At 41.5% G+C, this 57,671-nt stretch carries 53 protein-coding genes (2 of these 53 cut by a window edge); 22 read left to right on the top strand and 31 right to left on the bottom strand.

Going from position 1 to position 57,671, the window contains the following annotated elements; all coding sequences use genetic code 11:
• The 7 genes from HCZ11_RS13825 to HCZ11_RS13795 form a co-directional block, all read right to left on the bottom strand.
• A protein-coding gene (locus HCZ11_RS13825; RefSeq protein ID WP_130050584.1) for an adenylyltransferase/cytidyltransferase family protein crosses the window boundary here: on the bottom strand, positions 1–252 show its 5' portion. The gene continues 156 nt to the left of window position 1, outside the view; only the first 252 of its 408 coding nucleotides appear in the window; it begins with the start codon at positions 250–252; the stop codon falls past the left edge of the window.
• Entirely contained in the window at positions 249–1,316 is a 1,068-nt protein-coding gene (locus HCZ11_RS13820) for a CDP-glycerol glycerophosphotransferase family protein (protein WP_167658680.1), read from the bottom strand. Before HCZ11_RS13820 ends, HCZ11_RS13825 begins: the two co-directional genes overlap by 4 nt.
• A gap of 84 nt (positions 1,317–1,400) precedes the next feature.
• Positions 1,401–1,817 (bottom strand): group 1 truncated hemoglobin, encoded by a 417-nt coding sequence (locus HCZ11_RS13815; RefSeq protein WP_167658695.1) that lies wholly within the window; start codon positions 1,815–1,817, stop codon positions 1,401–1,403.
• Positions 1,818–1,819: 2 nt separating this feature from the next.
• Positions 1,820–2,653, bottom strand: coding sequence for a DUF3034 family protein (locus tag HCZ11_RS13810; RefSeq protein ID WP_130050582.1), 834 nt, complete (start codon positions 2,651–2,653; stop codon positions 1,820–1,822).
• Positions 2,640–4,955 (bottom strand): EAL domain-containing protein, encoded by a 2,316-nt coding sequence (locus HCZ11_RS13805; RefSeq protein WP_130050581.1) that lies wholly within the window; start codon positions 4,953–4,955, stop codon positions 2,640–2,642. Before HCZ11_RS13805 ends, HCZ11_RS13810 begins: the two co-directional genes overlap by 14 nt.
• On the bottom strand, positions 4,945–5,595 hold the full coding sequence (locus HCZ11_RS13800; RefSeq protein WP_254869151.1) for a methylamine utilization protein: 651 nt from the start codon (positions 5,593–5,595) through the stop codon (positions 4,945–4,947). The genes HCZ11_RS13805 and HCZ11_RS13800 overlap by 11 nt, the downstream gene beginning before the upstream one ends.
• A 166-nt stretch (positions 5,596–5,761) precedes the next feature.
• Complete coding sequence (locus tag HCZ11_RS13795) at positions 5,762–6,868, bottom strand: phosphoribosylaminoimidazolesuccinocarboxamide synthase (RefSeq protein WP_130050580.1); 1,107 nt, start codon at positions 6,866–6,868, stop codon at positions 5,762–5,764.
• Between the two features lie 217 nt (positions 6,869–7,085).
• Here HCZ11_RS13795 and HCZ11_RS13790 point away from each other — a divergent pair, with 217 nt between their 5' ends.
• Genes HCZ11_RS13790 through HCZ11_RS13775 form a run of 4 tightly spaced genes read left to right on the top strand, consistent with a single transcriptional unit; the run spans position 7,086 to position 10,668 of the window.
• On the top strand, positions 7,086–8,159 hold the full coding sequence (locus HCZ11_RS13790; protein ID WP_175580467.1) for a CDP-glycerol glycerophosphotransferase family protein: 1,074 nt from the start codon (positions 7,086–7,088) through the stop codon (positions 8,157–8,159).
• Between the two features lie 16 nt (positions 8,160–8,175).
• The gene (locus HCZ11_RS13785) at positions 8,176–8,874 is read left to right on the top strand and encodes an ABC transporter ATP-binding protein (protein WP_130050579.1); all 699 of its coding nucleotides are present in this window, start codon (positions 8,176–8,178) and stop codon (positions 8,872–8,874) included.
• The gene (locus HCZ11_RS13780; RefSeq protein ID WP_167658679.1) at positions 8,861–10,171 is read left to right on the top strand and encodes an FtsX-like permease family protein; all 1,311 of its coding nucleotides are present in this window, start codon (positions 8,861–8,863) and stop codon (positions 10,169–10,171) included. The genes HCZ11_RS13785 and HCZ11_RS13780 overlap by 14 nt, the downstream gene beginning before the upstream one ends.
• 8 nt (positions 10,172–10,179) lie before the next feature.
• Positions 10,180–10,668, top strand: coding sequence for a DUF3299 domain-containing protein (locus tag HCZ11_RS13775; protein ID WP_130050577.1), 489 nt, complete (start codon positions 10,180–10,182; stop codon positions 10,666–10,668).
• Between the two features lie 34 nt (positions 10,669–10,702).
• On the opposite strand, the gene HCZ11_RS13770 is transcribed toward HCZ11_RS13775, so the two are convergent.
• The 5 genes from HCZ11_RS13770 to HCZ11_RS13750 form a co-directional block, all read right to left on the bottom strand.
• Positions 10,703–12,100, bottom strand: a complete 1,398-nt coding sequence (locus tag HCZ11_RS13770) for an efflux transporter outer membrane subunit (protein WP_167658678.1) — start codon at positions 12,098–12,100, stop codon at positions 10,703–10,705.
• Positions 12,093–15,233: an efflux RND transporter permease subunit gene (locus HCZ11_RS13765; RefSeq protein WP_167658677.1), complete on the bottom strand. Its 3,141-nt coding sequence runs from the start codon at positions 15,231–15,233 to the stop codon at positions 12,093–12,095. Before HCZ11_RS13765 ends, HCZ11_RS13770 begins: the two co-directional genes overlap by 8 nt.
• A gap of 2 nt (positions 15,234–15,235) precedes the next feature.
• Positions 15,236–16,462, bottom strand: coding sequence for an efflux RND transporter periplasmic adaptor subunit (locus HCZ11_RS13760; RefSeq protein ID WP_167658676.1), 1,227 nt, complete (start codon positions 16,460–16,462; stop codon positions 15,236–15,238).
• A gap of 74 nt (positions 16,463–16,536) precedes the next feature.
• The gene (gene mutM, locus HCZ11_RS13755; RefSeq protein ID WP_130050573.1) at positions 16,537–17,346 is read right to left on the bottom strand and encodes a bifunctional DNA-formamidopyrimidine glycosylase/DNA-(apurinic or apyrimidinic site) lyase; all 810 of its coding nucleotides are present in this window, start codon (positions 17,344–17,346) and stop codon (positions 16,537–16,539) included.
• Between the two features lie 11 nt (positions 17,347–17,357).
• Entirely contained in the window at positions 17,358–17,849 is a 492-nt protein-coding gene (locus HCZ11_RS13750; protein WP_175580466.1) for a hypothetical protein, read from the bottom strand.
• Positions 17,850–18,000: 151 nt separating this feature from the next.
• Here HCZ11_RS13750 and HCZ11_RS13745 point away from each other — a divergent pair, with 151 nt between their 5' ends.
• Positions 18,001–18,927 carry a manganese-dependent inorganic pyrophosphatase gene (locus HCZ11_RS13745; RefSeq protein WP_130050571.1) on the top strand — a complete coding sequence of 309 codons (927 nt, stop codon included), beginning with the start codon at positions 18,001–18,003 and terminating at the stop codon, positions 18,925–18,927.
• 69 nt (positions 18,928–18,996) lie between these two features.
• Here HCZ11_RS13745 and rlmB read toward each other — a convergent pair whose 3' ends face one another.
• Positions 18,997–19,743 (bottom strand): 23S rRNA (guanosine(2251)-2'-O)-methyltransferase RlmB, encoded by a 747-nt coding sequence (gene rlmB / locus HCZ11_RS13740; protein WP_054561023.1) that lies wholly within the window; start codon positions 19,741–19,743, stop codon positions 18,997–18,999.
• Positions 19,740–22,220, bottom strand: coding sequence for a ribonuclease R (gene rnr, locus HCZ11_RS13735; RefSeq protein WP_167658675.1), 2,481 nt, complete (start codon positions 22,218–22,220; stop codon positions 19,740–19,742). Before rnr ends, rlmB begins: the two co-directional genes overlap by 4 nt.
• 181 nt (positions 22,221–22,401) lie before the next feature.
• On the opposite strand from rnr, the gene HCZ11_RS13730 reads away from it, so the two are divergent.
• The 8 genes from HCZ11_RS13730 (at position 22,402) to queG (ending at position 30,483) form a co-directional block, all read left to right on the top strand.
• Positions 22,402–23,250 (top strand): DUF350 domain-containing protein, encoded by an 849-nt coding sequence (locus HCZ11_RS13730; protein WP_167658674.1) that lies wholly within the window; start codon positions 22,402–22,404, stop codon positions 23,248–23,250.
• A gap of 20 nt (positions 23,251–23,270) precedes the next feature.
• A complete protein-coding gene (locus tag HCZ11_RS13725; protein ID WP_167658673.1) occupies positions 23,271–24,089 on the top strand; it encodes a hypothetical protein in 819 nt (272 codons plus the stop codon).
• Positions 24,079–25,605, top strand: coding sequence for a polyamine aminopropyltransferase (locus tag HCZ11_RS13720; protein ID WP_368484054.1), 1,527 nt, complete (start codon positions 24,079–24,081; stop codon positions 25,603–25,605). Before HCZ11_RS13725 ends, HCZ11_RS13720 begins: the two co-directional genes overlap by 11 nt.
• 87 nt (positions 25,606–25,692) lie before the next feature.
• Positions 25,693–26,559 (top strand): DMT family transporter, encoded by an 867-nt coding sequence (locus HCZ11_RS13715; protein ID WP_130050567.1) that lies wholly within the window; start codon positions 25,693–25,695, stop codon positions 26,557–26,559.
• On the top strand, positions 26,556–27,254 hold the full coding sequence (locus tag HCZ11_RS13710; RefSeq protein WP_130050566.1) for a glycerophosphodiester phosphodiesterase family protein: 699 nt from the start codon (positions 26,556–26,558) through the stop codon (positions 27,252–27,254). The genes HCZ11_RS13715 and HCZ11_RS13710 overlap by 4 nt, the downstream gene beginning before the upstream one ends.
• Positions 27,255–27,338: 84 nt before the next feature.
• The gene (locus HCZ11_RS13705; RefSeq protein WP_167658690.1) at positions 27,339–28,556 is read left to right on the top strand and encodes a methyl-accepting chemotaxis protein; all 1,218 of its coding nucleotides are present in this window, start codon (positions 27,339–27,341) and stop codon (positions 28,554–28,556) included.
• A 60-nt stretch (positions 28,557–28,616) separates the two neighbouring features.
• Complete coding sequence (locus tag HCZ11_RS13700; RefSeq protein ID WP_167658672.1) at positions 28,617–29,279, top strand: hypothetical protein; 663 nt, start codon at positions 28,617–28,619, stop codon at positions 29,277–29,279.
• Between the two features lie 70 nt (positions 29,280–29,349).
• Positions 29,350–30,483 (top strand): tRNA epoxyqueuosine(34) reductase QueG, encoded by a 1,134-nt coding sequence (gene queG / locus HCZ11_RS13695; RefSeq protein ID WP_167658689.1) that lies wholly within the window; start codon positions 29,350–29,352, stop codon positions 30,481–30,483.
• A 14-nt stretch (positions 30,484–30,497) separates the two neighbouring features.
• On the opposite strand, the gene HCZ11_RS13690 is transcribed toward queG, so the two are convergent.
• The 3 genes from HCZ11_RS13690 to HCZ11_RS13680 all read right to left on the bottom strand — a co-directional run bounded on the left by HCZ11_RS13690 (position 30,498) and on the right by HCZ11_RS13680 (position 34,228).
• Entirely contained in the window at positions 30,498–31,625 is a 1,128-nt protein-coding gene (locus HCZ11_RS13690; protein WP_130050565.1) for a PleD family two-component system response regulator, read from the bottom strand.
• Positions 31,626–31,644: 19 nt separating this feature from the next.
• Positions 31,645–33,594, bottom strand: a complete 1,950-nt coding sequence (locus HCZ11_RS13685) for an ATP-binding protein (protein WP_167658688.1) — start codon at positions 33,592–33,594, stop codon at positions 31,645–31,647.
• Positions 33,595–33,736: 142 nt separating this feature from the next.
• Positions 33,737–34,228 carry a GNAT family N-acetyltransferase gene (locus HCZ11_RS13680; RefSeq protein WP_167658671.1) on the bottom strand — a complete coding sequence of 164 codons (492 nt, stop codon included), beginning with the start codon at positions 34,226–34,228 and terminating at the stop codon, positions 33,737–33,739.
• A gap of 75 nt (positions 34,229–34,303) precedes the next feature.
• Here HCZ11_RS13680 and HCZ11_RS13675 point away from each other — a divergent pair, with 75 nt between their 5' ends.
• The 6 genes from HCZ11_RS13675 to HCZ11_RS13650 all read left to right on the top strand — a co-directional run bounded on the left by HCZ11_RS13675 (position 34,304) and on the right by HCZ11_RS13650 (position 39,706).
• The gene (locus HCZ11_RS13675; RefSeq protein ID WP_130050563.1) at positions 34,304–34,879 is read left to right on the top strand and encodes a glutathione peroxidase; all 576 of its coding nucleotides are present in this window, start codon (positions 34,304–34,306) and stop codon (positions 34,877–34,879) included.
• Between the two features lie 72 nt (positions 34,880–34,951).
• Entirely contained in the window at positions 34,952–35,233 is a 282-nt protein-coding gene (locus tag HCZ11_RS13670; protein WP_054552716.1) for a peptidylprolyl isomerase, read from the top strand.
• A gap of 60 nt (positions 35,234–35,293) precedes the next feature.
• On the top strand, positions 35,294–35,872 hold the full coding sequence (locus HCZ11_RS13665; RefSeq protein WP_130050562.1) for a glutathione S-transferase family protein: 579 nt from the start codon (positions 35,294–35,296) through the stop codon (positions 35,870–35,872).
• Between the two features lie 17 nt (positions 35,873–35,889).
• On the top strand, positions 35,890–36,240 hold the full coding sequence (locus HCZ11_RS13660; RefSeq protein ID WP_054552718.1) for a DUF2750 domain-containing protein: 351 nt from the start codon (positions 35,890–35,892) through the stop codon (positions 36,238–36,240).
• 105 nt (positions 36,241–36,345) lie between these two features.
• Entirely contained in the window at positions 36,346–37,023 is a 678-nt protein-coding gene (locus tag HCZ11_RS13655) for a hypothetical protein (RefSeq protein ID WP_167658670.1), read from the top strand.
• A 112-nt stretch (positions 37,024–37,135) separates the two neighbouring features.
• Entirely contained in the window at positions 37,136–39,706 is a 2,571-nt protein-coding gene (locus HCZ11_RS13650; protein WP_167658669.1) for a M1 family metallopeptidase, read from the top strand.
• A 39-nt stretch (positions 39,707–39,745) separates the two neighbouring features.
• On the opposite strand, the gene HCZ11_RS13645 is transcribed toward HCZ11_RS13650, so the two are convergent.
• Entirely contained in the window at positions 39,746–40,111 is a 366-nt protein-coding gene (locus tag HCZ11_RS13645; RefSeq protein ID WP_130050559.1) for a hypothetical protein, read from the bottom strand.
• Between the two features lie 65 nt (positions 40,112–40,176).
• Positions 40,177–41,046, bottom strand: coding sequence for a hypothetical protein (locus HCZ11_RS13640; protein WP_167658668.1), 870 nt, complete (start codon positions 41,044–41,046; stop codon positions 40,177–40,179).
• A gap of 230 nt (positions 41,047–41,276) precedes the next feature.
• On the opposite strand from HCZ11_RS13640, the gene HCZ11_RS13635 reads away from it, so the two are divergent.
• From HCZ11_RS13635 to yjjG, 3 genes are read left to right on the top strand one after another with little or no spacing between them, the layout of a single operon-like run.
• On the top strand, positions 41,277–42,176 hold the full coding sequence (locus HCZ11_RS13635; protein WP_054561042.1) for a phosphoribulokinase: 900 nt from the start codon (positions 41,277–41,279) through the stop codon (positions 42,174–42,176).
• A 49-nt stretch (positions 42,177–42,225) separates the two neighbouring features.
• Positions 42,226–42,765: an inosine/xanthosine triphosphatase gene (yjjX, locus tag HCZ11_RS13630; RefSeq protein WP_167658667.1), complete on the top strand. Its 540-nt coding sequence runs from the start codon at positions 42,226–42,228 to the stop codon at positions 42,763–42,765.
• 11 nt (positions 42,766–42,776) lie between these two features.
• A complete protein-coding gene (yjjG, locus tag HCZ11_RS13625) occupies positions 42,777–43,451 on the top strand; it encodes a pyrimidine 5'-nucleotidase (RefSeq protein ID WP_167658666.1) in 675 nt (224 codons plus the stop codon).
• 71 nt (positions 43,452–43,522) lie between these two features.
• On the opposite strand, the gene lpxC is transcribed toward yjjG, so the two are convergent.
• From lpxC to murE, 12 genes are all read right to left on the bottom strand, one after another.
• Positions 43,523–44,434: a UDP-3-O-acyl-N-acetylglucosamine deacetylase gene (lpxC, locus tag HCZ11_RS13620; RefSeq protein WP_036971181.1), complete on the bottom strand. Its 912-nt coding sequence runs from the start codon at positions 44,432–44,434 to the stop codon at positions 43,523–43,525.
• A gap of 104 nt (positions 44,435–44,538) precedes the next feature.
• Entirely contained in the window at positions 44,539–45,786 is a 1,248-nt protein-coding gene (gene ftsZ, locus HCZ11_RS13615) for a cell division protein FtsZ (protein ID WP_054561045.1), read from the bottom strand.
• Between the two features lie 21 nt (positions 45,787–45,807).
• Positions 45,808–47,040 (bottom strand): cell division protein FtsA, encoded by a 1,233-nt coding sequence (gene ftsA, locus HCZ11_RS13610; protein ID WP_167658665.1) that lies wholly within the window; start codon positions 47,038–47,040, stop codon positions 45,808–45,810.
• Positions 47,037–47,816, bottom strand: coding sequence for a cell division protein FtsQ/DivIB (locus HCZ11_RS13605; protein WP_167658664.1), 780 nt, complete (start codon positions 47,814–47,816; stop codon positions 47,037–47,039). The genes ftsA and HCZ11_RS13605 overlap by 4 nt, the downstream gene beginning before the upstream one ends.
• A 1-nt stretch (position 47,817) precedes the next feature.
• Positions 47,818–48,738 carry a D-alanine--D-alanine ligase gene (locus HCZ11_RS13600; protein ID WP_167658663.1) on the bottom strand — a complete coding sequence of 307 codons (921 nt, stop codon included), beginning with the start codon at positions 48,736–48,738 and terminating at the stop codon, positions 47,818–47,820.
• A complete protein-coding gene (murC, locus tag HCZ11_RS13595) occupies positions 48,735–50,186 on the bottom strand; it encodes a UDP-N-acetylmuramate--L-alanine ligase (protein WP_130050551.1) in 1,452 nt (483 codons plus the stop codon). The genes HCZ11_RS13600 and murC overlap by 4 nt, the downstream gene beginning before the upstream one ends.
• A gap of 2 nt (positions 50,187–50,188) precedes the next feature.
• A complete protein-coding gene (murG, locus tag HCZ11_RS13590) occupies positions 50,189–51,262 on the bottom strand; it encodes an undecaprenyldiphospho-muramoylpentapeptide beta-N-acetylglucosaminyltransferase (protein ID WP_167658662.1) in 1,074 nt (357 codons plus the stop codon).
• Positions 51,259–52,434, bottom strand: coding sequence for a cell division protein FtsW (ftsW, locus tag HCZ11_RS13585; RefSeq protein ID WP_130050549.1), 1,176 nt, complete (start codon positions 52,432–52,434; stop codon positions 51,259–51,261). The genes murG and ftsW overlap by 4 nt, the downstream gene beginning before the upstream one ends.
• Positions 52,431–53,756, bottom strand: coding sequence for a UDP-N-acetylmuramoyl-L-alanine--D-glutamate ligase (gene murD, locus HCZ11_RS13580; protein ID WP_167658661.1), 1,326 nt, complete (start codon positions 53,754–53,756; stop codon positions 52,431–52,433). The genes ftsW and murD overlap by 4 nt, the downstream gene beginning before the upstream one ends.
• On the bottom strand, positions 53,757–54,839 hold the full coding sequence (gene mraY / locus HCZ11_RS13575; protein WP_130050547.1) for a phospho-N-acetylmuramoyl-pentapeptide-transferase: 1,083 nt from the start codon (positions 54,837–54,839) through the stop codon (positions 53,757–53,759).
• The gene (murF, locus tag HCZ11_RS13570; protein ID WP_167658660.1) at positions 54,833–56,221 is read right to left on the bottom strand and encodes a UDP-N-acetylmuramoyl-tripeptide--D-alanyl-D-alanine ligase; all 1,389 of its coding nucleotides are present in this window, start codon (positions 56,219–56,221) and stop codon (positions 54,833–54,835) included. Before murF ends, mraY begins: the two co-directional genes overlap by 7 nt.
• Positions 56,218–57,671, bottom strand: partial view of a UDP-N-acetylmuramoyl-L-alanyl-D-glutamate--2,6-diaminopimelate ligase gene (gene murE / locus HCZ11_RS13565; RefSeq protein WP_167658659.1) — the 3' portion only. The gene runs 25 nt beyond the window's last position; the window shows 1,454 of its 1,479 coding nt (coding positions 26–1,479); its start codon lies off the right edge, out of view; the stop codon is at positions 56,218–56,220. The genes murF and murE overlap by 4 nt, the downstream gene beginning before the upstream one ends.

The raw sequence follows: 57,671 nt of genomic DNA, 5'->3' as shown, positions 1-57,671 counted from the left end.
GTCTTTTATGTACTCACCTTTCAATTCTAGAGAGTGCTCTACAAATACTTCGTCAACACACTTTAAAGAACTAATAATTTTCAGCCTATCAGCTTCACTGTATACAGGCTTTCGACCTTTCTTTGAGAAGTTTAGTTCATCAGAAGATACACCAACTATCAAATAATCTCCCAGTGCTTTAGCTCGCTCTAAAATATTGATATGTCCCACATGAAAAATATCAAACGTGCCAAAAGTAATTACCCGTTTCATTGATGTTCCTCTAAATAAGAAACAATTCTCTTAGCAGAGTGACCATCCGTAAGACCTGCCAGTTTATAAACTATTTCTTTTCTTTTTTCTTTAAATTCGGCAGATTCATTAAAACTTGAACTTAATAACTGCTTTAACTCTTTATAACTTTCAGCACGCGCACATAACTCATTGAAGTATTTGATATCTTCATCCAATCGAGCTTTCAATCTATAAGAAAAAATACCTCTGTATGACCAACGCAGCTTGTAAAAATCACACCAGATAACAGGTTTTTCTAATGCTGCAAATTCAAAAATGGCTGACGATGCATCAGAAACCATAATATCAGCAAGTTCTAAAAAAGGAGTAAGATCAAAATCGAATTCATTCGCAAGGTAAACATTCTTAGCACTAGCCCACTTCTCAAGTTTTAGGCGTTGCTTTTTGTACTTCTGCTTAAATAAGCTAAAGAAATGAGGCTTAACGATAATATTAAATTCATTAAAGTGCTCAGGGAAATCATCGCTAAAGCACTCTAAAGAGCTTGGATAAAAAGTAGGCGCATAGAGCAAAGTTTTCTTTGTCGGATCTAAGCCGAGATTTTTGAGGTTAATGCTTTCAAGAGTCTGATTAAAAATAGGGTCTAACTTGGCGTAGCCACTATCAATAAAGTTGCCTTCAGGATAAAGCGTTTTTAAACGTTGAAGCCGGTGCTCTCCCTCAACAAACCGTACTGTCATCTTATTATTCGATACATCGTAATAGCATTGTTTTGGACCTATTCCATGTTGCATCAGTACAGTCTTTTTATTTAGATCCTCAGCGCCAGCAAATGTATTTCCAAACACAACCCAATCTGCATCTGAACTCTGATAAAATTCAAAGGTTTCTCTTGCACTTGTTAACCATTTTGCAACTATTGCATTTTCATAGATAAAGTCGCGACATACACCAAGACTACGCTCATCTTGGTCTTCATAGAAAACCATCGAAACTTTGTGGCCTTTTTCCTTCAACTCCTTTAAAACAGGCAAATACTGTGGAATGTAATATAGATGTTGAACATCAAAATATAACTGCATTATTTACAACTTAATAACTTCAACCAATAGCTATTGTACATAAATTACATTTCTGTTTCAGCCCACAATTAAAGTTTGTTCTAGCTAGATTTCAATTACCTCAGGGCGAAGTGGTGCAAGTCTGCTAAGGATTTTATTTTGTACCGTTTGCGAAATGTGCTGTTCATCCATTGCATTGATTAAAAGCTCTACCACACGGTTAAAGTCTTTTTTAGAAATATTCATTCCGGTGTGAATATCAACCATATTATCGCCTTTGTATTCACAAGGGCCATCGGTGACATTGCACAAATGAGTGATAAAGCCTTGGCGAAAATGAGCAACATTGGTTTGTTTAAAATAAGCTAAAATTTGTTCGTCACGGCCTATTTGATTGATAAAACTATCAACTAGTTTTTCGATCCCTTGTTCGCCATTTAGTTGCTGGTATAAGGTGCCGTTGTTGCTACTTGCACAGCCGACTAACATCACGGCAAATACAAACGTAAAAAATGTTTTCATCATTACCAATACCCTGTAACAGAAAGATACCAACCTGTTTGATCCTTAGCCCCAGCAATACTTCCTAAGTCTAACCAAGCAGCGGTGACACTAACATACTTATTGGGAAACCAAGCAACAAACACATCCTGCCAATCTTGCTCCCCTAAGCCAAGATTATTAGACTTTTCCCGATACTCAACACCAACGGCTATTTGATGGGTTAAAAACACCGCGGTAGACGCTTCAAATAACAACTCTTTATCGCTATCAGGGCCGCCAAAACCTAACAAACCTAGTTGATTAGCATCGCTATAACGAAAAGTGGTATTCCAAAACCAGTTATACCCAACAAGCGCTCCTAAATGTAATTTACTAGCAGCAAGATAAATATCAGTACCACTGGTGTCTTCTGCGCCTAATAGGTTAGCGATACTGCCGTCATCCAGTGATTTATGTTGTACACCCAAGCTCAACTGCGGCCATTTACTGTAAACGATATCGCCGTATAAGCGTACTTTTGCCCCTGTAATTGATTGTTCAATATCGGTATTTAGTGCGGGAACTTCGAAGCGTTGCTCTGCGTAACTAAATTCAACGCGATCATAAATATTTAGTTGCGCGCCACAAACATCTAAGCTGTAATCACTCACATCAGCGCGACTACAAAAGCCATTTATAGCTATTTCATCATCACTTGCATAGCCTGCAAGCTGCGCCCAAGGAACAATACCACCACCCGCACTACCTTCAACCTGGGAGACACCAGGCGTTGCTAATAATTTACCCGATGCTGCGAGCCCTGAACTTGCAAAAGCAAGGCAAATTAACCCAAACAACCAATTAAGACGCTTCATTGTACACCTCTAACCACTGCAAAAACTGCTCTGATTTTAGTGGTCTACTTAAGTAATAGCCTTGTGCATAATCGCATTTATTTTGCACTAAAATATCCAGTGACTCTTTGTTCTCAACGCCTTCCGCTACAACCGAAAAACCCAGCTGGTGACCTAGAGTAACTGTAGATTGCACTATGTATTGATCTTGTCGTGACTGATCTAATTGCAAAATAAAACACTTATCAAGCTTTAGCTCATCAATCGGTAATGACTTTAAGCGCCCGAGAGATGTTTGCCCTACACCATAGTCATCCAACGAGATTTTAACACCCAAGGTTTTGAGATTTTCGAGTGCCTTAATGCCTTGATCTTCGTTCTCAATCATATCTCGCTCTGTGAGCTCAATCGTAATTAAACGCCCATTAACATCATGTTTCTCAAGTTGTTTAGCAAGGTGAGAGTAAAAGCTAGGGTATGCTATATCTTGTGCAGAGACATTAATTGCAGCCTGCATGGTAACACCTTGCTGTTGCCATGCAGCAACTTGAGACACCACTGTTTTTACAACCCAAGAAGTTAGCTCCACAATCACCCCTGATTGTTCTGCTAAATCAATAAACAGCTCAGGCGAAACCCACTGACCATCTTTACGCTGCCAACGAATTAATGACTCAACTTTATCAATGCAATTGGTTTTAATATTTAGTTTTGGTTGATAGGTCATGAAAAGCTGGCCATCATCATCAACGAGGGCTTGTTTAAGTTCATCGATTATTGCAAGGCGCTCAAGGTGCTCTTCGTCTTCACCTTCTTGATAATAATGAATAGTTTTATGCTCGCAAGATGCGGTATCAACAGCAATTAACGAGCGACGCATTAAGTCCTCAGGGCTGACATTCTGTGAAAGGCAATGCACCACCCCAACACTAAAGCGTAAAGTAATATTTAAGCCTTGAATTAAGTAGCCAGCCTGTAACTGAGCAACAAGCTTCATTACTGCATCTTTAAACTGCTTAGTTTCATCTGCAGGAAGTAAGGTTAAAAATTCATCGCCGCCAATCCGAGCATTCTCACCATTATGATGTGCCGAGTATTCACCAATACGCTCAGCAACTGCTTTTAAACAATCATCACCAATACGCGGGCCTAATTTATCATTGATATGACGAAGACCTCTTATATCTATGGCAACGAGTGTGTATTCAGCGCCTTCAGCAAACAAGTTCTCCATGTTTTCTAACATCGCAGAACGGGTATAAAAGCCAGTTAATGAATCATGGCTAGCTTGAAAACTTATTTGCTGTTCACGCTCTTTGATGTCGTTACCCATGTTGTTAAAGGCATCGACTAACGTGGTGATTTCGCTGCTTTGCTTTTTACCTACAAATTCAGCTTTATAATTGCCACGAGCAAATTGCTGAGCAAGTAAGGTTAGCTTTGAAAGCGGTGTCGTGAGGTTTTTAGCCAAGATACCACTGGTCAATACGCCTATCACAACCGTAATCGCAGCAAGCACAATAATGGTGAAAAATAGCTGTTCAAACTCACGATAACTCTGGGTTAAATCAGCACTTAACAGCACTGAGACTATGTGCCCGGGCAAGGATGGCAGTTCAACCAGTCGATTTCTATAAACCGGCTTTTCACCAAAAATACGTTGCGTTGTCTCGTTATTAAAATGCGCTAATACTGAATTAGTTTGAGGTTGCTTGGTTAGTGAGGTCTCTACAACACCATCATCTTCACCAATAAAACTCACATCCATTGTGGTAAGGTTTTTTAGCTCTGCAGCAACAAGGTCATTAATTTCAAAGCCCACTAAACTGTAGGCAACAGTACGAGGCGCACGTACCGGCAATAAGATAACTTGGTATAGGGTTTGATCAAGAACAATAAAATTAGATTGCTCTGCATTAATGAGCAATTCATTCATCAGTGCAGAAAACTCATCAGGTGTATGGTTAAATTCAGTATTTGCAGAGACCAATTGCCCAGATAAATCAATGAGCAACATCAAATCAGCATTTATTCGACGACTGTGGTTATTCAATACACTGCTAATGGTATCAGCATCTTGGGTAGCAATAGCTTGTTTAAAACCAAAGTCTGCTGTGAGTACCTTTGCAGCCGTTAATAGCAGGCTTTCTTTAGCGCTTAAATATTGCTTAAAAACATTTTCAGCGACATTAATATCTTCACGTAACTTTTGATCATTAAACCGATTAGTCGACCACCAAGAGCTCGCTAAACTGACTAAACTAGTTAATAAAACGAGGCTTACGCATAAGGCTATGATCCGCCCTCTTAAACTATGAATCATTATCTGCCTTAAACATCTCACCAAACGTATTACGCGGTGCAGGTGCATTTGTTTCAATTGTAATATCAGCAGCTTGTTCAGTTACAGTGACTGATAATTTTTTATTAATTTCACTTGCTTGATTTGGGTGCCAAATCGTTATATTCGTTGGAACTGTAATATCTTTTAATTGTACTTTGCCATCTTGTGCTGTTTTTAGTGTATTAGCGCCATTTGCTACATAGATATAACCCACCATAGAATCGTGAATATTACAGCCTAGGACTACCACCCCGGCGTTATCAAATAACTCTGGTTTTTCTGGACGGTCAGCATATAGCTTAATATTGAAAGGTTTAGCGCTTGAAAAAGAATAAACATGATGGCGAATATTATCACTATTAGGAAAATCAACAGACTGACCTTGCTGTATTACCAATACATTAGGTGAAAACTGCTTATTAACCTGATCCATAACTGCGACAGGCAACTGCGTGCGCGCTAAATTTTTATTACCTTGTAATTCAATTACAGCATCGGCTAAAGGCTCACCAAATTGATCTCGAACGGTAAATGAAATATCCGCTGCAAATACATTCGCAGCGCAGCACATAAATACAAAAGAACATACCGTGCGAGCACAGTGCGCAAAAAACGTCATAATTGAACCTTGCTTAGCTTAGTTTGCTAATAAGTATAGATTAATCTTAGCTTAAGTTAATGAGAGAAGGTATGAAAAGCAAGAAAAAAGCCAAGCAGTTTTACTAGAAAACCAACTTGGCTTTAATAATATTGACTTAGAGCATAACTAAGTTAAAAAACAGCAATTAATCGTGCTTAATTAAGCCGTAATCGTTATCTAATATAGCGATGACTTCACTTCGTGGATCGCTTGGAATAGTGATTTTTTGCCCAATAATTTTACTCGCAATACCAACGTAGGTATCAGACACTTCAAGCATCACTGATTCTGGCAAGGTGTAGTCTTTAGCAAGCTGCTCACGCTCGCCCATACGGTCTTTATTTAATAACACATCGCTGTCTGGCACGTTATTAATTAATAACTGGCGGAAACCCTCTTTTGAGTTTTCAATGATTTTACCGTCACGGTAAGCTGGGCCATCCCAAATACGTGATGAATCAGGCGTGCCCACTTCATCAATGTAGATAAGCTTATCTGAACCATCAATGTCTTCAACATAACCAAATTCAAATTTAGTATCGACAAAGATTTGGTCTAGCTGTGCAAGTTCATCACTAATCAGCTTGAAGCCTTCAACAAGTAATTGCTCATATTTAGCAACATCATCTTCAGACTTAAAGTTAAAAACAGCTAAGTTATTCGTGATGTTTTCACGGGTAATGTTCACATCATCTACTTCAGGAATGTCAGCAACACCTGTGATAATGCCTTTCGTTGATGGCGTGATTAACACTTCATCTAGCTTTTGATTCGCAGCTAAGCCCTCTGGTAAATCAATACCGCAGAAATTACGGGTGCCTTTTGCATAATCACGCCACATGCTGCCAGTAATATATTGGCGCGCAATAGCTTCTACTTTTACAGTGCTTGCTTTACGTACAATCCATACATAAGGATGAGGAATATCAACGATATGATTACCAGCAAGACCTGCTTTATCAAATAACTTAAACCAATGAGATGCCACTGAGTTTAATGCAATGCCTTTACCTGGCACACCATTTAAACCGTTTTCACCTTGCCAAATACAATCAAACGCAGAAATACGGTCAGAAATAACCATAATAGCTAGCTCAGTTCCTTTTGGAACTTGATAACCTTTTTCATTAATTAAACGAGCGCTGTCTTCATCAGTTAACCAATAAACTGAACGCACTTTACCGCTGTGTACTGCACCTTTAGTACGGATCGGTAAATCATCGTTTACGTCTAAAACTTTATAGCTAGTCATGCTATCTCCGAAAGTATTTGGCATGCTCTTGTGAGCACATGTATGGGATTGGGGTTATGGCCGCCTATAATAATCTAGACGCCTTGAAAGCTCAATCATTGCCCGATTATCTACTTACAATTGACCGCACCAAATACAATAAAAACTTAATTATTCTGCAATTTTGCTGTCATAAACAATATTTCGTTATAATATTGCCTCGCAATAGGAGGTTTTCTTGGATTACTTAGCAGCTACAAAAGAAAAAAAATACTTAATGTATATTTCGCAAAACTATTCGTACGCGATTTTGCGCCCATTACAACGGGAGATTTTAGCGCGTGGCGGTGAGGTTAAGTGGTTTTTAGAGGGTGATGAAGTAAATAAGCATTTCTTGCATCCAGATGAATCTAGTTTAGAAACTATAGAAGATGTCATCCAGTGGCAGCCGAATATTTCATACATCCCAGGAAATGTCATCCCTAACTTTATACCCGGAAAAAAAGTAGCTGTCTTTCATGGATTTAACTCTGGAAAACTAAATAGAAAAGGGTACGAAGATCATTTTAATATTAGAGGCTGCTTTGACCTATATTGTACACAAGGCCCTAATACAACTTCTAGATTTGAGGAACTAGCTGAAAAGCATGGTTTCTTTTTAACTAAAGAAACAGGTTGGCCTACTCTAGATCCATTATTTTCAAAAATAGACAACAATCCATACGTAGATGAAGGCGATAAAAGACAAACTCTTTTAATTTGTTCAACTTTTTCTCGAAATCTCTCTCTAGCACCTAAATTATACGAACAAATTAAAGCATACAGTGAGCAAGGTAAGTGGCGAATTTTAATGCAATTCCACCCAAAAATGCCAAGCGAGCTTGTTGATAAATACAAGGCTCTACAAAACGAAAATCTAACCTTTGTAGAGACAGATAATGTATTACCGCTGTTGCAAGCGGCGGATGTCATGCTGTGTGATACTTCCTCTATATTGCTTATGTTTATCTTACAAAGAAAACCTGTCGTGACTTTTTGTAACCAAGCACCTGGAGAACACCTTATAGATATCACTGATGCCGATAAGCTAACTGAGGCAATTGATTATGCTTTCACACGACCACCTGAATTAATGGCTAAAATTGAACACTTTTGCCAACAGTTACACCCGTATCAGGACGGCTTATCGAGTCAACGTGTACTTGCTGCAAGCAATGAATTACTATTGAGCAATCCAGCACTTAAGCCAAAACCACGTAATTTTATTCGTAACTTTAAAATGCGTAGAAATTTAAATTACTGGCGATGGTAACAATTGATAGGTCGTTATGATCACGCTTGCAAACGTGCTATTCAAGTGGCACACAAAACAACCTGAGCCAACGATCAATATTACTGAATTACATATTGATCAAGGCGAACATGTTTTTCTTCACGGCCCGAGTGGCTGTGGTAAATCAACTTTATTATCACTGCTCGCTGGTGTTACAGTGCCAACACAAGGGAGTATTGAACTCCTCGGTAAAGCGATAAACCAATTTAATAATAGTAAACGAGACCGTTTTCGTGCCGATCATATAGGCTACATTTTTCAAAACTTTAATTTACTCCCTTATTTATCGCCTATTGAAAATGTGACCTTGGGGTGCCAGTTTTCAAAGCAAAGGCAAAAAAAAGCATTAGAAAATAGTACAACAATAACAGCAGAGGCAAGCCGCTTACTCAGCGCTCTAGGACTAAACGATACCCTGCAACATCAAGCTGTTGCTGAGCTTAGTATTGGTCAGCAGCAAAGAGTTGCCGCAGCACGAGCCTTTATTGGCAGCCCTGAAATTATCATTGCAGATGAACCAACTTCAGCACTCGACACGCAAAATCGCCAAGCTTTTGTAAAGTTGTTATTTGAGCAAGCAAGTGCGGCTAACAGCACGCTGGTGTTTGTTAGCCATGATGAAACTCTACAAACACTATTTAGCCGTAGTATCAGCCTTGTCGATTTACAAGGAGGTACACATGCTACTCGTTAAACTCGCCGTAAAAAGTTTATTAAACCGTAAGGCCAGCGCCCTACTCACATTATTTACAATAGCCATTAGCGTAATGTTACTAATGTCGATTGAGCGCGTTCGAGTTGATGCTAAAAGTAGCTTTAGTAATACAATTTCGGGCACTGATTTAATTGTCGGTGCTCGTACCGGTGACATTCAACTGTTGCTATCTTCGGTGTTTCGTATTGGTCATGCTAACAATGGCGTGAGCTGGAAAAGTTACCAATACATCACTGAACAACGTGGTGTTAAATGGGCTATTCCTATGTCGCTAGGCGACAGCCATAAAGGCCTTGCTGTACTTGGAACAAATAAAGACTATTTTGAGCACTATCGCTTTGCTAAAAAGCAGCAGCTAAGCTTTTCACAAGGTCATGCATTTAATCATTTGTTTGAAGTGGTATTAGGTGCAGAGGTTGCCAATACCTTAGGTTATCAGCTAGGCGATGAAGTGGTGATTGCTCATGGTATGGGCAATACCAGCTTTCATAATCATGACGATAATCCATTTAAAGTGGTCGGTATTCTAAAGCCAACAGGTACACCTGTTGATAAAACATTGCATATTCCGCTAGCTGCAATTGACGTAATTCATGGCAGCCATTCGGATCAGCATGAACCAGCCCTAACAGCTACAGACGACCACGACCACGACCACGACCACGACCACGACCACGACCACGACCACGACCATCATGATGATGTTGATCTCGTTGGTACACCAAAACAAATAACCGCTTTTTTACTTGGCTTTGATTCACCGCTTTATACCTTACAAGTGCGTCGTAATATCAACCAATACAAAGATGAAGCACTGCTTGCCATCATGCCAGGTGTTACCCTGCGTGAACTATGGGAAATGCTTTCTATCGTGGAAAAAATCTTGCTGTTATTTTCTATTGTGGTGGTACTGATCAGTTTACTTGGCATGTTAACGAGTCTCCTTTCTAGCCTTAATCAACGCCGCAGGGAGCTTGCTATTTTGCGCTCTGTAGGGGCCAGACCATGGCATATTTTCACTTTGATCAGTGTCGAGTCTTTACTCATAACAGGGCTCGGCTGTGTTGTTGGCACCGCTTTGTTCTATGCTTTAATGTTGCTCGGCGCAGATTACTTGCAAAGTCATGCCGGAATAAGCCTAAATATAGCTTTATTGTCATCCTATGAACTCATGTTATTAGCTGCGATAATGGTCGCAGGCTTTATTGTTGGGTTAATTCCTGCAACCCGCGCGTATTTCTACTCTCTTGCTGATGGCATGAGTATTAAAATTTAAGGAATGTTATGCCGTTTTTTCGAAAATTCGTCGCTTTAGTCGCATTATTCGTGTGTGTAGCTGCTAATGCTGGCGCTCCAAAAGAAATCTTCTGGGAAGATTTAATTCCAAAAGGTCATGTACAAATCGACACTCAAGCACAAGCAAACCATGAAGGTAGCGAGCAAAACTGGGTTCAACCTGACCTTGATGCGCCAGTAGTTAAAGAACTTGATGGTAAATCAGTGAGTTTACCAGGCTTTGTTGTACCACTTGAAGGTGACAGCGAAGTGATCACTGAATTTTTACTCGTACCTTATTTCGGCGCATGTATTCATGTACCGCCGCCACCGCCAAATCAAATTGTGCATGTCACCATCAAAGGCGGTGTACCAATCGAGAGCCTATACGATGCGATTGTAGTGACAGGTGTTATCAGCACAGAAACTTGGTCTGGTGACATTGCTCAAGTTGGCTACAAGATGAAAGCGGTGGGTGTAGCACCATTTGAGTTATAAACTTTAAAGAGCATGCTGTAGCATGCTCTTTAAATTAATCAACCACCTTTTCTTTTTCTAATTCCTGATCGCTCAATTCATACCATCCGCCACCAAGAGCTTTATAGAGGGTTGCTAAGCTTTGTAAGCGATTATTTTTCGCTTGTGATAAGGCGATTTCTGCCGAAAATAACTGACGCTGCGCATCCATTAAATCAAGGGAACTGGCAACACCATTGCTATACCTAAGACGTGCTAATCGATAGTAATCTTGACTACTGAGCACCAAACTTCGTTGCGCATCATAGCTTTGCTCTGCCGACTGATAATTAGATAGCTGATTGCTCACTTCTTGCAGTGCCACCAGCACTGTTTTTTGATATTTAATACTGGCCTGGTATGCCCGCTGTTCCGCTACCGTTAAATTTGCCTGATTGCGTCCCATATTGAATATTGGCATTAACAACTCTGAACCTAACAGCCAAACCTGCGAATTACTGGCGAGCAAATCACTAAAATCAGTACTTTCACTGCCAAGTTCAGCATACAAATTAAGTTTTGGAAATAACGCTGCTTTTGCGACACCAATCTCAGCCATTGCCGCTTGCCATTGATACATTGCTTGCTGCACATCTGGCCTGCGTTTTAGAAGCTCGCTAGGTAACCCTGTTGGTAGTTGCTTAGGAAGGGTTTGCACAGATAACTCATTGCCACCTTGCACATCGGCATTGGCATCACCAATTAAGAACTTCAACTGATTAGTAATGCGCCTTTCATTATGCTGCAAAGGTGGGATTTTAACCTTCGCTGATTCAAGTTCAACTTCAGCTTGGCGCTGCTCTAGCCCAGAAATAATGCCGCCCTTTTTGCGAATACGCGCAATTTCAAGCTCTTTCTCGCGAAGTTTAATTGTACTCAGGCTGATCTTTAATTGCTCTTCAACTTCTTTGAGGGCAAAAAACTGCTGCGCTACATCAGCAATCAAGGCTAACTGCAACGCAGTTCTAGCTTGTTCTTGGCTATAATAATTTGCCAGTGCGGCTTCGCTTGCGCGTCGGTTGCTGCCAAATAAATCTAGCTCCCAGCTTAAGTAACCTTTTAAATCAAACGTGTTTTCTGGACTGCTATTAAGCTCTTCTTCCCGCTCCGAGGTGAGACCTACATTCACATCAGGCCATAAGGCTGCATCAGCAATCCGATACCGAGCACGCGCTTCAATAATTTTCGATTGTGCAATTAACATATCTTGATTATTGATCAGCGCTTGGCTAATCAGCTTTTGCAAATGAGGGTCGCTATAAATTTGCTTCCAGCCTGCTAAAGCCTCCGACTGAGGCGTAGCTGTTATCCCCATAAAATTAACAACTTCACTATGTTCAGGTACTTCAAAATCAGGCCCTACAGCACAACCTTGAATGCAAGCGAAACAAAGCAATGGCAACAGTTTATGCATCAACTTGCTCCTTTACTAATGCTTTATAGGCCGCTGGTGTTTGCTGTTTTTTTACAAAGCGTGCTGCGGTAATAAAAAACAGTGGCACTAAAACGATGCCGATAGAGCTTGCTAATAACATACCTCCTAAAATAGGCATAGATACCGACTGCCGACCAACTGCTCCGGGGCCAGATGCTAGTACTAAAGGCAAAACACCAAGTACAAAAGAGGCTGCGGTCATTAAAATAGGTCGAAACCGTGAACGGGCCGCTTCTATCGCGGCATCAGTGGCATTCATGCCTTCTTGATAAAGCTGGTTTGCTACTTCAACAATCAATATAGAGTTCTTAGCAGCAAGGCCTATCAAAGCAATAAAGGCAACTTGAAAAAATAAGTTATTTTCGTGCCCCGTCATTAAGGTCAATACAGAGGCCCCTAACATGGCAATGGGGCTTATTAGTAGTACAGCAAACGGCAAGCTCCAACTTTCATAGAGCGCTGCTAAAAATAAAAATACAAACACGATAGCAAGAGTTATCGCGATACCAAGCTGACCCGATGAGCGAATTTCTTGATAGGTTAAACCGGTCCATTCATAACCAAGGTTAGGTGGGAGCTTTGCCATTTCTTCTTTGATCACGTTAATTACATCACCCGATGCATAACCCTCAGCAGGCGATACATTCACCATCGCACTAGTAAACATATTAAAACGGTTTATCGCAGAAGGACCGGTTGTTAAATTAAGTTTAGCAAGCACATTTGATGGCACCATAGCGCCATTCTTTGAACGCACATAAAATTCATTGAGGTTTTCAGGGCGTGCTCTGAATTCATCTTCGGCTTGGACTTTAACCCGATAAACCCGGCCAAATAAGTTAAAATCGTTGATGGTTGAAGAACCTGTGAGAACTTTCATGGTACTGTAGACATCCGCAATCGGCACTTCTAATGCCATGGCTTTTTCTCTATCTAGCTCTAAAAACAGCTGAGGTACTGAGCCGCGCAATGAGCTACTTGCTTTAGCAACTTCAGGACGGTTATTTAAGTTAGCGAGCAGTACCTCTAGCGACTCAACCAAACTAGTTAAGTTACCACCCGTTTTTTCTTGTAATGCGAACTCTACACCAGATCCGGAACCAAGCCCTGCAACTGCTGAGGGTTGAAACACATTAAACTCCGCATCAGGGATAGCATACAGTTGTTTGCGAATATCATTCATCACACTTGTAACACTAAAACCTTGTTCTGCACGCACTTGCCATGGCTGTAAAATGACTTCCATTTGACCATGTGATTGCGCACTCCCAGCACGGCGGTTTTCCCCTGCTAACGTGAATGAATAAGCAACCCCAGCATGGTTCATAACAAATTGGTTTGCTTTACTTATTACCTCATTAGTACGTGAAACCGTTGCCGCATCTGGCAAAGTAATATCAACAAAAAAGCGCCCTTGATCTTCTTGCGGCATAAAGCTGCTAGGTAGTTGGCTAAACACAAAATAGCAGCCTCCTACCATAATAAAAAAACCAATATAACTACGTTTTGCTTTTTTTGAGCATACCTTAACAAGCCATGTATATTTTTTACCCACACTTTCAAGCCAGGTATTAAACTTAACAAATATCTTATTGTTTGAGGGGGGGCTAGGTTTTAAGAAAACCGCACATAAAGCGGGGCTCAAGGTTAAAGCAACTAAGGTTGAAATAAGCACCGCAACCGTAATTGAAATCGCAAACTCTCGATACATGATGCCTGTAATACCTGCTAAAAACGATACAGGTACAAACACCGCAGCAAGTACTAAAGAAGTTGCAACAATTGCCCCAGAAAGCTCTGTCATCGCTTGCTTAGTCGCAGCAACAACATCCATATTTTGCTCATTGATCAACCGCTCAACACTTTCGACCACCACAATAGCATCATCAACGACTATGCCGATTGCCAATACCATGGCCAATAAACTGACATTATTAATAGTAAAACCAAATGCTGCCAAGGCGATAAAGGTGCCCACTATCGACACCGGCACAGCTAAAGCAGGTATCAAGGTCGTTCGCCAGTTTTGCAAAAATAAATACACCACTAAAATCACTAAGATCAGCGCTTGAATAAGGGTATTGATCACTTCATTAATCGACAGTTTGATAAACTCAGAGGCATCATAAAATAACTGCCATTTCACTCCTTTCGGAAAAGCCTCGCTCAGTCGTTCCATCTCAGCCTTAACACGCTCAGTAACCGCTAATGCATTAGAGCCTGGTAACATATAAACCTGCAAAATAGTTGCTGGCTGTTCATTTAGTTTTGAATTTAAAGTATACGCAGAGGAAGCTAGCTCAACCCTTGCGACATCTCGCAAACGGATCATCGAGCCGTCGCTGTTAACTCGCAGCATAATATTATTAAACTCATCAACCTTATTAAGCCGGCCTTGTGCTCGTACCGGAAAGTTAAGCTTAATTGCATCGCTCATTGGTTGTGCACCTATCTCCCCAGCAGCGGCCTCTTTGTTTTGCGCTTTTATTGCTGCGGTCACATCATTCACGGTTAACTCGTAGCCCGCTAAAATATCGGGCTTTAACCATACCCGCATAGCATACGAACGCGAGCCGGTGTTACGCACTTTACCAACCCCCGGCACACGCTTTAAAGCCGCCTCAACATTGATGCTAGCGTAGTTACTCAAATAGATTTCGTCATAGCGAGGGTCATCAGAGGTCAGTGCCAGTTTCAATAGCTCAACCGAACTTTCATTAGAGACATTCACTCCTTCAGTTTGCACATCAACCGGTAAATTACTGCCAGCTTGGCTTGCGGTGTTTTGTACATCAACAAGGGCGAGATCTGGGTCGGTGCCAACATCAAAGGTGAGTGTAATTCCAACGCTGCCAGAGTTAGTTGCCTTTGACTCCATATACAACATATTCGGTGTGCCATTTAATTCTTGCTCAAGAGGAATGGCTACCGACTCAGATGCTGTCTCTGCCGTTGCGCCAGGGAATGAAGCAGACACTTTAACCGACGGCGGAGCAATATCTGGGTATTGATCAATCGGTAGGGTAAAAAGCGAGACCAAACCTGTAAGTAAAATAACTAACGAAATAACGATAGCAAACACTGGGCGCTTGATAAAAAAGTGCGAAAACATAGTTAAGCTCCCTGCTGATTTTTTTCATCATCTTGTTTGTTTGGTTTATCTGGCGCCAGTGGAATATTGTCAGTGTTAGGCGTTATTTGGCGTTTTTCAAACTCTTCTAAAGAAATAGCTTTAACTTGCTGGCCATGGCGAATGCGATGCAAACCTTTAACCACTACTTGCTCACCAGCACTCAAGCCACCGCTGGCAACAATTCCCTGTTCACCGTAATGTTCAACGACAATAAAGCGCCGCTCTATCTCACCTGAATCAAGCACGACCATCACATAAATACCGCCCTGTTCTACTTGTGTAGCTTCCTCAGGAGCGACTATAGCATCAGTTAGCTCTGATAATTTAATGCGTGCTTTTGTATATTGCCCAGGTAGCAATTCACTGTTTGGGTTAGGCAGTTTTGCCCGAACTTTGAAAGTACCAGTTTTAGGGCTGATTTTAGGATCAGTAAAGCTCACATCGCCCCAATATCGATACTCGCTGCCATCAGGCAAAGAAATACGTACAAAGCCTTCTAGCGCCTTGCCCTTTTGCTCGGCTTGTAGCTGCTCCATCATGCTGGTCATGCGCCGCTTGGCATTCAAGTAATCAAGTGCCGACATATTAAAATTAACGAAAATAGGGTCTATTTGCTGAATGGTGGTAAGGAGTGAAATACCATTACTGCCGACCAAAGCACCGAGATCGGCTTCAGAACTGCCAACCATGCCGCTAATTGGTGCCGTAATACGGGTATATTCTAAATCGAGCTTAGTTTCTTCAAGTTCAGCTTGGGTTGCTGATAATGACGCTTGCGCTTGCTCTTGAATAGAAATTGCATTGTCATAGTCGAGTTGGCTTGCTGCGTCTTGCTCGTAAAGGGGTTTTAGACGGGTAACATCTCGCTTTGCTTTAGCAAGTGCCGCTTGGTCTTTTTGAAGTGCAGCTTTAACGCGATTAAGCTTAGCCCGGTAAGGCCTATCATCTATGGTATAGAGTAAATCACCTTCGTTTACCCAGCTACCTTCAACAAACTCAACGCTTTGCACAAAACCAGTAATCCTCGCTCGCACTTCAACATCAAGCGAAGCATCTGTACGTGCCACGTAATTCCCATACAGAGGCACATCAAACTGCTTAACCTCAGCAGTGACCACTTCTTCAACGATAACTTGAGGTTGTTCTTTAGAGCAACCTACCAGTGCCGCCAAGTACACACATCCTATGACGTATTTGTTTAATAGCATACAACCTTCTCATTCCTTAAGCCTGTCTCTATCTTGCTACCTGTTGCAATACTACATAGATGAAGGGTTCATTGTTATTTTTGACAATTAGAACAATACACTGTGCTTCTTTGTCCTAATCTAATTTCTTTTAATGGTTCTTTACAATTTACACATGGCTCACCCTTACGACCATAAACCAGCAATTGCTGGGCAAAATAACCAGGCTTACCATCACTTTGGGCAAAATCTTTTAACGTTGTGCCGCCTTGCGTTATAGCTGCAGCAAGTGTTTCTTTAATAATAGGCACTAATTGCTGATAACGCTTTAAAGACACCTTGCCAGCTTCTCGTTTAGGATGAATTCCAGCCTTAAATAACGACTCATTGGCATAGATATTACCCACGCCAACCACCACAGCGTTATCCATAACAAACTGTTTAATAGGTACTTTTTTATTTCTAGACTGCTCGTAAACACGCTTTGCAGTAAACTCATCTGTTAGCGGCTCTGGTCCGAGCTTGGTCAGCAAAGTATGGCATTCACCTGGCGCTTGCCATAAGCAAGCGCCAAATCGACGCGCGTCGTTCAGCCTTAATGCTTTACCGGAGGCTAAAATAAATTCAATATGATCGTGTTTTTTTAATGGTTCATCAGCACCCACAACACGTAAATTACCCGACATACCTAAGTGCAAAATTACACTACCTAGCTCACAACCAAGTAATAAATATTTTGCTCTGCGCTCCACTGAAGTAACTTTAAGTCCTTGTAATTGATATACATCATCAGGCACTGGCCAACGCATACTGGCGTTATGAATATTTACTTTGGTCACTGTTTGGTTAAGCACATGCGGCGTTATTCCCAAACGGCTAACTTCAACTTCTGGTAATTCAGGCATCTGTGACTCTCTTAAAACGGATATAACGGAAATAACTTAGTTGCATCAGCTTGTTCAAGCTCAAATACCCGTTGTAATCGCTTATCTAATAAATAGTATTGCTGATCTATATTGTACAATTGGTACACTGCAGGCAACTGCTCCCCGGCTAACCACACTGAAGCAACATAATCAGCCGACGTCTGTGAAATTTTACTAACAGGAAGACTGGCAATAGTTAGTTGCTGATGCTGCCACAGCTCAACAAGTTGCTCGAGCTGCTGTTCATCGCCTTGCCAAGTGATTTCTTGTAGTGACTGGCTACGCCAAGAGGTGCCGATACGCTCAATTTTTAATTCTGGAAAGGCCATTGCTAAAATGAAGCTTTGCTCTGGGAGTAATGCTTGTACTCCTTCTTCAACGGGCTGTGTATTGAGCTTTTTATGGAGGCCATTGAAGAAAAAAATCATCAATAGCATCGAAATAATCACCACATTATTCCATGCTTTTCGGCTCAAGCGCATCAGTATCTTCCTCAGTTTTCAATATCTTAAAGTGTAACCAAAAAGGGCATTAATTGGCAGTTGTAATTGATCAACAAAATTTCATGTCTGTTATGTATCAATCTGTCGATACTTTGCTAAAATATCCGCCAAATTTAAAGGAGTTCCGTCAATGTCAATGTATGTAGTGGGTCATAAGATCCCTGATTCAGATTCAATTTGCGGTGCAATTGCGCTTGCTTACTTAAAAAACCAGATCAATGAACCTGCGATCCCGACGCGTTTAGGTGAAGTATCGCCTGAAACACAATTTATTCTAGATAAATTCGGTTTCGAAGCACCTGAGCTAAAACTTAGCTATGCAGGCGAAGACGTTTATATTGTTGACCACACAGAAAAAACACAAGCACCTGATGACATCGATGAAGCACGTGTTGTGGGTGTTGTTGATCACCACAAACTAGGCGACTTAACATCGTCAACACCACTTGAGTGTTGGATCCGCCCAGTTGGTTGTTCAAACACTATCATCAAAATGATGTATGACTTCTACAACGTAGAAATTCCAAAAGATATCGCTGGCATCATGTTATGCGCTATCTTAAGCGACACTGTGATCTTTAAATCACCAACATGTACAACGGCAGACATCAAGTGTGTTGAAGCACTTGCTGAAATCGCTGGCATCGAAGATTTCAAAGAGCTTGGCATGGAAATGTTCAAGGTTAAATCAGCTGTTGAAGGCACTCCAGCACGTGATTTAGTTATGCGTGACTTTAAAGACTTCAACATGAACGGTAAGCTAGTAGGTATTGGCCAGCTAGAAGTTATCGACCTTGCTGTATTTGATGAAATCAAAGCAGACCTTGAAGCTGACATCGCAAAGCTTAAAGAAGAAGGCGGTCGACACTCAGTATTACTACTGTTAACTGATATCATGAAAGAAGGCTCAGAAATGCTAATTTCGTCTGATGACGTATCAGTAATCGAAGCTGCCTATGATGCTAAATCAGAAGATGGTCGCGTTTGGTTAGATGGCGTATTAAGCCGTAAGAAGCAAGTAGTACCACCACTACAAGGCGCTTTCGCAAAAATCTAATCTAAACTATTAGATACAAAAAAGCCGATGTATCATCGGCTTTTTTTGTGTCTAAAATTTTCGCGGTAGTTAGATTTGCGTTGCATTACGCTGACGTAACACTTCAAATAAACAAATACCGGTCGCAACTGACACATTTAAACTAGATACCGAACCAGCCATTGGGATTTTAACTAATAGATCACAATGCTCACGAGTAAGGCGGCGCATACCATCACCTTCTGCCCCCATAACAACAGCCATTGGCCCAGTTAGATTTGCATCGAATAACTCAGTATCAGTTTCACCAGCAGTGCCAACAACCCAGACACCTGCGTCTTTAATTTCACGTAACGTACGCGCAAGATTAGTGACTTGTACCAATGGCACTGTTTCGGCTGCACCGCACGCTACTTTACGCGCTGTGCCGTTGAGTTTTGCAGATTTATCTTTAGGAACGATGATCGCGTGTACGCCAGCAGCATCAGCACTACGTAAACATGCACCTAAATTATGCGGATCAGTAATGCCATCAAGCACCAATAAGAAAGGCGTTTCTTCACGGGCTATGATCTCATCAAGATCTTTTTCGTTATACATACGCGCCGCTTTTACATTAGCGATAATGCCTTGGTGCTGCTCACCATTTGCTTTGTTATCAAGCGCTTTACGCTGCATAAATTGTACAGAAATACCGAATTTACGTGCTTGGTCAATAACCGGGTTTAAACGTTTATCTTCACGCCCTTTTAAAGCGTATATTTCTAAAAAGCGCTCAGGCTCTTTTGCTAATATTGCTTCAACTGAGTGAAAACCAAAAATTAATTCATTACTCACGTATTGTTTGCTCCTCGGCTACTTTGTTTGCGGGCATTCTTACCCGGTCTTTTTGCCTTTTTGGTGGCTTTTTTCTTACTCTTCTTCTTGCCAGTTTTTACAGCATCTGCTTGTTTACTATTGGGCTTTTTTCGCCCTTTAGAAGAAGGAGAAGACTTGCCACGTTTTTCGTTCTCTTTGTCGCCTGATTTTGCCTCAGGGCGGCTAGATTGTGCTTTTTTACCAGGAATTTTACCTGCTTTAAGCTGTGCACGAACACTTGGTTTTGACGATGCACTACGACGACGCGCATAACGGTCTTGTTGCGCTTCACCGGCTAACACTAAATTTATGCGTCGCTCATCAAGACTTACAGATGAAACCTGAACCGTTACTTTATCGCCTAATCGAAAAACGCTGTGTGTTTGTTCACCAATTAAGCAATGCTTAGCACCATCGTAGTGGAAGTATTCATTACCTAAATTGGTTACATGGATCATACCGTCAATTTGTAAGTCGTCTAAGCGCACAAATAAACCAAAGTTAGTCACCGATGAGATCACCCCACCAAATTCGTCACCAACATGGTCTTGCATATATTCACATTTGAGCCAATCAGCTACTTCGCGAGTTGCATCATCTGCACGGCGTTCAGTGGTTGAACACTGCTCACCTAAAATATCAACTTCGTCATCAGTGTATGCATATTCACCGGATGTTTGCTGACCTTGTGCTTTAAGCACTGCTTTGATTGCACGGTGTACTACCAAATCAGGGTAACGACGAATAGGTGATGTAAAGTGCGCATAGGCCGGTAAAGCTAAACCAAAGTGGCCAATATTATCAGGCTGATAAACCGCTTGCTTCATCGAGCGTAGCAACATGGTTTGAATAAGCTCAGCTTCTGGGCGGTCGCCTAGTTTTGCCAACACTTGGGTGATTTCTTTCGGTGTTGGTTCATCAGAAATCGCACTTTCGATGCCAAGCTCTGATAAAAAGTTTCTGAAAAAGCCAAGCTTTTCAGCATCAGGCTCATCATGCACACGATAAAGCGCACTCGCCTCGTGCTTTTCTAATAAACGTGCTGCTGATACGTTCGCTAAAATCATGCACTCTTCGATAAGTTTGTGTGCATCATTACGAACCACAGGCACAATTGATTCGATCTTACGATGTGCATTAAACACAAAGCGCGTTTCTAAGGTTTCAAACTCAATCGCACCACGGTCTTGGCGAGCAGCTTTAAGTGCCATGTACATTTGCTGTAAGTCAGTTAAATGTGGCACCATTTGGGCGTACTCTTCACGCAGCTTTTCATCGCCTTGTAAAATCGCATTCACTTTAGTGTAGGTAAAACGAGCGTGTGAATTCATCACCGCTTCGTAAAATTTATACCCAGACAACTTACCCGCTTCTGACACCGTCATCTCAGCAACCATACATAAACGGTCAACTTCTGGGTTCAATGAGCACAAGCCATTCGATAGCACTTTTGGCAGCATCGGAATAACTTGCTCAGGGAAATAAACTGAGTTACCACGTTCAATCGCTTCTTTATTCAGAGGCGTATTCATACCTACGTAGTGCGACACATCGGCAATAGCTACCCATAAACGCCAACCACCTGATGGTTTGCGCTCACAGTAAACGGCATCATCAAAGTCTCGGGCATCTTCACCGTCGATTGTAACTAGCGGTAAGTCACGTAAATCAACGCGACCTTGCTTTGCTTGTTCATCAACAAACTCACCTAAATGAGCAACTTGCTTTTCAACCGCTTCTGGCCAAACGTGGGGAATATCGTGATTGCGTAGTGCAACTTCAATTTCCATACCCGGTGCTAAATGCTCACCTAGTACCTCGGTTACTTTGCCCACTGCATTCATATGTCGGCTTGGATTTTGGGTAATTTGCACCTGCACCATTTGGTTGTGGCGCGCACCATTTTCACTACCCGGTAGAATCATAATATCTTGCGTTATGCGTGGGTCTTCAGCCACGACAACAGCAATACCATGCTCAACAAAATAGCGACCAACAATCGGGGCCCGTTCATTGGTCAGTACCTTAATGATACGTGCATCGCATTTACCACTTGAGCCTTTACGATTGCCTTTAGCAAGCACAATGTCACCGTGCAACACCATATTCATTTGGTGCTTTGCGATAAACCAATCTTTACTCTCACCTTCAACTTCTAAAAAGCCGAATCCGTCACGATGACCAATGACCTTGCCTTTAACAAGGCCTGATTCATCTATCAACGCGTAGCATTTAAACTTATTGAAATACAGTTGACCATCGCGCTCCATAGCACGTAAACGACGTTTAAACGCAATTTGACGCTCTGTATCATTCACTTGTAATTCATCACAAAGTTGCGTGAAGTTTGCTGGTTTGGCGCGAGATTCTAAGTGAGTAAGTATAAACTCACGGCTAGGGACGGGGTTTTCGTACTTTTCTTGTTCTCGACTGAGATTTGGATCCTGTTTTGACATTCACTATCTTGTTAGTTGGTTATGTTGTTATTTTAACCCATAACCTAACAATGAGACAGGCAAAAGCTATGAAACTTTTAAGAAATTGATTAATTCTACCAAAAATGACGCTTTGATATTCTTTGCAATAAACACTCTGTGTTAATATTTTCGGAAAATAACAACAAGCTAACAAAATTATATGGATATTAACTTAACCCACTACCTATCAACTATGGCCTATAACAGCGCCTACATTGGTCTGTTCATTGCAATCATCGCCCTTGCAAAGCTATCGTATAATTTAGCGACCCCTTATAACACCACCAGCCAGTTAACCGATAATGCCAACAGTGCTTTAGGTTTATCTATTGGCGGCTACTTAGGGGCAATTACCATTATTTATGGCTTTGTTTTAGCTGGACCTAGCCAAGGTTTGCTAAGTGATTTAATGAATGTATCACTGTACAGCGTATTAGGTATGGTGCTGCTGACTTGCTCACGTATTTTAAATGACAAATTACTGCTGCGTTTGTTCTGTAACCAAGAGCAATTAATTAACCAACAAAACGAGGCTGTAGGCCTAGTACAAGCGGCAAACTATATGGCCGCGGCACTGATTATTGGTGGCGCATTAACCGGAGAAGGCAGCTGGTTATCGGCCATTGTGTTTTACTTTTTAGGGCAACTAATGCTGATCATTTTTGCCAAAGGCTATGATCACCTCACTGCTTTTAATCTTCACGAACAGCTCGAAAAAGGCAACAAAGCCGTTGCACTTAGCTTTTCTGGCACCATGTTGGCGTTAGCTATTATCTTGTGTCATGCGCTCATTGGTGGCTTTCATACTTGGCAACAGAGCTTAAGCTTATTCTTTATTGACGCATTATTTGGCTTTTTAATTTTACCAATTGTGCGTTACCTCGTTGATAAAATTATCTTTAGCAAAATTTCGCTCGACCAAGCAATGCACGACAAAAACACCGCTGTTGCGGTTATTGAAAGCAGCATTGCAATCTGTGTAGCTGTTATCATCACTATCGCTATTTAAGCTTATTTATGGAGTAATGGATGAACATCTATAAGCTTTTTATAATTGCCACTATCACATTTGTTGTTTGCTTAGTGATACGTGCAGATCTACAAGCGCCACTTATTAGTGGCCAATATGGCAACTTTAAAGACTACGACGGACAAGACAAAGCCTACCTATTTACAGTGCCAGAAGATGGCCAAATGATGCGCTTAGAAATAAAAGGCAGACTGCCTTTAAACTCATGGAAAGCCATTGATATCGAAATTTTTGACCCTGATGGTCACTATTTATTTAGTTACTCTGATGAACTTTGGGCTGAAACCGGACACGATTCAGATGGTAAATGGACTGAGTACCGTGACTATACTCACCACGATGTTCACTTCCCTAAAAAGGGACAATATAGCGCCTACGTCAGCAGTACTTTCGGCCCAAATAAACGTGCCGAACATTTCAGCTATACATTTCGTATTATTCCAATCAAAGGTAACAGTAATTTCATGCTTCCGCTGTTATGGATTTCTGGTTTCATTGGCGGTGTAGCGCTGTTTGTAATGCTGCATCGTTTAGAGGCAAAGCGTGAAGGAACTGATATCACTTATAAGCCAATCAATAAGTTAAACCCTGAAGCTATAAAAGCAATGGAATCACGTATCTCAGTTTGGCCTATTGTCTTACTGTTTTTAGCCCCCGTGCTCTTCTTTTCTTTCTTGGCATATGGCAAAGGTGACAAAGAGCAAGATTGGCAAGTTTACTCCTATCACCACCTCACGATAAGCGTTGATAAACAATTACGTGAACAAAGTATTGGTAGTGCAGGTTTCCGTTCACGAGGCGGCCCAGGTGGTAAATAAATCAATTCGCGAAAGCCACATTTTACTGTTTAGTATTTTTGTTGCTGGCCTTTGCTCTATTATCTATGAGCTACTGATTGCAACTACCGGTGCCTACTTTTTGGGTGATAGCATCACTCAATTTTCCCTGACAATTGGCGTATATATGGCGGCAATGGGAGTTGGCTCTTATTTTTCGCGTTTTGTGCCTGATAAGCCATTGCTGGTGTATTTTATTGGTTTTGAGCTACTGCTTGCACTACTTGGCGGCTTGAGTGTGCCATTACTGTATTTCTGTTATGCGTTTGGCTTACCACTGCAAGCAATTAGTATTTTACTCACCACGTTAATAGGGGTTTTGATTGGCTTAGAAATTCCGCTTTTAAGTCGCCTAATGGAAAAACATTATGCGCTAAAAGCAAACCTCGCCAACGTGTTATCTATTGACTACTTTGGTGCACTGCTCGCGACGTTACTGTTTCCTTTTTTATTTTTACCTTGGCTTGGGGTTTTTAAAACAGCCCTAAGCTTTGGCTTAATGAATCTGAGTATTGCGCTATTATTGCTGTGGTACTTTATCGACCATATCAGCCCAAACCGTCGAAAAGTACTGAGGCTCACTCTTGTTTTAGTTAGCTCAATATTGGTGCTTTGTTTATTTGCCAGTAAACAGCTCACCCATATTTGGCAAAGCCAAATCTACGATGACCGTGTTGTACACTCAGAACAAACGCCCTACCAACAAATTGTACTGACTCGTCATAAAGATGATATTCGGCTTTATTTAAACGGTGGCTTACAGTTTTCATCGATTGATGAGTATCGCTATCACGAAGCGCTTATTCATCCAGCTATGGTGCGTCATGGCAATGCAAAGCGTATTCTCATTTTAGGCGGTGGCGATGGCTTAGCAGCGAGAGAACTTTTGAAATACCCGCAAGTAGAGTCTATTACCCTCGTCGATTTAGACCCAGCAGTCGCTAGGCTTGCGCAAACTAATCACAACCTCACAACACTTAACAAGCACTCACTCAGTGACCCTAAAGTGACTGTTATTCATCAAGATGCCTATGTCTTTATTGAGCAAAGCGAACAGCTGTTCGATATTATTTTTATTGATTTACCGGATCCAAAAGCAATCAATTTAGCACGGCTTTATAGCCAGCAGTTTTATCAACTGGTAAAAACACGAATGCTAAATAACGGTATTGTGGTAACCCAAGCTACCAGTCCATTTTTTGCGAAACAGGCATTTTGGTCTATCAACAACACGCTCAGTGCTGCAGGCTTTGCTCATACCTTGCCTTATCACTTGAATGTGCCTTCTTTTGGTGAATGGGGCTTTGTTATGGCTTGCAACTTAATGTGTAGCAACCACCAAGTATTGCCTGTTAACACCCGCTATTACCGCCCTGAAAATGACGCACGACTGTTTATTTTTACTCCAGACATTAGCGCTAGCAATGAAAAAGTATCGACACTTGATGAGCCAAATGTGCTGCACTATTACTTACAAGGTTGGAAATATTGGAACTAAACGAATGGATTAGCCCATTTGGGGAGTTTACAAAGTAAAGGATTACCGTTAAAAAGAGAGTTAATAACAACAATAATAAGGTTTGTAATGCAGGCGCACAAACAAAGCCTAATGTACTTACACATTGCAGTACTCCTATTTGGTGGTACTGCATTATTCGCCAAGCTGGTTAGCCTGAGTGCATTAGATATTACCGTTTACCGAACAGCAATTGCAGGCTGTGCGCTACTGGTCTTACTCGCATTGCAAAAGAAAGCCATCAAGCTTCACTCTCGTCGTGATTATCTCATAGCCTTATTACTTGGTGTAACTGTCGGAATTCATTGGCTCACCTACTTTGCAGGCATGCAATTGGCAGGTATTGCTGTCGGTATGATTGCCTTTTTTACTTACCCTGTTATCACGGTGTTTTTAGAGCCTTTTTTTCATGGCAGCAAACCGCAGCTCAAGGATATTTTTAGCGCCTTGGTGGTGATGCTGGGTATTTATTTACTTATTCCTGATGCCAGCTTAGGCAATGATGTAACCTTAGGAATTGCAATTGGTATATTATCAGCGTTCTTTTTTGCTTTTAGGAATATCGTTCACAAGCGTTATTTTAGTCAATATGGTGGCCCACAAACCATGCTTTATCAAACGTGGATCGCCTGCATTATGTTATGCGCCTTTGTAGAAGTGCCGCCATTACAAGTTGATACAATTAATTGGCTGTTATTAATTACTGTAGGGGTTATTTTTACAGCAGCACCGCATTCACTGTTTGCAGCAAGTTTAAAAAACTTATCAGCTTCAACCGCTGGTTTGATATCGTGTTTGCAACCTCTATACGGTACGTTTTTCGCTTTTTTGATTTTGCATGAGCAACCTTCAATTAGCACTCTTATTGGCGGCGCACTGGTGATTAGTGCCGCTTTTTATGAAACATGGTCAGTGACTCGCAGGTATAAGCAATGATGAAAGTTTTCGCTCACAGAGGTGCCAGTGGTACCTACCCAGAAAATACCCAGAGCGCCATTATCGCCGCTGTAGACTTGGCAGTAGATGGTATCGAAATTGATGTGCAAAGCTGCCTTGATGATTACATGATTATTCATGACACTTGGCTTGATCGCACAACCTCAGGTCGCGGTAAAGTAAACGCCTGCTCAAAAGAGCAAATTCAGCAATACGATGCAGGAAATGGCGAATGTGTGCCGACTTTACAGCAAGCAATCGATTGGGTTGGTGATAAAACCCTACTTAATCTAGAGCTCAAACATACTTTTTCGTTAGACAAGTTTGTTGAGCTTATTGAGTCAAATGTCAGTACTGGGAAGATTTCTAGGGATAACCTGTTAGTTTCTTCGTTCGATCATCACCAACTGATGTGGCTAAAGCAAAAACTGCCTTGGGTAAAGATTGGCGCACTCACCGCTTCTATTCCTATTAATTACAGCGAGTTTGCGCAAAAACTCCATGCCTATAGCATTCATGTAGATAAAAACTTTATAAACCATGAATTTGTTGCTGATGCAAAACAACGCGGCCTTCAAGTTTATGCTTACACGGTCGATAAAGTAGAAGATATCGAATTAATGCTAGAGTATGGCGTAGATGGTATTTTTACTAATTTTCCATGTCATACACAAATGACACTACAGTCACTGTAACTCAACAAAACTAAGCTATACTGTTGAATTATGTGACATTGAATAATAAAAAATTACGCCAAAATGAATCAACACACCACCTTAATGAGTAGCTATATGCGCATTTACAATTTTATCGAACAAACATTCTTTTACACCCTTACACGTAAGATTGTCGGTAATTTAGGTTTTGTGTTTGCGTTTCAAGCGATTACTTTGATCTGGTTATACAGCAGTCTTTCAGAACAACAAGCGAGTATGGGGCTGTTTTGGTTGATGGCGCTCATTATCGTTGCGAGTTTTATTTTTACTATTTTCTACATGCGCTTTTTGATTGTACGACCGGTGCAGGCCATGCGCGATACACTTGAGCAAATCAATCGCCATGATGCTGATTTATCTGCCAAGCTACCGCATTTTACCTACGATGAATTTCGTGATTTAAGTGAGCAGTACAATACATTTACGACTCATTTAGCAAAACTATTAGCCACCACTTATCAAAGTGCACAAGCCAGCGCCGATAGTAGCTCTAAGATGACTCACTCGATGCAGCAAACCGCCCAGATGAGCCACAAGCAAATAGAATTCAGCCAAACAATTACCGACTCAAGTAATCAAATAACATCGAGCCTTGAGAATATCTCTGCCAATACTGACAGCGTTCATCACGTTAATAATGAACACTTAAACTTTGTTAAGCACTCGGCCACTGAGCTATCGGCGCTGGTTAAAAAAGTCGCGATGATAAGCCAAATTTTGGGGAACTTCTCAGCGACAGTATCTGGCCTCAAAGAAAACAGTGAAAATATTCGCACTATTTTAAAAATGGTCGAAGAGTTTTCGGATCAAACCAATTTGCTTGCTCTCAATGCTGCAATTGAAGCAGCACGAGCTGGTGAAGCCGGCCGTGGTTTTGCTGTGGTTGCCGATGAAGTCAGATCGCTATCTGTCAAAGTGAACGACGCAACCCGCCAGATCAGTGACTTTATTAATCAAATGAATAGTCTGGTAAGCGAAACAAATAAAGAATCTGAGCAATTAATTAGCCATTCGAGTGAAGCTGAAACCGCTATTAGTAATACCTCTACAGGTTTTACTAATATGCTTGGTGAATTTGAACAAAATCAACAGCAACTGCAGCAAATTGTTAGCGCAGTGCACTTATTAGAGCAAACCCAAACCCACACTCATCAAACGGTTGAGCAAATAGTTGCTTTAGGCGAGCAAGCGAAACAACAAATTGATGAATCACTCGCGGATTGCCAACAGTCGCACAAACTAAGCCAACAAACCCAAGAGCAATTAAAACGCTTTGTGTAAAAATTGACTTAATTCATTTAGTTACAGTACTGTATAAGAAAACATAAAAAGGGAATTTAAATGAAAAATGTTTTCTTTGCAGTGCTCACGCTATGCACGCTTTTTATTACTTATAAAGTTGTTAACCTGCTTGAGGATAACACTATACAAAGTGTTTCGGCTGTAGTAACAGCAGAAGAAACCACAACCCTTGCTACTGAATCATCAACAGTTCAAGCAAAAATAAACCCGCATTCAACACAAGAGACAGACTCACTAAGTTCTAACGATGCTTTTGCCAACACAGAAACCTCTATCAATGCACTAAGCTCATTTGATGAACTCGTAACAGACAAAGAAAGCGGTCAAAAAGTGTTTAATACACAGCCATTAAATGAAATGGGATTTGCACAAATTCAAGATTATGTTGCTGAATTAGCAAATGGCTTAACTGATGCCAACAAAGCGCAAATTAGAGAGTTGGTTTACGATGAAGCAATGAAATATCAGGAACAGCACGCAAACATTAATGTTTATGATATGCAGTGTTCAAATCAACTATGCGGCATTATCCTGCAAAGTAATAATACAGATGCCATTAGTCAGAGCCTAGATGATTTGATCAGCAACAACACTTTGAGACAAAACAGTAAAGGTGGATTATCGCGTGCTTTTACTGAAAACGACGTCGAGTACGGATTACTAATCGCTGTTATTACTGACGATAGAATTACCCTGCAATAAGTGATTATTGTTCAGGGCCTACCTCAAACTATGTTAAAGTAGCCGCTTCTTGGCTACTTTTTTATTGACCGTGACAACACCTGCTATTGATTATGAACAACTCGCACTGCAAATAAAGCAATGGGGTAAAGACCTTGGCTTTGCAGAAGTCGGGATCACTGATATTGACCTAACTAAGCACGAAGCTCAGCTACAACGCTGGTTAGATTTAGGCTATCACGGTGAGATGGAATACATGGCAGCCCATGGTATGAAGCGAGCGCGCCCTGCAGAGCTGGTCCCTGGCACGCAGCGAGTCATCTCAGTAAAAATGAACTACCTGCCGCCTGATGCGAGTTTTGCTAAAAACCTTAAACAAACCGACAAAGCGTACATCAGTCGCTATGCATTAGGTCGTGATTATCACAAGTTAATTCGTAACCGTTTGAAAAAGTTAGGCCAGCAAATAGAGCAGCAAGTTGGCCAGCTCGGTTTTCGTCCTTTTGTTGACTCTGCCCCTGTACTTGAAAGGCAACTGGCCGAAAAAGCAGGCTTAGGTTGGCGTGGAAAACATAGTTTATTAATCAATAAAGAAGCGGGATCTTGGTTTTTTTTAGGTGAGCTGTTTGTTGATATACCGCTGCCTATTGATGAAGAAAATAGTTTTGAAGGTTGCGGTAAATGTGTTGCCTGTATGACACTGTGCCCAACTGGTGCAATTGTCGAGCCTTATGTAGTTGATGCCCGTAAATGTATCTCTTATCTTACTATTGAGTTGCAAGGCGCTATTCCAGAAGAGTATCGCCCACTATTAGGTAATCGCGTCTATGGCTGTGATGACTGCCAGTTAGTGTGCCCATGGAATCGCTATGGTCAGCTCACCGATGAAGCTGACTTTCACCCAAGAAAGCAGCTTAAAGATCAAGACTTACTGACTTTATTTGCATGGGATGAAGCAACCTTTCTTAAAAATACCGAAGGCAGCCCTATTCGCCGGATTGGCCACGAGCGTTGGTTAAGAAATCTGGCAGTAGGACTGGGTAACGCTGATTACCACGAGCAAATAATCGAGGCTTTAGAGCAAAGATTAACAACAGCCACGCCTTTAGTCGCAGAGCATATCGAGTGGGCACTTGCTCAACAAAAAAATAAGCGCCAGTTAAAGCTTCGTAAAACTGCGCGCTTAATTCGTATTGTTGAAAAAGGTCTGCCAAGAGATGCTTGATAGCTAGCTTTACTCTATCGTTTTAATAATTGCGATAGGTCATTCTCAATCTCTTTAAAAGCCACTTTTACGCCTTTAACCGACTCTTCACGGGCCACTGAGTTTTGAATGGTTTCGTCGACCTTTTGGTAGATAAACACCTCTTGGTCTTCATCTAAGCCCATGGTCGGTATACGTTGCTCTAAATCTTCTTGAAGCTGCTTAAAAATCGCTTCGTTATTGATACGGTTCTCGTTTAAAAGCTCAATCAAGCCAGTAAATTTACTATGCACCTTACTCACGGCATCATTCAATTGTTGTTGCTGCTCAAGGAGCTCTTTTTTTGTAATAATCGCTTTAAGCTGCTGCTCAGTAACACTCACTAAAAAGCAAATATGATCTCGAATTCGACCGTGTTTATCTGGATCTTGCTCCGGCATGTTCAAGATAAGCAAACTAATCATTTCATAGTTAACTAAAATCCGATTTGAGAACTCATGCAAACGCCCTTTACTTTTCAGCATTTCAAACAGCTCGATCACAATTGGCGAACACACACCCGACACCGAAAAATGTAATATTTCATTATGTAACCGAAACTCAACGTTACTTTGCAACTCAAATGCGCTTAGGCAATTTAAAAAGGCTCTACCGAGTTCTTGTTCATTATCAATCGAGCCTATATGCTCTATATAGTTAACAATTTGACCCATTTCGCTGCTATTTGCCATGGCATTAAATGCAGTTGAAGTCGCATCTTCAACTTGCTGTTCTAGCGATTCTTTTTCAATCAGCACTTGATTTAAATGCTGTAGCTTAAGCTTGAGCTCATTATGGCTAAATGGCTTCACAATGTAGTCTTCTGCTCCGACGGAGTAGCCTTCCATGCGCTCCTCAACAGTGCCTCTGGCTGAGACAAACATCACAATAATTTTTTGCGTATTGGGGTTTTCTTTCAGCTTACGGCATACGTCATAACCACTCATTTGTGGCATACTCACATCAAGTAAAATCACTTGTGGGTCGAACTTCTCTACGACTTCTAAACATTCAGGGCCGCTATTAACCATTTTCAACTCAAATTCAAGATCCTCTAAGATCTCTTCAATTATCTCTAAATTAAATGGTTCATCATCTACCGCTAAAATACGTTTCAAGGCCATAATTATCTCTTCCCTTTTATTAATTGATCGATATAGATTGCTGCTCGTTTGCCAAGTGTTGCGGCAAGTCTATTTCTAAGGGTAACCGCACCAAAATAGTGGCGCCCCCGTACTCATTGTTACTTGCCGAAATAGTGCCTTGATGTAAGGCTACAAATTCACGACAAATAGCTAATCCAAGCCCGGTGCCTCCCGCACCACTGTTGGTTTTACTGCTTTGCTCAAACTTAGCAAAAATCTTTTCGAGCTCTTGTTCAGGAATACCTATTCCTCGGTCAATAACAGCGATTTCGGCCATCTGCTCATTGACCGCTAAACTAATATCAATTTCACTATTGGGTTCACTAAATTTCAGTGCATTACCTATCAAGTTACGCATAATTTGGTTCACTTGTTCTTCGTCGCAATCAAGCACAATACCTTGTTCAAAACCTATCGGCCGAATTGCTATATTTCTTTCAAGGGCTGTGCCTGACACATCATCAATACTAGTTTTTATAATATTGCTTAAGTTATGCTTTTGCGGATTGAACGGGAATTTCCCGACATCAAGTTTCGATAGATCGAGCAAGTTATTTAGAAGCGACAATAATCGTTCACCACTTTGCTCAATTCTCGATAGGTATTTGTTTAACTTGTCTTTACTTAAATCGTCGTTGGCAACCTTATCAAGCCCAAACCGAGCAAAGCTTAAAATAGAATGCATGGGGGTTCTGAGCTCATGAGACATATTAGCCAAAAACTCAGATTTACTATGGCTTGCTGCTTCAGCAACATTTTTAGCATGCTCTAGCTGTGCGGTACGTGCTTTAACCTCTTCTTCAAGTAAGTCTTTAGCTTCAACGAGTAAATCTTCTTTCTCTTTAAGGTGCGTTACATTTTTAAAGATCACCGCTAATGCTATTTCACCATGATGATCAATTTCGTTAAACGAGCCAACTAAAGGCACCTCGCTGCCGTTTTTCTTGAGTAGTCGCAAGTCACAACTAAACTGACGGTTCTTATTTAAAGTCGCGATCTTATCTTTAATTCGCTCAGTTGAAGCAACATCAAAAAACTCAAATACCGAGCAATTCTCAAACTCTTTTAACGGTTTTTCAAAAAGCTGCTCACAGGCGTCGTTAGTTTCTATAACCTTACCACCGCGTTCAAATAAAATAATGGCATCTGGGGTATGTTTAAAAATGACCCGGAGTAAACTGTCTTTTTCAATGAGTGCATCAACGGTATTTTGCAAACGCTCAACTAATTCAGTGTTGTGGCGTCTTAATAATTCGGTTTGCCAAAGTTTATGTACTGATTGCAATAAACTATTATCATCAACCGGCTTAATAAGAACATCTTCCACCCCTTGGCGAATAGCCGCTACCATTGAGACTTGGTCAGGCTTTGAGGTATAAAGCAAGCAACGACTATTTGGCTGATGTGTTTTGAGCTTATTAAAGAGCTCAAGGCCTGTACCATTAGGAAAAGTAAAATCGCTGATGAGTAAATCAATATTGTGCTCTTTAAAAACATCCAGAGCTGATGCTGTGTTATCTGCGGTGTAAGTTTTAATATGTGCCCCTTTTAGATTTAGGGCAACTTGAGCCAAACGTTCTGCGCTATGGTCAACAAGAAGTACTGTAGGAAGTTGAAGAATATTGTTACTTTCTAACTCAAGCACCCCCTCTAATAAAGAGCTAATTTCTTTATTTGCAAAAAAGGGGTAAATCACCACAGCATTAGGTAACAAGCGATTTACTTCACTAAAATGTTCAAGTAAATCACTACGCTGCGCTTTAGGCGCTAACAGCAAGAAGTGCTCTTGTGAGAATACCCCCATTAGCGTTTTAATAACTGTGGTTGGCACACCATGAGACGCAGCCACAAGATCAAAGTCTTGCTCTAAAACAGCATCATCGACCATTGCAAAATGTAATAGCTCAACCCTACAACCAATGAGCTCAAGTAGAACCTTGACCCGCATTGCTAAAACACTATTGCTATCAACAATTAAAATTCTTCGCACAGTAGACTAGACTCGCTTAATAATAAATACCTATTTTAGCGTAGCCTAAAATCGCAATGGGTCACAATTTGTACCGCATTTTTTATTAGCTTTTAACGAATTAACTGTCTAAACGCTTACCTAAAATTGTCAGACTGTATGCTTTATTATCCATAATCGCAATCTCAGGAAGTTCTCCCCAGACCTTGTAATTAAAACGATTAAACAGATTTATGCTTGGTAGATTATGACTAAAAATAAAGGCCAACAAAACCTTAATGCCGAGCGTTTTTGCATGGTGTTCTGAAAATGTAAGCAATTGTTTTCCAAGCCCCTGCCCTTGAGCTTGTTGTGTGATATAAATGCTAATTTCAACAGTACCATCATAGGCTGGGCGGCCATAAAAAGACTTATAGCTTAACCAAGCGAGCACTTTACCTTGTTGTTCAAAAACAAAGATCGGTCTTTTTTCTGTGTGACTTTCAAACCAAGCTTGTTTGTCTGCAACCGATACCTCTTCTGTATCTGCGGTTACCATACGCCCAGGAATGGTCTCGTTATAAATAGCGACTATGTCAGTTAAATCGTTTTGTGTTGCTTTTCGAATCGTCATAAATAGCTGAAATTAAATGATCACTTTGCCGCATATTAGCGTATATTCAACACAAATAACTAGCGGGAAATAACTATGTATAAATATGCCTTGTTACTTGCAGCAGGCCTGATAACAACAAACCTTGCAGCACAAACCACTGAAGCCGCAGAAGCGCCTAAAGCAAGCAGCCAATGTGACGATTTCACCAATGTTACGATGAGGAAATTGCGTTCGAAAGAGTCTATTAATTTTTGCGAATTCAAAAACAAACCACTTTTAATCGTCAATACCGCAAGTAATTGTGGCTTTACAGGTCAATTTGAAGGCTTAGAAGCTCTCCATAAGGAATACAAAGACCAGGGCTTAGTTGTATTGGGTTTTCCATCTGATGACTTTTTCCAAGAAGAAGACGATGAAAAAGACACTGCAAAAGTATGTTTCATCAATTATGGGGTGACTTTTAATATGTTGGCTACCAGTGCCGTTCGCGGAAGTGATGCAAACCCCATATTCAAACATTTAAACGAAGTTACAAGCTCACCTAACTGGAACTTTTACAAATACTTAGTGTCTGCAGATCGTAAGACAGTGCAGCGCTTTAACAGTAAAACCAAGCCACAATCGCAGACTTTACGCGATGCAATTGAAGCTGAGCTGACTGCAAAATAAATTTAATTTTTCGTTCGGTAAATATTGAACTAAACTAGTAATTTAATACTAAAACACACATTAGGAGATGTTATGGCAGTAGCCAGTGCAAGACACATTCTCGTAGACAGTGAAGCTCACTGTTTAGATTTAAAACAGCAAATTGAGCAAGGAGCTGACTTTGCAGAACTTGCTCGTGCTCATTCTAATTGCCCATCAGGTCAAGATGGCGGTGCATTAGGTGAGTTTGGCCCTGGCATGATGGTTCCTGAATTCGACAAAGTCGTATTCTCTGCACCAATTAACCAAGTACAAGGTCCAGTGCAAACCCAGTTTGGTTATCACCTTCTCGAAGTAACAAGCCGTACTGACTAATTTACAAATTGATTTCAAAAAGCCGCTTCACAGCGGCTTTTTTTTGCAAAGGATACCATCATGCAATTACTAGGCTCGACCACATCACCTTTTGTGCGCCGTATTCGAATTTGGGCGGCACTTAATAACCTACCTATTGATTTTATTAATTTGGATATTTTCTCTGAGCAAGACAGACAAACCATGATTGCCCACAACCCTGCCAGAAAAATTCCTGTATTAATCGACCATGATTTTACCTTATGTGATTCCAACTCAATTATTCGCTACTTGCTCGAGAAAGCTGATCAGCCGTTACTTAGCTGGCAGCAAGAGAACTATTTAACCATTATCAATGCCTGCAATGATTCACTGGTAGAAATTTTACTTTGTCAGCGTTCAGGGTTTGATACCAACAGCGACAAACTATTTTTTAATTTACAGAATGAACGAATTGTTGAAACATTAGCCTATTTAAATAGTCATTTATCAGAGCCAGTATTTAAAAGCTGTGAATACCTCAACATCAGTTTATACTGCTTGCTAGATTGGATCCGCTTCCGTGAATTAACTGATTTTAGCCAACTAAAAAACTTAGTTGATTTTTATCATAAATTCGCCGATAAAGCGGCGGTACAACAAACAGATCCACGAATATAAAGATAAGGGTTACGCAAATGAGCGATATCGAAATTGAATCAGAATTAGTTAGCTTTGTAGAAAAAGTTCGTTTGAACGAATCTATGTGGGCACTGGGTGCCGAAGATGGTGGTTTTGTTGTCTGTGAATCAAACCAATTTAGCGACACTGACGTGCTACTACTTTGGGGCACTGAAGATGCTGCAAAAGCACAATGTAAAGATGAATGGCAAGACTACACACCTGTTGAAATAGGCTTAGATGAGTTTCTTGATGAATGGGTTGAAGACCTAAACGAAGATGATGCACTTGTGGGTTTAAACTGGAACGATGATCAAGTTTGCGTTGAAATCGAACCGGTTGGTCTAGCTAAAGCGCTTTGTGATTAATACCAATCCTTAGGCTTACAACGACACGGCCGTATTTGTGGCAGTGTCGTTAAGCTGGATTATCAGGTATACTCTTCGACACATCTTTATTATCAAGGTATTAGGTTGAAGTCCCATCTTGGCCGTAGGCCCTTTTCGGCTATGGAATTACATACCCTATATAATGGTTACATTTACGGTGATCAGCGTTTGGTGCGTGAACAAGCTAAGCACTGGCACTTTTGGCTTCCTTTATTTGCCTACTACACCGGTGCATACAGTGATGAAATTGGCCATTTAACCCTTGATAATATTGTCACCCTAGATGGTGTCCGCTGCTTTGATTTTCATACTCATGGCAAGATAAAGCCCCGCTATGTGCCTATCCACAATGCATTACTCGATGCAGGACTTAACCAATACTTAAGCTATTTAAGCGAACAAAACCAGCAACGGCTGATGTTTGATTTACCTGCTAAATCAGGTCGCTATAGCGAAAAAGTGCGTATTTGGTTTTCTGGTGAAGGTGAACGCGCTGGTTATTTACAAAAATGCGCTATTCCCAGTGTTGATCAACAAGGTATGAAAACTGCGATTAGTAGCTTACGACTTAACTTTGAACAACAAGTTCGCATTCACGCACTGCAAGCCAACTGTAAAGACGCCTTTAACTACTTACTTGGTTTTAAAGATTACAATGAGCAACGCTTTACTGATATGCAGTTATTAAATACCGTGCTACAAAATGTGCGACAAATAAACCCACAACTGCATTGGCAACGTTTCATCGACCGCCATAATTAGCTGACAAACTTTGTTACTAACTATTTATTACTGTTCAAATTAAAACCTGATAGCATGGTGATTCGCCCCTCATAGCAGGTGCCTTTCTAACAACAAAAAATCAGGGATACTTATGTTCTTAAAAAGCCTATTAACGGTGAGTGTTGCACTTGCTGTTAGCTCTGCCCATGCCAATGAATATGTTATCGAAAAGCTTGCCAAGCCTAGTTCACAACAAGTAGCACTTACGCTTGATCCTGCAAAGGACAATTTTTCTGGTCATACCGAAATTGCCCTAGAAGTTCTAAAAGCGACAAATTATATCGAATTAAACGGTATTGATTATGCCGTTAGCATGGCAAAAATTTTAGGTGCAGAAAACTGTGACCTAAGCGCTGAAATGCTAAAAACAGGTAAAGTTAAATTTTCTTGTGATGAAAAAATTCAACCTGGTAAATACACATTAAAAGTTGATTTTACAGCACCTTACAACCGTCAAAGTGTTGGTTTATATAAAACTCTAGATCAAGGTACGCCTTATCTTTTCACACAATTTGAAATGAGTGATGCTCGTCGCGCATTCCCTGTTTTTGATGAGCCAAGTTATAAAATTCCATTTCAGCTAACAATCACTGCGCCAACATCACAAAAAGTGTATGCCAATACACCGGTATTAAAAACCAAAGTTGATGGCGATATGACAACTCACTTTTTCGACAAAACACCACCGATTCCTTCTTACTTAGTAGCAATGGCTGTCGGCCCATTTGAAGAGCTCGAAATTAAAGGCATGCCAATTCCTGGCCGCGTTCTGACTCCACAAGGTAAAATTCATCTTGCTGACTACGCAAAAGAAAATATGCCTCGAGTGTTAAAAGCACTGGAAGATTATTTTGGCATTCCTTACGTTTACAAAAAACTAGACTCAGTGGCAGTGCCAGAATTCCCATTTGGCGCGATGGAAAATGCTGGTCTAGTTACTTACCGTGAAGACATTTTACTGGTAGATCTAGCAACAGCAACGCGCAGTAAAAAAGAGCGTAATGTATCAATCATTGCCCATGAATTAGCGCACCAATGGTACGGTAACCTAGTTACCATGAAATGGTGGAATGACTTATGGTTAAACGAAGCGTTCGCAAGCTGGATGGCAGCGAAGATCACTGCGCAAATCAACCCAGAGTTTGAATCACACTTAGACTTACCACAAAATTATGTAATGGCATTAGACGCGCGTTTAAGTACTAAGCCTATTCGTAAGCCCATCAAAACCGAAGCAGATATCATGGATGGCTTAGGCCTTGCTTACAGTAAAGGCAGCGCGGTGTTATCTATGGTTGAAAACTGGATAGGCGAAGAGGCATTCCAACAGGGTATTCGTGCTTATTTGAAGAAATTCTCTTATAAAAATGCAGAAGCAGCCGATCTTTGGCAAGCATTAGGCGAAGCGTCTAATAAAGATGTAGCAAGTGTTCTGAAATCGTTTATCGAACAATCATCTTTCCCTCTTATTAAAGTAACGCAAGATGGTAAGAAAATTAATATCAGCCAAAGCCGCTTTGTAAATGCTGGCGTTGATGCACCTGCACAGCTTTGGAATGTTCCGGTTTCTATTAAGTATGGTGCGGGCGACAAAGTTAAAACCGCAAGTGTACTGCTGAATAAAGAAACACAGCAACTGACTCTCGACTTTGAACCTGAGTGGATTTACCCAGATCAAGGGGCTATGGGTTATTACCGTTGGGTGTTAAATGACGCACAGTTTAATGCTCTATTAGATAACGCTGCTGACAAGCTAACGGTTCGTGAACGCTTAGCCCTGCTTTCTGCGGTTGATTCATTACTTGATGCGGGTGTTATCTCTGCGGCTCATTTAATGCAAACCTTAGAAGCCTTTGTCAGTGATGCTCACCCATTAGTAGCAAATACAGCATTAGGTTATCTTGCTGCTCAAAAACGCGTATTCGAAGACGACAGCAACCGTGACCTATGGCCTAAGTTTATTCGTAACAGCATCGCACCTGCGGCGAAGCAGTATGGCTTAACAGCAAAAGTAGGTGAAGACGCTGCGGTATCGCAATTACGTGCGCAAGTTATTGCCCGTTTAGGTTTTGATGGCCAAGATCAAAAAGTCATTGATACCGCAAAAGCACAAGCGGCGTTGTACTTAAGCAACCCTGAAAATGTTGACCCATATTTAGCATCAACTTACTTAAACCTTGCGGCTTACCATGGTGATGCCAAGTTACTTGAAAAGTACAAGCAAACCTTTAAAACCACCAAAGATCCTCAAGTTCGTACTAAAATGCTGGCAGCGATGGGTTACTTTGGTAAACCTGAGTTACAAAAAGCGGTTCTAGAGTACAGCTTAACAGATAACGTAACAGCCTCTGATATGCGTACGTTATTAGGTGGTTTGGGTTATGGTAAAGAGCGTGAAGCACTGTTTATTGAATGGATTTACAACAATTACGATGCTATCACTAAGAACTTACCTCCGTTCTTCGTACCAAACTTGCCATTCTTCACAACCGCAAGCTGTGATGCGCAAAGCCTAGAGAAAACTAAAACCTTCTTCAACGATAAAATCACTGAAGTACCAGGTTATGCTCGCTCTCTTAGTAAGCTTGAAGAAAGCGTCAATGATTGTATTGCACTAAAAAACCGTGAGCTAAACTCGGTGAATAGCTTCCTTAAACGCTAATTAAAGCAAATACGAAAAGGGCCACAATGTGGCCCTTTTTTATTGCGCTAAAATAGCAGTTAACTTAGTTATAAATTGCTCAGCCGCTTCAGGTGAGGTGACTTTAAATGCAATACCATAATGAATGGGCTGTGCACTTTTATAAATGCGCGTTGGAAAACGGGTCATTTCACTACTGTGAAAGTAGTCTTTGATACGCGTAATGCCCTCTATTGACTCGAAATCAGCACTGAATACTTCAAAAATAGGTCTAATAACGATTTTTGCTTGGCCACTTTGCTCATGAACATAAAATGCCTCTTTTGAGCTAGCTGGCATAAATTCGTTAATATTCTTAATCTTAAAATTACTGCGGCAGCCCGCTTTTACCAGCTGTACACTCACTTGCTCGGCAGAAAAAGACAAAGGCGTTCCTTACATATAACGTGGATAGTTTAGCCACAGTACAGCAATCAGGCTGAAACCGTTACTCATTTATTACATACAAATGCCAGCTTGCTCTGTTTGTAATTTAAACGCGAGATTGAACCTTCACAAAAGCGTCTTAAATCGAGCCACTGTGATACTACTTCAGGCTCTGTCAAACTGCGCTTATGAACTCGGTTATTAACCGCATAGGCTACAGTGTCTTTGTCAATTAAAGCAAAGTCTTGCACCGACTCCGGTAATCTAAATAAATCATTAACTTCCTCAGTTTGCGGCGCAAAGCGTGCAACCCAATGCTGGTTGTTTTTGTTATAACTAAACAAATAACTGTTTGTGTGTTCATCAAAAATTAAAGTACGGCCAATATCACCGGCAATGACACGCGGTTTAGCAGCTGCAACACGAGTGTATTGCAACGTATGCGGCTCACCTAAGATGAACATGATCAGGTCTTCATCAGCGCCCCAAGCGTGGTAGCCAACCGGCTCAATCCATTCAAAAACTCGGCTAGCAACAGATTCTTCTGCTAATGGATACTGCCATAACTTTTGCTTGCCATCTGCTTCGACCACGATTGCCGACAAGGCTTGCTGATTTGGCATCAGCGTAGGCGAGTATTCACTGACAGGCGTGTTGGTGATATTCACGCTGCTCTTAGATGTAAAGTTATAAAACGCAATATCGGTTTGTGACTGGCCATTTTCGTCAACAACCTCATGGGTATAGTAAAGCCCTGTATCAACTAAAAATGGTTGATTATTATAAGCTTTATCATCTGTTACTCGCGACACCTGCATACCATATGGGGTGTCTAACTCGGCAAGTAATATTTCGCTTTTAGGCATCGCTGCATGTAAGTGACTGGTAAAAAATGTCCCTGCTGCGACGAAAAGTAAAGACGAAATCAATTTCATGTTGTTCTCTCGTTTTAATTTTTATCAGCCCATGATAGCGTTAATTAATCCGCCAGTCACTTGACCTTACCATGCTCGACCTTTATAACTAGGACGTGTTCGTTTTTTATCAGTTTCTACTGATTGATTTTATGCACGATAATACCAATCGAGCTAAGTAACTGACCATTTAACACGCTAGAATGGTTAACAATTTAAGCCGACTGGTATCAACAATAACGAGAATAATTATGTCAGCTAAACACCCAATCATCGCTATTACCGGTTCATCTGGGGCGGGGACTACCACAACCACCAATGCTATTAAGCACATTTTTAGAAGCTTAAGCATTGATGCAGCCTTCATCGAAGGCGATAGCTTTCATCGTTATACGCGTCCAGAGATGGATAAAAAAGTCCGTGAAGCACAACAAGAAGGCAAGCATATTAGCTATTTTGGCCGAGAAGCTAACGATTTTGGCGCCCTTGAGGAGCTTTTTTACCAATATGGCGAAACCGGGCAAGGTAAAATCAGACGCTACTTACATACCTTTGACGAAGCGGTTCCTTATAACCAACTACCGGGCACCTTTACCCCTTGGCAAGATTTAGAATCAAATACAGATATCTTATTCTATGAAGGTTTACATGGTGGTGCTGTCGATGAGAATCATGATGTTGCTAAGCATGTTGATTTATTGATTGGCATGGTGCCTATTATTAACCTTGAGTGGATCCAAAAGCTCATTCGCGACACCTCTGAACGAGGCCACTCTCGTGAAGCGGTAATGGGCTCTATTGTGCGTTCAATGGACGACTACATAAACCATATTACTCCGCAGTTTTCGCGTACTCATATTAACTTCCAGCGAGTGCCTACCGTTGATACCTCAAACCCATTCAGCGCAAAAGATATTCCTTCTTTAGATGAAAGCTTTGTTGTTATCCGCTTTCGCGGCATAGATGACGTGGATTTTCCCTACTACTTGAGCATGATTGAAGGCAGTTTTATGTCTCGTATTAATACGCTTGTGGTGCCTGGAGGCAAAATGGGCTTAGCAATGGAGCTCGTTTTAACGCCGTTAATTAAAGATATTATTTTGAAAAAGCGCGCACTTGAAAATTTAGCCCCGGTTGACTTGCCGATTTAACTCACTCGGGTACACTGCTGACTCTGTCGAAAATAATGGAGTCGTCGGCTTGAAACAAACATTACGTGTTATTGTCGGTTCAAAGAACCCTGTTAAAATTAACGCAGCTAAACATGTCTTTAGTCTTTACTTCCCAAACCATACGATTGAATGCCTAGGCGAACATGCGCCTTCTGGTGTTCCAGATCAGCCGCTAGGCGAAGACGAAACCCGTATTGGCGCTGAAAATCGTGTTAAATATTGCCAAAACCACTTTGATGCCGACTTTTATGCAGCAATGGAAGGTGGCGCAGAACAATTTAGTTATGGCGCAGCAACCTTTGCCTTTGTAGTGATTGCAAACAAGCAGCAATTTAGCGTTGGTCGAAGTAGTAACCTTCCTTTACCGCAACCTTTTTACAATGCCTTGCTGGCTGGCAAAGAGCTAGGTGATGTCATGGATGATGCATTCAATACCGTTAATATTAAACAACAAGGTGGCGCTATTGGCTTACTAACCAATCACCTTGCTACGCGTGAAAGCACTTATGTACAAGCGCTGACACTGGCAATGGCGCCATTTTTACACCCTACTCTATTCAATCAGTAATTAGGATAACCATGAAGTATAGCCACGTATTATTCGATGCCGATGAAACGCTATTTAGCTTTAATGCATTTGAAGGTTTAAAAGTGATGTTCGCTAATTACGGCGTAGAATTTACTGATTCAGATTATCATCATTACCAAGCAACCAATAAGCCGCTTTGGGTTGCTTATCAAAAGCACGAAATTACTGCTAGTGAGCTGCAGATAACTCGCTTTACAGAATGGGCGAATAAACTCGATGTGCCAGCAAAAGCACTTAACGATGGCTTCTTAGACGCTATGGCTTCTATTTGTGTGCCACTACCCGGTGCCGTTGAATTACTAACAAAATTAAAACCACACGCCAAGCTAGGCATCATTACCAATGGGTTTGCTAAGTTACAACAAAAACGCCTAGAGCACACTGGTCTACAGGATATGTTCGATTGGCTTGTTATTTCAGAATTAGTCGGTAAAGCAAAGCCTGCCCCAGAAATTTTTCAACATACATTTCAACTCATGGGTAATCCGCCAAAAGAGCAGATTTTAATGGTTGGTGATACCGCCGCCAGCGATATTTTAGGCGGACACAATGTCGGTATCGACACTTGCTGGTTGCAACATCCTGGGGTTGAGTTACCAGAAGATATTAAACCAACCTATCAAATCAATCAGTTGGTCGAGCTTGAAGCGATTCTTGGCTTATAGTTCTAGATAAATGATTGGCAAAAAAAATGACGCTTAAAGCGTCATTTTTTATAACTGTAATATGCTTGCGATTAAGCTGTCGCTACTTCTAGGCCTGGTGCTGGCATCGTTACTGGGGTATCGAATGTTGCCCATTCCCATGCTGACTCAGTCGCCATAATTTTACGAAGTAGTTTATTGTTTAAATCATGGCCTGATTTATAAGCCGTGATTTTACCTAGAATGTTGTGGCCAGTCATAAACATATCGCCCACACAGTCTAAGATCTTGTGTTTCACAAACTCATCGCTATAACGTAAGCCGTTTGGATTTAGTACTTTAAACTCATCCAATACAACTGCGTTATCCATGCTACCACCTAATGCTAGGTTGTTAGCGTGCATATACTCGATATCTTTCATAAAGCCGAAAGTACGTGCGCGGCTGATTTCTTCAGTGAAGCTTTGTGCCGTGATATCTAAACCGATACGTTGGCGGCTTTCATTGATTGCTGGGTGATCAAACGCAATTTCAAAATCGATGTGGAAACCATCGTATGGTTCGATCTCAGCCCATTTATCGCCTTCTTCAATACGTACTTTTTCTTTAATACGAATAAAGCGCTTAGCTGCATTTACTTCTTTAATGCCGCCTTTTTGTAACAAATAGATGAATGGTAATGCACTACCATCCATGATTGGTACTTCTGAGCTGTCTAATTCAACAATTAGATTATCAATACCCATTGCCGCTACCGCCGCAATAAGGTGCTCAGTCGTAGATAAACGAACGCCATCTTTGTTTGTTAAACAGGTACACAATTGCGTATCACCAACGGCTTCTGGTGTTGTTTCAAAATCAACAACCGGATCAAGGTCTACGCGACGAAATACTATCCCAGTATTTGCGCTCGCAGGTCGGAGAGTAATAGTGACCTTCTCACCTTTATGAAGTCCAATTCCTATGGCTTTGACTACTTCTGCAATCGTACGCTGTTTAATCATAGGTTCGCTCACTTATAGTTACAGTTAGACGGCGAATTGTATCATAAATACATCCAGCTGCCAATTTGTTTATTTATCGAACAAAATAACCAGTAAAAGTCTATTTAGTCAGCTTGCTTTCTAAGAAAAGCAGGGATATCGAAATAATCTCCCCCTTCTGACTTATCAGATTTTTTGCTGCTCTCAGTGCTGCTAGATACTGAGCTGCTCGTTGTACTTTGTTGTACTGGCTCTTGCTTTTCAGACGCAGATGACATGCTTACATCATCGCTGCTACCTTGACTTGCAAAGCTTGGTACATACATGCTGCTCGTTGTTTGGTTCATTGAGCTTTGTACATCAGAACCTGATGCTTTCTTAAAGCCATTATCAACAATACCAAACTGTGGACGACGGTCGCCGCCTAAACCTGTTGCAACAACCGTTACACGTAACTCGTCGCTCATTTCAGGGTCAATTACCGCACCTACAACCACTGTTGCGTTTTCTGACGCAAGTGCTTTAACGTGGTTACCAACAATTTCAAATTCTTCAATCGCAATATCCATACCTGCGGTGATATTAACTAGGATACCTTTAGCACCTGTTAAATCAACATCTTCAAGTAGTGGGCTTGAGATAGCTGCTTCTGCAGCTTCTTGAGCACGGTCAGGACCAGACGCAGATGCTGTACCCATCATCGCAGTCCCCATCGCTGACATAACAGTACGTACGTCTGCGAAATCCACGTTGATTAGACCAGAACGTGTAATTAGCTCTGCAATACCTTGTACCGCACCAAATAACACATCATTCGCTTTTGCGAAGGCATCTAATAGTGTAGTGCCTTTGCCTAAAACTTTAAGCAATTTGTTGTTAGGAATTGTAATAAGTGAGTCTACAGTTTCTGACAATTCATTAATGCCTTGTTCAGCAGCTGCAGCACGCTTTTTACCTTCGAAGTCAAATGGGCGCGTTACAACTGCAACCGTTAGAATACCTAACTCTTTAGCAATTTTAGCAACCACTGGCGCAGCACCTGTACCGGTACCACCACCCATACCTGCAGCGATGAACACCATGTCAGCGCCTTCAAGGCTAGCACGGATAGTTTCAGCGTCTTCTTCAGCTGAATTACGGCCCACTTCTGGGTTAGCGCCCGCACCCAAACCAGAGGTGATTTGCGTACCTAGTTGTACAGTTACATCAGCTGATGAATTACGTAATGCTTGTGCATCCGTATTCGCAGCAATGAAACGTACACCTTCAATTTGTTGTTTTACCATGTGCTCAACAGCGTTACCGCCGCCACCGCCCACGCCAATTACTTTAATGACAGCTTCTTCGCTGTGCTGTTCCATCATATCAAACATGTTTACTCTCCGACTTGAGTTTTAAAACTCACCTTGGAACCATTTAGTAATACGGTTCCACCAATTATTATCACCTTCAGCTTTCGATTTTTGTGCATTCATCGATTGCATAGTACGGCCGTATTGTAACAAACCAACCGCGGTCGCGTACGAAGGATCATCTACATAATCTGTCAAACCAACCATCCCGATCGGCTTGCCAATTCTGACTGGCATTTGGAAAATGTCTTCTGCCACTTCCATTGCCCCAGTCATTTTTGCTGTTCCGCCAGTAATGACGAGACCTGCAGCAATTTGGTCTTCAAAACCTGAGCGACGTATTTCTTCCATAGCCAGCTCAAATAACTCTCTAAAACGTGGCTCAACAACCTCAGATAAGGTATGGCGCGACATAATACGCGCAGGTCTGCCACCTACACTCGGTACTTCAATCGTATCTTCGTTGCTTGCCATTTGGCTACTTGCACACGCATATTGTACTTTGAGTGACTCAGCATGTGATATAGGAGTTCTAAATATTTTTGCAATATCACCAGTCACTTGGTTACCAGCTACCGGAATAACGGCTGAGTGGCGAAGCGCACCATTAATATAAATAGTGATATCCATCGTACCACCACCAATATCTAGAACAGCTACACCGAGCTCTTTTTCATCGTCGGTTAATACTGAATAACATGATGCCAATGCCGTGAAGATCAACTGATCAACTTCAAGCCCACAACGCTCAACACATTTTTCGATATTCTTAGCCATATCGTTTGAGCAAGTAATGATATGCGCCCGAGCTTCCATACGTACACCGCTCATACCTAATGGGTTTTTAATCCCTTCTTGCATATCGATGCTGTACTCTTGTGGCAGTGCATGCAGCATTTTTCGTTCTGCCGAAATAGGGACCGAACGAGCAATGTGGATGACATTTTCAATATCTTCGTCAGTCACTTCAGTGTTGTTAATCGCAACGACACCGCTTTCGTTTTGGCACTGGATATGTTTTCCAGAAATACCTAAATAAACAGAGCTGATACGACAATCAGCCATCAACTCAGCTTCGTCTATAGCGCGACGAATCGACTCAGAAACAAGGTTAAGGTCGTTAACGCCGCCTTTATCCATACCATGCGATACTTGGCTGCCAACACCCACAATGCTTAGTTTGTTATCTGCGGTGATTTCACCAACGGTGGCCACAACTTTCGATGTGCCAACGTCTAATCCAATCACTAGGTTTCTTTCTGCTGACTTGGTCATGCCTTACTCTTATTTTCTAATTGTTCTTCTTGCAATGGCTTCCAGCTCACTGCAAGGCCGGTATCATACCGTAAATCAACAACATCGATCTGTGCATCTGCACGTTGTTCCATGCGCGGATACACGTCAATAAAACGCTGTACACGCTTTGCTTTTTCTTTGCGGCCTAAGTTCAGGCGAATGCCGTTATCAAGCCATAACTGCCACGAAAAGCGCTCAGAAAGCGCTAAACTGGTCAGCTCTAAGTTATTCAATTTGAGCATTTCTTGAAATTGACGAAATGCTGTCCACGCTTCGATTTCACTGCCTTCTGGGCCATATAGTTGAGGCAAGCTAGTGGGTAATTTGTCACTACTTGCTTGAAACACTTCACCAGCTTGATTTAACAGTAAATCACTATTCCAGTGCGCTACAGCTTGGTGCTCTACTACATATACCTGCAAGGTATCAGGCCATTGTTTTCTGACCGATGCCGTAGCAACCCAAGGCAAGCTTTGTACTAAGCGTTGCACATGTTTTACGTCTAATTCAAAAAAACTCGATAAGTCGGCTTTTCTTATTGCACCAATAATTGCTTTTTCATCAGTGTATTGGGGCTGCCCTAAAACTGATAAATGCTTTATTTGCGCGTCTTTGTTCTCTACCAACCAATCTGAGACGCCTGTGGTGATTTTTACTAATGCAAAAATCACCAATAGAAAAAAGCTCACACCAAAAATCAGCGACCAGTTTAACTGCGGTTTTAATTGTTGCACTTTTTCTAAAAAAGGATGCATATTAAAGTGTTTGCTCCAAAATGCGAACAACTAATTGCTCAAAGCTTGAACCATTCGCTTTTGCCGCCATTGGTACTAAAGACTTTTCGGTCATGCCAGGTACCGTATTTACTTCTAATAAGTAAAAGTTACCTTGCTGATCACGCATTGCATCAACACGGCCCCAACCACTTGCACCGACTAAATCAAACGCTTTTAATGCCATATCTTGCAATAATTCAGTTTCTTGCACAGATAAATCTGCAGGGCAATGGTACTGAGTTGTATTTGATTGATACTTAGCTTGATAGTCATAAAAACCATTTGGCGTCGTCATCTCAATGACAGGTTGAACATCTTGCCCTAGTACAGCAACAGTAAATTCACGGCCAGTGATCCACTGTTCCACCAGTACTTGGCTATCAAACTTAAATGCGGCATTAAGTGCAGTATCTAGTTGCTCTGCGTTATTTGCTTCTGCCATACCAATACTTGAACCTTCATGTGACGGTTTTACCATCACTTTGCCAAATTCATTGATAATCGCTTGGCTATCAAATTCATGGCGGCTATCAACTACAGCATAGGGTGCTGTGCTCAACCCCATTGCTTTAAATAAATGCTTACAACGCACCTTATCCATCGCAAGCGCTGAGCCAAGAACATCACTACCGGTATAGGGGATCCCCATAAATTCTAGAGCGCCCTGAATAGTGCCATCTTCACCACCGCGGCCATGAAGAGCAATAAATACACGTTCAATTTTTAACTCTTTTAATTGCCATAACGGCTGATCTTTCGGATCAAAAGCAATGGCATTAACACCCACACTTTGCAAAGCGCTCAATACGGCTTGGCCTGATTTTAGAGAAACTTCTCGTTCGGCAGATGTGCCACCAAAAAGTACCGCTACTTTGCCAAATTTGTCGCTTAACTGGCTCATACATTTACCTGCTTTAGTTGTTCAATAGACAACTTAGTTGCTGCTAACTTTTTCACTAACTGGCCTATGTTACCAGCGCCCTGTGTTAAAACTAAATCATTATCTTGCAGTGTATTCGCAAGTACACCGGCAAGCTCAGAGCTACTAGCAACATGTAATGGCTCTTTACCTCGCTGTCGTAAGCTACGGCATAAACTCTTGCTGTCAGCACCGACAATTGGCTCTTCACCTGCTGAATACACATCAAGCAATAACAACTGATCAACGTCAGCCAGTACTTTTACAAAATCCTCGTACAAGTCACGAGTACGACTATAACGGTGCGGCTGGTAAACCATCACTAAACGTTTATCCGGCCATCCCTCACGAACCGCCGCAATTGTCGCTGCCACTTCTGATGGGTGATGACCATAGTCATCAACTAACATGACATTGCCACGTTCATTTTCAAACGTTCCGTAATGCTGAAAACGACGGCCTACCCCTTCAAATTTTGTTAGCGCTTCTAAAATTGCATGGTTAGCAATGTTTTGATCTTTAGCAACTGCAATTGCAGCCGTTGCATTAAGCGCGTTGTGCTTGCCCGGCATATTAAGCGTTACTGCTAGGCTTTCACCTTGTTTATTCACCACATTGAATGAGCAAGTATTCGCTGTTTGGCTAAAATCAGCCATTCGATAATCAGCTTCTGCTGATTCACCATAGGTGATAACAGGGCGTCCAAAACGAGGAATAAGTTCTGCCGCAACTTCAGAATCAATACACACTACAGCTAAACCATAAAACGGTAAGTTATGAATGAAATCGACGTAAGTATCTTTCATTTTTTCTAAGCTACCGCCATAGGTGTCCATGTGATCTTCTTCTACATTGGTGATCACCGATACCATAGGTTGTAAATGTAAGAATGACGCATCACTCTCATCAGCTTCAGCTATTAAAAAATCGCTTTTACCTACCTTGGCATTACTCCCTGCACTATTTAACAAGCCACCAATAATAAAGGTTGGATCAAGGCCTGCTTGTGCATAAATGCTGGCAATTAAACTGGTTGTTGTGGTTTTACCATGGGTGCCTGCCACTGCGATACCGTGGCGAAAACGCATTAATTCAGCCAGCATTTCTGCACGGCGAACAATTGGAATACGCGCCGCTTTGGCTGCTTTAATCTCAGGGTTTTGCTCATTAATCGCACTTGATACCACCACAACACTGGCATCTTTTACATTATTTTCGTCATGACCAATAAATACTTCTGCACCCAGTTGAATTAAGCGCTCAGTCATCGCACTGTGCGCAATGTCTGAACCTGTGATGCGGTAGCCTTCAAAAGCAAGTACTTCGGCAATACCACCCATACCTGCGCCACCAATACCAACAAAGTGGATGGTGTCGATACGACGCATCGCAGGGCGAGTGTTGTTTTCTTTCATCGTGCTTTCTTTCACTACTAATCTCTTCTATCTGCTAGTTGCTCACAGCGCTTTGCAACATTGGCTGTGGCATCTAAAATAGCAAGCTGTTTTGCTTTGCTTGCCATTGTTGAAATTTTTTCTGGTGCGCTGACATACGGTGTTAATAACTCCACAACCGCCGCTTGATTAAACTCACTTTGCTGCATAATCAATGCAGCTTGCTCAGCGACTAAATACTTTGCATTAGCAGTTTGATGGTCATCTACAGCATGTGGGAAGGGCACAAATAACGCCATTCGACCCGCAGCAGCAATCTCACTAACCGTTAACGCACCAGCGCGGCAAATTACCAAATCGGCCCATTGATATGCACTATCCATATCATCAATGAATTCAGCAACTTTACTATTTTCAGCTAACCCTAACTGTTGATAGCTAGCAGTCACATTAGGTTCATTATTTTTACCCGTTTGATGCCATATATTAAGCGCTGTTAGCGCTGAAAGTTCACTGAATACAGCAGGTAAAGTTTCATTGAGTACCTGAGCGCCCAGTGACCCACCTACCACAAGCACATTGATTGGCGAAGTCGTTTTTTTAGCAGTGACATTAGCAACACTTGCTCGCACCGGATTGCCAACCACTTCACATTGTTCTTTTGCAAAAGCCGACGGGAAAGCTGCCAGCACTTTATTAGCAAACTTTGCTAACCAACGGTTACTCATACCTGCAACTGCATTTTGCTCATGAATAACCAAAGGAATACCTAAGCTTTTCGCTGCAAGTCCAGTGGGTCCAGTTACATAACCACCCATAGCTAAAACAACATCAGGCTTTTGCTTTTTTAAAATTTTACGTGCTTGAAAAATGGCATTCATCACCATAAATGGTGCTTTAATCAAGCGCTTAACCCCGTTGCCGCGCACACCTTTCACATTGATAAATTCAATCTCAATGTTGTGCTTAGGAACGACAGTTGCCTCCATTCTGTCAGGGGTACCAATCCAGCTAACCTGCCAGCCTTGTTGCTTTAAAAAGTCAGCAACCGCAATACCTGGGAAAATATGCCCACCGGTACCGCCAGCAACAACAAGTAACTTTTTACTCATCGCTTACCTCCACGTGAGGTTGCCTGCTTAGTCGCCATTTTGGTTTCAAAATCTATTCGCAAAAGTACACCTGTTGCTATGGTCATAATTAATAAACTAGAACCACCGTATGAAATAAACGGTAATGTTAAGCCTTTCGTTGGCAAAATACCCGCGCTAGCGCCAACATTGACCATGGTTTGAAACGCAAACCAGATACCAATAGCAAAGGCAAAATAGCCTTCGTATTCTTTGCCACATTTCAGCGCTTTTTGGCCAATTAACAGGGCTCTAAATACAAACACACCGAGCACTATCAAAATACTTAATACGCCAAAGAAGCCAAGCTCTTCACCAATCACAGCAAAGATAAAGTCATTATGTGCTTCAGGTAGGTATTGCAGTTTTTGCACGCTATTACCTAACCCTTGACCAAACCAGCCACCTTGGCTGTATGCCATTAGCGATTGTACTAACTGATATCCTTTACCGAATGGATCTTCCCATGGCTCCAAAAAGCCTGTTACTCGAGCCATGCGATATGGTTCAGCGATGATCAAAACCACAACTGCTGCAATACCAGTTAAGATAAGACCAAAAAATTGCCATAGCTTAGCACCTGCTAAAAACAACAAACCAACAGTCGTCACAAACAGTACAACAACTGTTCCTAGGTCTGGCTGCATCAAAATCAAAAACGCATACACACCAAAGACAGCTAATGGCTTAAAGAAACCTTTTAAGTTCTCTTGTACTTCTTCACGTTTACGCACTAAGTAACCAGCAATGTAGCTAAAGAAATACAACTTGGCGGCCTCAGCAACCTGAAAGCCAACAGGACCAATTGGTATCCAACGCTTTGCACCATTTACTTCACGGCCAACAATAAGCACCAAAACGAGCAAACCTAAACCTAGTAATAATAAGTAGGCGTTACTGCGCTTCCACCAATCCATAGGCACGTTAGTGGCAATCCAAAACAAGAAAAAGCCCATAATTAAGAACATGCCGTGGCGAATAATAATGTGATACGGATTATCAAATAATCGCTCTGCTGTTGGCATAGAGGCACTGGTTACCATCACAAAGCCAACGCCAATCAACATCAACATGCAATACAACAAAGGCACATCATAAAGCTGTGGCGATTGTTTTGGTGTTAATGCTTCACGGATGTCAGCAAATGCAATCATACTGCCTCCGCCAATACACACTGTGTAAAGTCATCACCACGTTGCATATAGTTGTTATACATATCAATGCTGGCACAAGCCGGTGCTAATAAAACGATATCGCCGCTCGTGCTTAACTTTTTTGCCAACAGCACAGCTTCATGCATATTGGTTGTTAGGTGGCCTTTATCAGTTAGTGCCACTAACGCTTTAGCGTCTTTACCGAAACAAACAAGCGCTTTCACTTTGTCGTTTAAGTATGGCTTTAAGGCATCTAAATCAGCCCCTTTCGCATCACCACCAGCAATCACAATCAATTGCTTTGCTTGGCCCGCCAAGCTATCAATAGCTGCGATGGTTGCGCCTACATTAGTCGCCTTTGAATCATTAAAATATTTTACTTCATTTATTTCAGCGACAAACTGACAACGATGTGCCAGCCCTGTAAAGGCACTGAATGCTTGCTGATAATGCTCTTTCGCGATAGCAAACGGGCTCAGTAACGCCATGACCGCTAACGCATTTTGTTGATTATGTGAGCCTACTACTTTCAAGCAGCTTGCAGGTAATACAGGATTGCCTTGTGCTGCAAAGTATTGTTCACCTTGATGTTCAACCAAAGCAAAATCTGCATTAGCGAGCGCAAAGCTCACTTGGGGCTGCTTTGCAGTATGCGTTGCCACATCAATGGCATTAACTACCGCAAGCTCAGAGCCGTTATAAATACTTTGCTTAGAATCTATGTATGCTTGGTAGCTTGGATAACGATCGAGGTGATCTTCGCTAACATTCAATACACAGGCACTTTTTGCTTTTAAGCTGTGTGTGGTATCAAGCTGAAAGCTCGACAGTTCAAGTACATACACATCATAGTCTTGCGATAGTAAATCAAGTACCGCAGTACCAATGTTGCCACCAAGGCCAACTTTATAACCGGCCGCTTTAAATACTTCAAATGCCAAAGTTACAACTGTCGACTTACCATTTGAACCAGTCACCGCAACAATTGGTTTATCGGTTAATCGGGCAAAAAGCTCAACGTCACCAATCACTTCAACACCAGCATCAATCGCTTTTGCTACAGCAGGTGTCGCGAGGCTTAGACCTGGACTGATGATAATAATGTCATTACTAGCTAAGTCAGCCTGTTCTAAATCACCAAAGTGGGTTGTTAACTCACTGGCATGCTCGTTTAACCAATCAGCTCCAGGAGGAGCCGAGCGGCTATCAACAACGATTGGCTTAATATTCTGAGATAATAAAAAACGCACAATGCCCAGACCGGTTACACCGAGTCCAAGCACTGAAATTTGTTTGTTTTTAATCTCGTTAATGACTGTCATTTACCTGATCTTTAATGTCGCAAGGCCAGCAAGTACTAGCACGATTGAAATAATCCAAAAGCGCACAATAACGCGCGGTTCAGGCCAACCTTTTAATTCATAATGGTGGTGAATAGGCGCCATTCTAAAAATACGTTGGCCACGTAATTTGTAAGAGCCTACTTGTAAAATCACCGACAATGCTTCCATTACAAACACCCCCCCCATGATGACAAGTATCAGTTCTTGACGAACAAGCACTGCAATAATACCCAGTGCTCCACCAAGTGCTAATGAGCCTACATCACCCATAAATACTTGTGCTGGGTAAGTGTTAAACCATAAGAAGCCTAGTCCTGCACCTACAATCGCAGTACACACAACCACAAGCTCACTAGCTAATGGTAAGTGTGGAATATGTAGATAGCTTGAGAAATTAACGTTACCGGTTAAGTAAGCAATAATGGCAAGTGCCGCCGCCACTAAAATCGTAGGTACAATCGCTAGACCATCAAGGCCATCTGTCAGGTTTACCGCGTTCGACGTACCTACAATTACAAAGTAAGTCATAACGATATAAAACAGCCCAAGCTGAGGTAACACATCTTTGAAAAACGGTACTACTAACGAGGTTTCGCTGCCTTGCTGCGACGTAAAATAAAGTGCACTTGCAACCACTAACGCAATCACTGATTGCCAAAAGTATTTCCACTTCGCAATTAAGCCTTTAGGATCTTTACGGATCACTTTACGGTAGTCATCAATAAAGCCAACCACACCTAACGAGCCCACTACAAATAGGGTTGCCCATACATATTTATTTGAAAGGTCAGCCCACAGTAATGTGCTGGTAAAAATTGCCCCTAGAATCAAAATGCCGCCCATGGTTGGCGTGCCTTTTTTAGATAAATGAGACTCAGGACCATCGTGACGAACCACCTGACCAATTTGCATTTTTTGCAATGCACGAATCAGCTTAGGGCCAAAATAAAGAGAGATAAGCAGCGCCGTTAAAATACCTAAAATCGCACGTAGCGTAAGGTAAGAAAAAACATTAAAACCACTGTAATACTGTGTTAAATACTCTGCCAGCCAAACTAACATGACGATACTCCATTGTTGCCATTTTGCTGGCCATTTACTAAATCTGTGACCACAAGTTCCATACGAGAACTACGCGAACCTTTTACAACGATCGTGGTTTTTTGCATCGATTGAGCAAGCTCTCTTTGTAATTGTTGTAATAATTGTTCACGGCTTGAGAAGTGGCGGTTTGGCTTTTCAAATACATCACTGGCTGATTTGCTTAATACCCCTAGGCTGTACAGCTCATCAATGCCTTTTTGCTGCGCGTATTCACCGACTTGTTGATGATAAAAACGAGCTTCTTCGCCAAGCTCCCCCATATCTCCTAACGCAAAAATACGACGGCCCGGCATATCACTTAATAAATCAATTGCCGCTTTAACCGATTGCACATTTGCGTTGTAGGTATCATCAATAACAGTCAAAGTGTCTGATACTTTGAGGACGTTAACACGGCCTTTCACTTCACCCATGGTTGCTAATGCTGATGCAACATTTTCAAGGCTTACACCCAACTCAGTAGTTAAGGCTGTGGCAATTAAAGCATTGGCAATATTATGTTTTCCAGGTAATGCGAGGGTGACAGGCACTTTTTTATCTTTATTACAAAGCACAAAAGAAGCACGGGCTTGTTCATCAAGCACCACATCTTCTGCCCAATAATCTAGTTGTTGGCTAGTAGAAAAGCGTTTTACGTTGCGATCATTTAATTTTTCGAGCCAAAAATCGGCAAAATCACTGTCGCAGTTAACCACAGCGACACCATCAGGCTTTAAGCCGTCATAGATTTCACCCTTTGCCGTTGCTACACCTTGTAATGACCCAAACCCCTCTAAGTGAGAAGCTGCAACATTACATACCACAGCAACATCAGGTTTCGTCATTGCAACAGTGTAAGCTATTTCACCAATATGATTGGCACCTAATTCAATTACCGCATATTGATGCTGTGGCTCAAGGCGTAATAACGTCAGTGGTACACCAATGTCATTATTAAAGTTGCCTTTTGTTGCTAGGACTTCACCGTGATCAGATAAAATCGCCGCACACATTTCTTTAACGGTCGTTTTACCTACGCTACCTGTGATAGCAATCGTTTTTGGTGCGACCTGAGCCATGACAGCAGTACCAATTTGGCCTAACGCAATGCGCGTGTCGCTAACCACAAACTGTACAATATCGACATTAACGGGACGCGCAACAATAGCAGCTATCGCCCCTTTTTCTTTTGCTTGCGCAACAAATTTGTGGCCGTCAAAGTTGGGGCCTTGTAGCGCTAAAAACACTTCACCATCGCACAAAGTACGAGTGTCTGTGTTGATGTTTTTTACCTTTTGATTACCACCTTGGTAATCTCTTGCTAGAACATTTGCTAGCCAATCAAAATCCATAGGGATCATAACTGCGCCCCTTGCGATTTTTCTTTTAGTTGTTGTTGTACATATTGACGATCGCAGAAGTCGATTCGTTGATCGCCAATAATTTGATAATCTTCGTGGCCTTTACCTGCAATCAAAATCACATCATCAGCACCGGCTTGTGATATAGCATAACTAATTGCTAGCGCTCGGTCTGCTTCACAATGTGCAAGTTCTGGCTGTTCAAGCCCTGCAACCACATCTGCGATAATAGCGTTTGGATCTTCACTACGCGGGTTATCACTAGTAACAATAATACGGTCTGCATTGCCTTCTGCGGCTTTGGCCATCATCGGGCGTTTACCTTTATCACGATCACCACCGCAACCAAACACGCAGCTCACTCCACCCGGTACATGTTTTTGTAGTGCTTGTAATGCAAGAGCAAGTGCATCTGGAGTATGAGCATAATCAACAATGCAGGTTGGTTGACCTGGCTCACTAAATGCTTGCATGCGCCCAGCGACTGGTTGCAGTGTTTTACAGGCTTCAACTAATAAAGTGAGTGGGTAGCCCATACCTAATAAAGTGGCCATTGCAGCAGCTAAATTATATAAGTTAAATTCACCGAATAGTGTGCAATTAACCTCAGCCTGCCCCCAGCTGGTATCAAACTTCGCCGAAATACCTGCATTATCGTAAGTCACATCACTGAAATACACAAAACGTGCATTTTCAGGCGATAAATTTTTATGACCATAACAAATCAGGTTATTAAAGTCGTACTTTTCCAACCATGCCTCAACTTGAGCATCATCTTGGTTAAGTACCACAAGCTCTGGCATATGGTTACGCATTAACATCAACTTAGCATCACCATAGGCATCCATAGTGCCATGATAATCTAAGTGATCACGTGAAAGGTTAGTAAACACCGCAGCTTTAAACTGACAATGATCAACACGGTGCTGTACTAAGCCATGTGACGAAACTTCCATAGCCACAACATCACTCTGTTGCTCTACGAGTTCAGATAAAATACGCTGCAAATCAACACTTGATGGTGTGGTGTTAGCAAGCTCAGTGAGATTATCAGGGTGCCCATAGCCAAGTGTACCAATCACCGCTGTGCGTTTTTGACAGTACGCAGCTAAATGCGCGATCATCGCTGTTGTCGTTGACTTGCCATTGGTGCCTGTTACACCCACTAAATCAAGTTGCTTTGATGGCTGTTGATAAAAAGCAGCCGCGAGTGCTGGCAACTTTTTTGCTAAATCTGTTACTAAATAAAGTGGTTCAAATTCACAATCGAACTCACATAAACGGTCAGCAATTATTGCCACCGCACCATTTTCAATGGCTTTTTCAATAAACTGTCCGCCATCAAGTTGATGACCTTTAATAGCAACAAACACATCGCCAGCTTTCACATCTCGACTATCAAGACGTAGTTGATTGACCAATAAACTATTGGCCTCAATATCAATATGAT

Source organism: Pseudoalteromonas sp. HF66 (assembly GCF_011806445.1).
In the GTDB taxonomy this organism is placed as follows: domain Bacteria; phylum Pseudomonadota; class Gammaproteobacteria; order Enterobacterales; family Alteromonadaceae; genus Pseudoalteromonas; species Pseudoalteromonas apostichopi.
The sequence above is the reverse complement of the archived record's forward strand: the minus strand, read 5'-3'. Positions and strand labels throughout refer to the sequence as shown.

Coding starts and splice junctions, on each gene's coding strand:
- HCZ11_RS13820 (WP_167658680.1), bottom strand. CDS start 1,316: ATGCAGTTATATTTTGATGTTCAACATCTATATTACATTCCACAGTAT.
- HCZ11_RS13815 (WP_167658695.1), bottom strand. CDS start 1,817: ATGAAAACATTTTTTACGTTTGTATTTGCCGTGATGTTAGTCGGCTGT.
- HCZ11_RS13810 (WP_130050582.1), bottom strand. CDS start 2,653: ATGAAGCGTCTTAATTGGTTGTTTGGGTTAATTTGCCTTGCTTTTGCA.
- HCZ11_RS13805 (WP_130050581.1), bottom strand. CDS start 4,955: ATGATTCATAGTTTAAGAGGGCGGATCATAGCCTTATGCGTAAGCCTC.
- HCZ11_RS13800 (WP_254869151.1), bottom strand. CDS start 5,595: ATGACGTTTTTTGCGCACTGTGCTCGCACGGTATGTTCTTTTGTATTT.
- HCZ11_RS13795 (WP_130050580.1), bottom strand. CDS start 6,868: ATGACTAGCTATAAAGTTTTAGACGTAAACGATGATTTACCGATCCGT.
- HCZ11_RS13785 (WP_130050579.1), top strand. CDS start 8,176: ATGATCACGCTTGCAAACGTGCTATTCAAGTGGCACACAAAACAACCT.
- HCZ11_RS13780 (WP_167658679.1), top strand. CDS start 8,861: ATGCTACTCGTTAAACTCGCCGTAAAAAGTTTATTAAACCGTAAGGCC.
- HCZ11_RS13775 (WP_130050577.1), top strand. CDS start 10,180: ATGCCGTTTTTTCGAAAATTCGTCGCTTTAGTCGCATTATTCGTGTGT.
- HCZ11_RS13770 (WP_167658678.1), bottom strand. CDS start 12,100: ATGCATAAACTGTTGCCATTGCTTTGTTTCGCTTGCATTCAAGGTTGT.
- HCZ11_RS13765 (WP_167658677.1), bottom strand. CDS start 15,233: ATGTTTTCGCACTTTTTTATCAAGCGCCCAGTGTTTGCTATCGTTATT.
- HCZ11_RS13760 (WP_167658676.1), bottom strand. CDS start 16,462: ATGCTATTAAACAAATACGTCATAGGATGTGTGTACTTGGCGGCACTG.
- mutM (WP_130050573.1), bottom strand. CDS start 17,346: ATGCCTGAATTACCAGAAGTTGAAGTTAGCCGTTTGGGAATAACGCCG.
- HCZ11_RS13750 (WP_175580466.1), bottom strand. CDS start 17,849: ATGCGCTTGAGCCGAAAAGCATGGAATAATGTGGTGATTATTTCGATG.
- HCZ11_RS13745 (WP_130050571.1), top strand. CDS start 18,001: ATGTCAATGTATGTAGTGGGTCATAAGATCCCTGATTCAGATTCAATT.
- rnr (WP_167658675.1), bottom strand. CDS start 22,220: ATGTCAAAACAGGATCCAAATCTCAGTCGAGAACAAGAAAAGTACGAA.
- HCZ11_RS13730 (WP_167658674.1), top strand. CDS start 22,402: ATGGATATTAACTTAACCCACTACCTATCAACTATGGCCTATAACAGC.
- HCZ11_RS13725 (WP_167658673.1), top strand. CDS start 23,271: ATGAACATCTATAAGCTTTTTATAATTGCCACTATCACATTTGTTGTT.
- HCZ11_RS13715 (WP_130050567.1), top strand. CDS start 25,693: ATGCAGGCGCACAAACAAAGCCTAATGTACTTACACATTGCAGTACTC.
- HCZ11_RS13710 (WP_130050566.1), top strand. CDS start 26,556: ATGATGAAAGTTTTCGCTCACAGAGGTGCCAGTGGTACCTACCCAGAA.
- HCZ11_RS13705 (WP_167658690.1), top strand. CDS start 27,339: ATGAGTAGCTATATGCGCATTTACAATTTTATCGAACAAACATTCTTT.
- HCZ11_RS13700 (WP_167658672.1), top strand. CDS start 28,617: ATGAAAAATGTTTTCTTTGCAGTGCTCACGCTATGCACGCTTTTTATT.
- HCZ11_RS13690 (WP_130050565.1), bottom strand. CDS start 31,625: ATGGCCTTGAAACGTATTTTAGCGGTAGATGATGAACCATTTAATTTA.
- HCZ11_RS13685 (WP_167658688.1), bottom strand. CDS start 33,594: ATGCGGGTCAAGGTTCTACTTGAGCTCATTGGTTGTAGGGTTGAGCTA.
- HCZ11_RS13680 (WP_167658671.1), bottom strand. CDS start 34,228: ATGACGATTCGAAAAGCAACACAAAACGATTTAACTGACATAGTCGCT.
- HCZ11_RS13675 (WP_130050563.1), top strand. CDS start 34,304: ATGTATAAATATGCCTTGTTACTTGCAGCAGGCCTGATAACAACAAAC.
- HCZ11_RS13670 (WP_054552716.1), top strand. CDS start 34,952: ATGGCAGTAGCCAGTGCAAGACACATTCTCGTAGACAGTGAAGCTCAC.
- HCZ11_RS13665 (WP_130050562.1), top strand. CDS start 35,294: ATGCAATTACTAGGCTCGACCACATCACCTTTTGTGCGCCGTATTCGA.
- HCZ11_RS13660 (WP_054552718.1), top strand. CDS start 35,890: ATGAGCGATATCGAAATTGAATCAGAATTAGTTAGCTTTGTAGAAAAA.
- HCZ11_RS13650 (WP_167658669.1), top strand. CDS start 37,136: ATGTTCTTAAAAAGCCTATTAACGGTGAGTGTTGCACTTGCTGTTAGC.
- HCZ11_RS13640 (WP_167658668.1), bottom strand. CDS start 41,046: ATGAAATTGATTTCGTCTTTACTTTTCGTCGCAGCAGGGACATTTTTT.
- HCZ11_RS13635 (WP_054561042.1), top strand. CDS start 41,277: ATGTCAGCTAAACACCCAATCATCGCTATTACCGGTTCATCTGGGGCG.
- yjjG (WP_167658666.1), top strand. CDS start 42,777: ATGAAGTATAGCCACGTATTATTCGATGCCGATGAAACGCTATTTAGC.
- lpxC (WP_036971181.1), bottom strand. CDS start 44,434: ATGATTAAACAGCGTACGATTGCAGAAGTAGTCAAAGCCATAGGAATT.
- ftsZ (WP_054561045.1), bottom strand. CDS start 45,786: ATGTTTGATATGATGGAACAGCACAGCGAAGAAGCTGTCATTAAAGTA.
- ftsA (WP_167658665.1), bottom strand. CDS start 47,040: ATGACCAAGTCAGCAGAAAGAAACCTAGTGATTGGATTAGACGTTGGC.
- HCZ11_RS13605 (WP_167658664.1), bottom strand. CDS start 47,816: ATGCATCCTTTTTTAGAAAAAGTGCAACAATTAAAACCGCAGTTAAAC.
- HCZ11_RS13600 (WP_167658663.1), bottom strand. CDS start 48,738: ATGAGCCAGTTAAGCGACAAATTTGGCAAAGTAGCGGTACTTTTTGGT.
- murG (WP_167658662.1), bottom strand. CDS start 51,262: ATGAGTAAAAAGTTACTTGTTGTTGCTGGCGGTACCGGTGGGCATATT.
- ftsW (WP_130050549.1), bottom strand. CDS start 52,434: ATGATTGCATTTGCTGACATCCGTGAAGCATTAACACCAAAACAATCG.
- murD (WP_167658661.1), bottom strand. CDS start 53,756: ATGACAGTCATTAACGAGATTAAAAACAAACAAATTTCAGTGCTTGGA.
- mraY (WP_130050547.1), bottom strand. CDS start 54,839: ATGTTAGTTTGGCTGGCAGAGTATTTAACACAGTATTACAGTGGTTTT.
- murF (WP_167658660.1), bottom strand. CDS start 56,221: ATGATCCCTATGGATTTTGATTGGCTAGCAAATGTTCTAGCAAGAGAT.